Below are 46,017 nucleotides of genomic sequence, written 5' to 3' on the forward strand. Positions count from 1 at the left end.
TAGATAGCCTTGTGTGCTTCGTGTAAGGCGATTTTTCTTTAACTCTGCTATGTCGATTGGACCAAAGATTTCTTCTGGTGTGCTGAAGCGATTCATTAAATAAGCAAAGAAAGTGTTAGAATCTGCTTTTTTAGAATCTAAATTTTTAAAATTATTCGTGCTTATATAGCCTTCATCATTACTTGGGCTTTTGTTTTGATTTTTAGTTTCCATATCAAAGGCTAATGCCACTCGCCTTGCAATAAGACTCTTTGCTGTGCCGGGCGGTCCATACAAAAAGGCTGATTTACCACTTAGAAATGAAAGCAATACAAGCTTTATAGCTTGGTCTTTTTCATACACACCTTGATTTAACTCTTTTATAATGGATTCTATACGATTTTTGTAGCTCATTTTTGTTCCCTTAAGTTTATAATGGTGATTATACCAAATAGCAATTACGCTTTAATGCTAGCTTTGGGAAATATTGCAAGAGATTACCAAACAACAAACATTCAAATAACCATAAATTCCAACTAATATTTCCCCACCCAAATAACACATTAACTAAAATATTTTAGAATCCACGCATTAAATATAAAGGAAGCATGTGTCAAGTCAAAATGAGATAACAAAACTTAATCAAACCACTACACAAATAAAACACCCAAGTATTTTAGAAAAAAGTGCCTTGAGTTGCGTCAAATGTGCTAAATGTGTCCCAACATGCACCATTTATGGTGTAAATAGAGATGAGATAACTTCTCCGCGTGGCTATCTCGACCTAGCAAATGCCTATGCAAAAGGGCGATTACTACTTGATAAGCAGCTAAAAGATTCTATAGAATCATGCTTTCTTTGCACAAGCTGCGTGGAGCAATGTCCCATGCACCTGCCTGTTGATGTGGTGATACAAAGAACTCGTGTAGATATTGCTAAAAAGTATGGAATCCCGCTGTATAAAAAAATCATGTTTTATCTGCTTGGCAAAAGAAGTGTGCTAAATATAGTCTTTTCAATGGGCTATTACTTTAATCCATGCCTTTTTAAAACGCAAAATGGCTTTAAAAAAATGCGTTTCAAACTCCCAAAAATAGGCGATAGGACTATCATGCCATTTCATGCAAAAAGTTTTTTGCAGACGCATAATGGACTTATAGAATCAAAGCAAAACTCAAGTGATAAAAAACGCAAAGTAGGCATTTACATTGGTTGTTTGAGTAATTATAACTACAAAAATGTTGGTGTGAGTTTATTAAAGATTCTAGATAGACTGGGCATTGATACCCTTGTGCCAAAGGGGCAGGAGTGCTGTGGTGCGCCTGCATTTTTTAGTGGTGATATTTGCAATACCACAAAGCTTATTAAAAAAAATCTAAACTATCTTCTGCCCTTGCTTGATGACTTAGAAGCCCTGCTAGTGCCAGAGGCGACTTGTGCGGCTATGCTTTTGCATGATTGGGGCAATGCCTTAGAGATTGAGAGTGAAGCACATGGTATCGATAATAGTGAGTACATTGAAAAGCTAAAGATTCTAGAGAAAAAGACCTATATGGCAAGCAAATGGCTGCATGATAGAACGCAACTAAATGAGCTACTAAAAGATTCTAAAAAAGAAGAGAGAAGCATAACCTATCATGACCCATGCCATGCTAGAAAGGTGCTAAAAATCTATCAAGAGCCACGAAAACTTTTGCAAAATTTTAAGCTAAAAGAGATGAAAGACTGCAATGTATGCTGTGGCTTTGGCGGGGTTACAATCCAGAGTGAGAGATATGATCTTGCAAAATCAGTAGGCGATAAAAAGGCGTTAAATATTAAGCAAAGTGGAGCAGAAATCGTAAGTGCAGAATGCGGTGCGTGTCGTATGCAAATAGATGATTCTATGGCTAGAAATAATGTTGGTGTGAGTTTTAAACACCCATTAGAGTTGATTGCAGAGAATTTGGGGTTGTAATTGCAGAAGTGTTATGGCATTGCACCATTTGTTGTGATTTAATGAAAACTAGATTCCAAACAGCATTTTCGCATTACTTGTAGTTTGTCTTATAGTCTCATTGGTATTGGTATTTAGGACTTCACTAAGCTTTTCTGCTATATGTATGAGAAAGCTTGACTCATTTCTTTTTCCTCTGTGTGGTGTGGGGGCAAGATATGGGGCATCAGTTTCTAACACTATTTTTGATAATGGAATCTTTGGCGTTACAGAAAGCAGGTCATGTGCATTCTTAAAAGTGATAATGCCCCCTATCCCATAGTAAAAAGATTCTCTAAATTTAAGCAACTCTTCACATGCGTTGTAACAATGAAACACACCGCGAATCTTATCGCCCCTTTGTATATAATGCGTTAGAATCTTAGCGACTTCCTTGCTTGCTTCATAACTATCTTTAGAATCTCTTACATGCAAGATTAAGGGCAAGTCATATTTGATCGCCCATTCTATTTGTGTATGAAAAACTTGCATTTGCATATCTATTGCATTTGTATCATCTTTTTCAATGTGATAAAAGTCAAGTCCGCATTCCCCAATGGCTTTGCATTTTGGCGAATTTATGGAATCTTGCAAGGATTCTAAAACATGATTATTTAAGGTTTTGCTTGTGGTATCTAGATACATTTCATCAGCGTGGCAGGGGTGGATTCCCACTGCATAATAGATATTATCATGCGTATTTGCAATGCTTTGTGCGTCCTTTAGCGTATGAAAGGAGGCAGCGGGTATTATAAAAGATTCTACATTATTTATTTTTGCTCTCTCTAGCACTTGGGCTAAATCACTGCTAAAATCTTTAGAATCAAGATGGATATGCGTATCAATCATAATTACTCCGGTTGTAAAAATAAAGCGATATTATAGCTACCAAAAGTTACATATTGAATCTATTTTTACATTTACTTGTAAGCTATTTTTGGATAAAATGTTGTTTTTAGTTTGCATTTGGAGTATTTTTATGGTTTTAGAAGTTATTCATTATCCAAATAAAATATTACGCACGATTTCAAAAGAAGTTCAAGTTTTTGATAACGCATTGCATGAGTTTTTAGATTCTATGTATGAGACTATGATGGAGTATAATGGTGTGGGATTAGCCGCGATACAAGTAGCAAAGCCCCTGCGGGTGCTAATTATTAATATACCAAGAGAAGAGGATAATACGCAGTATAAAGAGGATTTGCTTGAGATTATTAATCCTGTTATTTTACATGCTGAAGGTGAGATTCTATGGAATGAGGGCTGTTTATCTGTGCCCGGATTCTATGAAGAAGTCAGTCGTTTTAGTCAAATAAAAGTCAAATATCAAGATAGATTTGGTGTTACGCATGAAAATATATTTAATGACTTTATGGCAGTTGCCTTGCAGCATGAAATGGATCATTTAAATGGAATCTTATTTGTAGATAAACTACCTTTACTAAAACGAAAGAAATTTGAAAAAGAGTTAAAAAAGAGTAAGAAAAGCGCATAATTTAAGCCGTATATAAGTCTTTATAAGATACAATCAAAGCTTTATTTTTAATAACAAGGATATTTTATGGCACGAAGATGTGATATTACTGGAAAAGGCGTTATGGTTGGTTGCAATGTGAGCCATGCGAATAATAAGACTAAAAAAAGAAGTCTCCCAAACCTTAGAAGTATGCGTTTGAAGCTTGAAGATGGCACTTCTATCCGCATTAAAGTTGCAGCTTCAACATTGCGAACTTTAAAGAAAAAGAGTAAATAATTTCTATTGTTAGGTTTTTACATTGTAAGCAATTTTTAGACATGCAACAAGAGTTTATGAGTATGTTTAAGAATCTCTTTATATTGCTTTAGATTCTAGGTAGTTAGCTTTTACTTTGACTTTTGTTTGGCAATAAATGCAGTTTGTAGGGAAAGCTTATTTAGATTCTAAGATAAACATGGGTAGCATATTGTCTTTAGTATATATTGGACCCTTTTAGCTATTGCAATGATTCTAAATAGCATGCTTAGAATGTAAAAATATACTAGGATTTTTTACATGATAGCAAGTAATGTAAAAATATTTTCATTATGTTTTTTGCTGTCGGAATGGTATTTTAGAATCTAAAAATATTTGGGATTAGGGATAATGGCAGCAGCACAGCTTGATGATATATATGAAACGCCGAAAAAAACTAAGGGTGTTTTTAGAGTTTTTAGCATATTTTTTTATGTTTTTCTCGCATTATCTGCGGTTATAATGTGTGTAGTGGGCTATTATGGATACCAGCTTTACAAAGAGTTATCGCCACAAGTACATGCGATGATCGACTATCATCCAAATGAAGTTACGCAAGTATTTGATTCTAAAGGTCGTTTAGTTGCTAATCTCTTTGATGAAGAGTATAGATTCTATGTGAAATATGATGAGATACCCGGTCGCATTATAGAAGCGTTACTAGCGGTTGAAGATACGATGTTTTTTGAGCATGATGGTGTGAATTTTGATGCGATTATGCGTGCTGTTTTTAAAAATGTGGTAAATATGCGCTACATGGAGGGGGGCAGCACACTTACTCAGCAGCTTGTGAAAAATATGCTTTTAACAAGCGATAGAACGCTAGATAGAAAGCTAAAAGAGTTTTTGCTATCCATTCGTGCTGAACAGGTATTAACTAAGGAAGAGATACTAGAAAGATATCTTAATTATATCTTTCTAGGGCATGGATACTATGGTATAAAGACTGCGGCACTTGGCTATTTTAAAAAGAGTCTTAATGAGCTAACGCTAAAAGAGATTGCGATGCTTGTTGGCTTACCAAAATCTCCAGTAAAATACGATCCGACAAAGCATTTAAAAAACTCACTTAATCGTGCAAATGCCATACTCAAGCGTATGTATGAGCTTGGTTGGATCTCACAAGCTGAATTTCATCAAGCAGTAAAAGAAGTCCCAAAGGTATATAATCAAACACTAACGCAGAATAAAGCCCCCTATGTAGTTGATGAAGCGTTGCGTGAGTTGGCTGATATTAAGGATTTAAAATCGGGTGGATACAAGATCTATCTAACCATCGATCTTGACTATCAAGAGGCTGCACGAGAAGCCCTGCTCAAAGGATATGAAAATATTCAATACAGAATCATAGAGCGAGAGCAGAATGTAAGAAGTTGGCAAAAAAAACCAAAACTAACAGATTCTGACATAGATGAGCTAAAGGAACAAAGTGCCACAACGCTAAATGGAGCAATTGTTGTTACAAATCCACACACAGGTGAAGTTTTAGCAATGGTTGGCGGCATAAATCATAATAAAAGTTCATTCAATCGTGCCACCCAAACAAATAGGCAGTTTGGTAGCACCATGAAACCTTTTGTATATCAACTTGCGTTTGATAAAGGTTATTCACCTGCTGAGATTGTCATCGATTCTCCAAAAAGGTTTGGCGGCGGCTCTAAGCTATGGCAACCAAATAATGACACGCATAAATTTTTAGGACCTGTTACCATGCAGACTGCACTTGAAAAGTCATTAAATATCCCTGCCATTGATACCGCGTTAAAGATTACCGAAAATGCGTTATATGCAGGATTAGAATCTTTTGGTTTTGAAAACTTTCCAAAGGATTTAACCGTTGTGCTTGGAAGCCTTTCGTTATCGCCCATGAAAGCTGCTATGCAATATAGTCTTTTTTCAAATGGAGGCACGATTGTAAAGCCTTATGTGGTTGCAAAGATTATAGATCCGCAAGGAAAAGAGATCTTGTTTCAAACCACCCAGCAGAGTGTTACTACACCACAGCAAGCATTTTTAATTACATCTATTTTGCGAAACACCGTGCAAAAAGGCACAGGTTATCGTGCCAAAGTGAATGGCTTACAAATTGCAGGAAAAACTGGAACTTCAAATCAATCTAGAGATGTATGGTTTTGCGGCTATACGCCCGATTTGCAAGCAATAGTGTGGTATGGTAGAGATGATAATATGCCAATTGGCGGTGGTGCGTATGGGGGAAATATTTCTGCACCAGTTTTTGCTGACTTTATGCAAAAAGCCTTAGAGATTAATCCGGGTATGCAAAGAAGTTTTAGAACACCAAGTGGCGTGTATCAACAAAGAATTGGCGATGAAATCATCTACTATACAGATACTTCACGCATTAATTATGAGCAAATAGAACAACAAGAGCGTCTAAAAGAAGCGGACAATATTATATTTTAGGTTTTTATTTGTATTAAAAAAGTATTCTTGTATGGTAAATATAGCTCACAGGTATATTTGGACTAATGCTTAGAAAATATGGAAAAATGTGATAAACAATTATGTTTTAGGCTTATTAGGACTCAAGATAACTGTTGTAAGGTGCAGTTTGCTTCTTGCTATATAACTGCAAACACCAATAAGCTAGTCTTTTTTAAACTCAAAAAAAGTCGCTTAATATGTGCCTATATATACAATTCCTTATATGTAACATATCCAATACACATTGACTTGGATTAATGGATTACCTTGTAATGTTTATGTATATATGCCGATTCACACATAAATAATATATACAATCAAACAAAAGATCGAAAAATGGCTAAGTATAATATTTGAAAAATAATTAACAGATATTGAAAAGGATTGATTATGTTTGAGTATTCATATAGTATTATATGACATTTTTATCAAAATACAATACTATTTACAAAACCCAGCTTGGATTAAATCATGCATATGAATAACACCCTCCAGCACACCCTCTTGTGTTAAAATAGGTAATATCTGAATCTTAGAATCTTCAATAATTTTTAAAGCATCAAATGCAAGCATACCGCTATCATAAAGTGCTTTTGGATTTTTTGTAGCATAAGAAAAAGCACTAGATTCTAAGCTAAAATCCTTATCAAACATAGCTCGTCTTAAATCGCCATCACTCAGCACACCAAGCAATTTATGATTAGAATCTACAAAAAATGCATTTCCTAAACGCCCATTTGTCATAACACTAATCGCATCACGCAAACTCATCGCAGTATCAAGCAAGGGGAGATTCTGCGTCTGCATAATATCGCTCACTTTGATAAAAAGCATACGACCCAAACTCCCACCGGGATGAAAACTTGCAAAATCACTCTTACTAAAGCCCCTAGCCCTCATAAGACACACAGCAAGAGAGTCGCCTAAGGCAAGTGTAAGCGTGGTGGAAGTCGTGGGGGCAGTTTGCAAAGGACATGCTTCCCTTTCTATAATTAAGGGCAGAAAATAATCGCCAAGCATAGACATGCGCGACTTTTTTGACTTTGACATAGTAATGATAGGCAACCCCATGCGTCTAATATGTGGCAAAATCGCTACAATCTCCTCGCTCTCACCACTATAACTAATCGCCAACACGCAATCATCTTTTTGCAATACGCCTAAATCACCATGCATAGCTTCTGTGGGATGCAAAAAAATGCTTGGTGTGCCTGTGCTTGAGAGTGTCGCTGAAATTTTTTGTGCGACTAGCCCACTTTTGCCTACCCCTATAAGCACGAGCTTACCTTTCATACTTATTATAAGCTTAATAATAGAATCTAAATCGCCCAAATCCCCACTATACGCTAAAAGTGCATTACCTTCATCATGCAAAGTCTGCATAAAAATTGCTTTAAAATCATAAGTTTTCATATTTAATCCTTTTGTTTGTGTTTTATCGTGTAAGCTAATTATCGCGTGGCTAATTTTAGCATACTTTGCTTTAATTGATAGCATTTCTTCCTTTGCCTTTTTTGGCTACATGATTATTTTTAAAAGCTTTATTTTATAAGCGTAAATTATACATGTCCCTTTATATACCAATAACGCGTAGAAAATCATTTTTTATGTGAAATCTTGCCTTACAATATTATATTCCAATGCGACATTATACGATATGAAAAAATAATGCACAAACAAATATATACAAGCAATAAAGCCTTGTATGAAATGGCAATAATAATCTGTGCAGATACAAGCGATAGTAAGCATGGCAATCCAGATATGTAGCAAAAAGCTTAACATTTTTTCTAGCAACAAAGGCAAATACATAAAGAAAGACTTATTGCTTCACAAACTTGTTGATAGATACAGAAAGCAACAAGAGTAAGATGGCAAAGCTTATGCGATTTCTAGCAATTAGTTTGGCGGTAGTGCTGACATGACCCTAATTTTGAAAGACAAGTTAGGTAAAAGGCAAATCTTTACACAAACTCCCTTAGCAAACTCGGTTTATTCGCACTCATAAAGTGGAATTTATTATGCAATGTTTGTAAATCCTTAAAAAGCTTGTTTGAAAGCTCTAAGCCGATTTTTCGCTCAACTTCTTTGCCTTTAATACTCGCCTTTTCTAGCTTTTGCACCCATTCATTTGGGATATACACGCCGGGCAGTTTATCCCGCAAAAATAACGCCACCTTATAACTTAGCACAGGGAAAAATCCTAGAATCATCACACAATTTTGCCCTAGCTCTTTATTTATAGATTCCATACTCTCAAGTAAAAACCTTGCGGCTTCAAGTGAGAATACAGGCTGTGTGAAAAGCCCTTGCACCGCGGAATTACTCAACTTTTTTAGCATTTTCTTTTTTAAAGATTCTGTGTTGTTGGCATAGGAATTAATGACTGAAAAATTATAGATTGTCTCCACGCTATCCTTTAGCACCTTGCCATTTGCGGCTATGCCTTGATTTAGCCCATCTATAATCCTGCCTAGCTTTAAAGAGCTTTCCTCAAACACGCCCTTAGCCCCCACACAATCGCCATTTTTCACCCCATCGCCACTAAGGCTTAAAAAGGAGCGCAGTCCAAACTCATTTGCCCCCAAAATATCGCCACACAAAGCAATGGAGTTTCTATCTCGCATTGAAAATGTGCAAATCACGGGTTTTTTTAGGGCATTTTGTAGCTTAATGGAAGTTAGAATCGAAGAGGGTTTAAGCCGTGCAAGTGGAGAATCTGTGCAAACAAAACAATCTGCTTGTTTTAAAGATTTTAACTCATCTATTACGCTTTGCCCGATTGTAGAGCTAAGGCTTGGCGAGACTTCTACGCTTAAAAATGCTTGGTTGCTGTGAAGTTTAGTGATGAGTTGGTCTAACATTTTCTATCCTTTTTTGTGTGTAAAGATTCGCCCTTGTGCTAACATTTGCTAGATTTTGTGTTTTTTAGGGCAGTCATTACCCATTAGGTAACTCCTGCCTAGCATCAATGGCTAGAATCTGTGTGTTTTTGTCGTGCTGAAGCGTTAGCTGAAGTATCTTTGTTTTTGGTTCTATAAAAGATTTTTTGCCTACGGCTCAAAATGACAAAAAATATAGAATCTGCGTGAGATTCTAGGCTTTTAGATTTTTCGCCTTTTTCAAAGGCTCAAAATGACAAGGGGCAGAATCGACACAAGATTCTGGGTTTTTAGAATCCACAATTCTAGTATTTGCGGTATTGCTTTGTGTGTTTTTTGGGGATTTAGAGGTAGGAGTTACCTAACAGGTAATGACTGCCTCTAAATTTTCAAAATCGCACGAATGACTACCCAAAGACAAACCACTAAAAACTCGGCATTCTAAGATTGTGCTGCTAGTTTGGTGGTTGTCAAAAAAATCGCGATTGAGCTTACTAAAGGTAAGTGATTGAGCGATTTTTGAAGACTCCGCCGAAATAGCAGTGCAAGCTGAATGCCCCCTTAGCCCCTTACTTGCTTTACCGCCTCTACTATATTTTTAAGACTCGGCTTCACCTCTTCCCATTTCCTAGTCTTTAGCCCACAATCTGGATTTATCCATAACTGCTCTTTTGGCAGCACTTCAAGCAGAGCTTTAATTTGCTCTACTAGCTCTTCAACACTTGGGATTCTAGGGCTATGTATGTCATATACGCCCGGTCCCACTTCATTTGTATAGCCTACTTTCTTAAAGACTTTTAGCAGCTCATTGCCACTTCGTGCAGTCTCAATGCTAATCACATCGGCATCAAGGGCTTCAATGGTTTTAATAATGTCATTAAACTCGCTATAACACATATGCGTGTGAATCTGCGTCTTTGGCGTAGCAATCGCCACTGAAGTTTTAAAGCACGACAACGCCCAAGATTCATAGCCCTTGATATTTTCAGCCCTCAAAGGATAGCCCTCTTTAAATGCTGCTTCATCAACTTGAATGACTTTAATCCCAGCCTTTTGCAAGTCATCAATCTCATCAGCAATACACAAAGCCAACTGCTCACAGACTTCCTTTCTACTCAAGTCATCACGCACAAAGCTCCAATTCAAAATCGTTACAGGACCAGTTAGCATTCCTTTCATCACTTTTTGTGTCAAACTTTGCGCGTAAGTTATCCACTCAATAGTCATAGCCTTTGGTCGCTCCACATCGCCATAAATGATAGGGGGCTTCACACAGCGGCTACCATAGCTTTGCACCCACGCATTTGCGCTAAACACAAAGCCGCTTAACTGCTCTCCAAAATACTCCACCATATCATTTCGCTCCGGCTCCCCGTGCACCAACACATCAAGCCCAATAGAATCTTGAAATTCCACACAATCCTTAATATACGCCTTTATGCCCTTTTCATACTCTGTCTTATTTATCTCGCCCTTTTTATAGCCTAGACGCAATGCCCTTATTTCGCTAGTTTGGGGGAATGAGCCGATCGTTGTGGTTGGCAAAAGTGGGAAGTGAAAAGCTTCTTTTTGAATCTTAATGCGTTCTTTAAAAGGCAGACTTCGCTCTTTTATACTATAAGATTCTACCCTTTGGCGTATAGCTGTATTATGCGTTTTGCTAGAGCTTTTGCGGGATTGATTTATGGCTTTGTTTTGGTCTAAAAAGCTTTGCGTAGCAGAATCTAAGCTCCCTCTATACGCCTTTTCTATCGCATAAATTTCAGTAATTTTTTCTCTAGCAAAGCTTAGCCACGATAAAATCTCTTTTTCAATCTTATTTTCTCCCTCTTTACTAAAAGGCAGGTGCAAAAGTGAGCAAGAAGAGCTTATCACAACCCTATCTTTTGGCACAATGCTACTAATAGATTCTAAAAGCTTCAGCTTAGATTCAATATCTGCTACCCAAATATTTCGCCCATCAACAACCCCCGCGTAGAGAATCTTATCACTCTGTGCGATAATCTCTAAACTCTCTTTATTTTTCTCTCCATAGATAAAGTCAAGCCCAAGCCCTGCAACTTTTGACTTTACAAGTATTTTTGTAAGCTCATTGCTATGCTCAAAAAATGTGCTTACAATCGCCTGTATGCCGCTATCTGCAATGGCGTTATAAACATTTAGCACTTCAGATTCTATATCAATGCCACTAAAAATCTCTCTATTTAGCCCACGCACAAAAAGCGGCTCACTAAACTCCACAACGACTTGAGAATCTAGCTTTGCAATTTCTTTTATTAGATCCAAATACGCCGCTTTTAGCTTATTAAAAATCGCGGTAGGATTCCCATTTGCAATCTTACTTAGTCCAAAGAATGTAAAAAGCCCAATAAGTGAGATTTTAGGGCGATAGCCAAGCGTTTTTGCTTCATTATAATAGGCTTTAATATTGCTAATATCTGCTTTGTAGTTATCATCTTCACTTAGCTCTGGCACGACATAGTGGTAGTTTGTATTAAACCACTTTGTCATCTCACAGGCTACACCGCTTTTATGCCCTCTTGCCATTGCAAAATAGCCTTCTAACCCGCTTAAATCCTTAAATCGCTCTGGTTTTGCATTTAACGAGTATGCTAAATCTAGCACATTATCATACAAGCTAAAGTCATTCACACATACAAAATCCAAATCCTTTTGCTCCGCCCAGTGCTTTTCTCGCAATGCCTTTGCCACAGATTCTAAATCGCTTTGTGTGCTTTTGCCACTCCAAAAGCTCTCCAACGCCTTTTTTAACTCTCTATTTTGTCCAACTCGTGGAAATCCTAAAATATTAGCCATTGTGTTTCCTTTTTGTAATGTTATGCTGAAATTATGACATAAAAATTTAAAAATACAATATGTAATTTAAATTTTTTGCATAAAAATTGTATTTTTTACGCAAAAAATCACATAATAACGCATAATAAGGCATTTTCCCATAGATACAAAAAGTAACAAACACAATATGTAATCTAAATTTTATGACTTAATTTTGCATTTTACATAGAAATTATTATAAAGATTGAAAACATATTTGAATCTTATATGAAGTAGGTGTTTATGTAAAAGAGAAGAGATATTTTAAAGCTATAAGAGAGAAACTCAGTAAATTATAAATACCAGCATGATTAAGTATGTAATCTAAGATTCTAAAGCATCACATAAATCTTATGTATAGAATCACTCACAAGTAAAAAACCTAGCAACATCTTGCATGGAATCTGCAATTTTGCATGGCTTTTTTGTATGAATGTCAATATGTGCGAGTTTTACTTTTAGGCTAAAGACTAGCTCTTGTGTGTTTAGTGCAGTATTACATGTAGCGATTCTATATATTTCTTGTTTTAGTGTGATTGAGGCGTTTTTTATCTCTAAAGGTGTGGTTTGGACTTTATATTTATCGCCTAAATGTAGTGTTTTTATAAAGCTAGATTCTATCTCTTTGACTACAAAGCCATGTTTTGTATTATGTGGAAGCATACCTTTTTCAAAAAAAAGTAAAGAGCGCGCCCGCTCACAAAAGACAAGATAATTTGCATGATACACAATACCGCCACAATCTGTATCATCATAAAACACATACGAGACCATGTTGCCCCCTTAAGTTAGGATTGTAAAAGTAAAAACTTACTTGCATCTTCTTTTGCATAAGGCATAAGCGTTAAAACCTCATCGCCAATACGCACATTATACGACTTACCAAGCTCTGTTTTAGCATAGCCAAGCACGATTCTTGCAGCTAAGATTCTATCATCTTTATGTGCGTTTTTCTCCACTAACGCCATAGGTCCTTGTATATCTTGTAATTCTATTTTATCCATAAATTCATGCTCTATGTCAAGCTTTCTGCCCTCTTCTTCATTGCGTGAGATAACGCACCTTGTGCCATTTTCTAGCACCATGTAGCGACCGATTTTAAATAATGCGACATCTTCAAATACCACTTTTCTATGGGCTTGCATATCCTTAATCTTTAGGGCGACTGAAGTATCTGTTAAAAGACAACCGCCACCGGGCTTTTCATGATATTTCCACCCATATTTTTTGAGTAAGTCAAGCTGTCTTTGTCTGCCCCTGCCACTTACATCAAGCAATTTCTCTCTATCAACCCAGCCCATTTTTTCAGGAAAGGTTTCTGGCATGAGTTTGGCACTCATAGGGCGAAGGATTAACTCATCAAGTGTTTTTGGCTTACTCGAATCACTTCCATCTCGACTTAGGATAGAATCATATAGGGGATTTTCCCCGATTTTTCTTACAAGCTTTTTTACTTGATCCATTGCCTCTTTTCTTTGACTTTTTGGTCTCTGTCCCAATACTTCACCACTAATGGCAAAGTCTGCTTTAAGCTCTACCATTTTCACAAATGCGTGTGAAAACATATTTGCATGGCAGTCAATACATGGATTAAAATACTTCCCATAGCCATATTGCGGTTTAAATAGAATGTTGTCAAAAAACTGCTTTGCGATATTTATCTGTATGAGTTCTGCCCCAACTTGCTTAGCTGCGTTATAAAAATACTCACTTTTATCCTTATTGCTGCCAAAGCCTATGTTAAAATTGAGTGCATATACCTTAATGCCTTGCTCGTGTAGCAACTGCATAGAAATCATAGAATCTAATCCACCACTAAATAATGCTACCGCACTTATTTGCTTTTTTGTCATAGTTATAAACTCCAAAATATTAATATTTTTTAATGCGTGAGATTATAACTTAAAATTACAAAGCTTTTATTTGTTATAAGATTCTAATTCTTAAGATATTGCTTTATGTGATTAATGATACATTCAGCACCATTTTGCTGTGCCATTGTGATAAGCGACTTTGAGATAGTAGAAAGATTTATTTGTGTGATTTTTTGTGCTAAATCATTTATAGCAATGCGTGAAATTTCATCTTGTGTGTAAAGCAGTGCTAAATCTTTATCAATAAGGCTTTTTGCATTAAAATATTGATGATTTTTTGCTGCATATGGATAGGGTATAAAAAGTGTGGGCAAACCATTGCTCACAAGCTCCCAAAGACTTGAAGCCCCAGCACGACTAATGCAAAAATCAGCCATATTCATAAGCTCTGCCATATCCCTGCTAAAATCAAACACAAATATATCTTTCTCACCACTTTTAAAATCCTGCATAGAATCTGCTAAATTGAAGCCCTTTTCAACATAGGCTTTATATGTGTTTTCATAATCTATTTTTCCTGCTTGATGCAGGATTTTTATATTTTTCTCTTTAAGTAAGGGGGCAAGATTTAATGCTAGTTCATTAATCGCTTTTGCACCTTGGGAACCACCAAAAAAGGCGATAGTTTTAAGCGTATCTCTCTCTCTTTGCTTAATGAAAAAATCACTATTAATAGGATAAGGCGTAAGGGTAACATTAGGATACTCAAAGCTTGAGAAAAAGCTTTTTGCAAATGGCTTTAAAAGCTTATTTAGCGATCCCATACACGCATTTTGCTCGTGTATAAAAAATGGAATCCTGCTAAAAATCGCCCCAAAACTCCCAGTTGCAGCACTAAATCCACCGACACTAATACACGCATTAATATTATGTTCTTTTAAAAGCTTTTTTGCGCTCAAAGATTCTGTAATATTTTTTGCTAACGCACTCCATTTACCAAAAAAGCTTTGATTAACCACCGGTGTAGAATCTAAAAATGCAGTATGTGTAAAAGGTGTGCTTTCATTATCAAACCACTGCTTATCCTGCCCTTTTGTCCCACCTATATAGAGTGTAGTGATGCCCTGCTTCTTGCACTCTTCGCCCAATGCTCTTGCGATTGCTAAATGTCCGCCTGTGCCACCCCCAGTGATTGCTATATTCATGTAAATCTCCGTCTTTATGTGTGAATCTTTAATTTTTGTAGTATTATAGCAGATTCCATTCATGTAGAAAGTCTAGGGGTTATGTATGAAAAAGTTTTTAATTGTTATTATCACAATGTGTAGCGTGTGTCATCTTTTATACGCAAAGAAATTACAAGTAAGTGTGAGTATCCCGCCACTCTCGTTTTTCGTGCAAGGGATTGCAAAATCTAGGGCAGATATTCACATCATCGTGCCACAAAATAAAAATGCAGAGACTTACGAGCCAAGCTTTAAAGACATGCAAACTCTAGCAAATAGCGATATATTTATCGGTATAGGCATGCCTTTTGAAAATATATGGCTACCAAAGATTCTAAAAGCAAATAAGCAGCAAAATACACTAGAGATTGTAATGCTGCATGAAGACTTAAACAAAAAGGATCAAATGCACCTATGGCTTAGTATCGAGAATGCCAGAGAGATTACAAACATTATTACCATTGCATTAGCTTCAAAAGATCCGCAAAATGCAAGTTTCTACACTGAAAATGCAAAGGAAATATACCATGCATTAGAAGCATTAGAACAGAAAATAAAATCGCATTTAGAGAAAATGCCACATAAAGACTTCATAGTCTTTCACCCATTATTTGATGAAGCGGCTGCTGAATATGGATTAATAGAGCATGCCCTAGAGCAACATGGAAAAACCTATGGCATGAAAGAGATTCTAAGTCTTGCTGACTTTGGTAAAAAAGCAGGGATTAAAAAAGTCTTTGCTGAAAGTAATAATAAGGATATAGCAACACTTGCAAAGACTATGGGGGCTAAAGTCATTCTTATTAACCCTATGAGTAGTGATTATATTAAGAATGTAGAATCTATTTTTGCAGAAATATCGAAGAGTTATGAGTAATAACCCTTTAAGGATTCTGTGTTTCATGTTTTTTTATCCGTTTAAATTATAGAATCTTGCTATATAGAAAACTTGTTTAATAGAATCTTTTTTGTAAAATATTATTTAAACTAATAAAACATTTTTTACACGCTAAGTTTTTTAACTAAAAATCCATTTTATAGAATCTTAATGCAATATCCCTTGCTTTTCTTGTTTATCAATAAAGCCTTAATCTATGTGTTCATACCAATTAAAGTAATCCGTAAAATTAAGATTTTTTTATAGAATCTTAGTCTTACTAGAATCTATCATAATAAAGATTCTTATACTCTTTTGAAAAATTTTCTAAATTTGTAGCACTCCCTTGTAGTTGCAGTGTAATGCTAGTTTGTAGAAACTCTCTATCAATCACTTCAAGTTTGTGCTGTGTAGCTAAATGCAGGATTTTATTATACGCACTGCTTTTTACATGAATGCTTATGGTATCTTTAGCTTGATAGGGCAGGATTTGTCCTAGATTTTCAAGCGATGTGATAGTTTGCAATGTCGCTTGTGTATATGCTCTCACTAGTCCTCCCACACCAAGCTTTGTGCCACCAAAATAGCGTATGCAAACACAAAAGATATTGATTAAACCTTTACCACGCAAGACTTCAAGCATAGGCACTCCAGCACTTCCTTTAGGTTCGCCATCATCACTACTGCCCTCTATTATTTGCTGATATTCATTTAAGATTCTAAATGCCCATACAAAATGCACTGCTTTTTTATGTGCGGCTTGAAGCTTTGCTAATATTTCATTTCTTAATATTTGATTAGAATCTAGAGTTGTATTTGTAGCTATATTAAGTGGGAAAAGCAAGGCTATAAACTTTGAGCCTTTGCATTCAAAAATTATCTCTTCCTTAGATTGTGCTGTGTTTTCTTGATAGATAAAATACTGCATTATTATCCTTTTAGAATCTACGCCCTATCAAAATCTATACGCGGATCAACAACCATATAAAGCAAGTCGCCAATGATATTTGCAAATAAGCCAATAAGCGTAAAAATAAAAAGTGTGCCAAATACAACAGGATAATCTCTAGTAATCACGCTGTCATAGCCAAGCAGCCCAAGCCCATCGAGATTAAAAATAATCTCTATCAACAGATTAGAGCTAAAAAACATACCAATAAAAGTAGCAGGAAAAAGCGTAATAAGTAGTAGCATAGCATTGCGAAATATATGCAGATACAGCACACGCATATTGCTTGCCCCCTTACTTCTTGCAAGCAGCACATAACCCTTATTTATCTCATCAAGAAATGAGTTTTTAACAAGTAAAGTAAGACTTGCAAACCCGCCAACACAAATGCAAATAAGCGGCAGAGTAATATGCCATAAAAGATCTTTTATCTTATCCCACAAGCCCATCTCATGAAAATTTTGACTAACTAAATCTTTCAGTGGAAACATATCCCAAAAACTCCCCCCAGCAAATAGGACAATCAGCAAAATAGCAAATAAAAACGGCGGGATAGAATACAATAGCGTAATGCAAACACTAGTAAAAGTATCAAATGGGCTATTGTTATATAACGCTTTAATAATGCCAAGCGGAATGCTTATAAGATAGATAATGAGTGTGCTAAAGATTCCAAGTGTGATTGATACAGGCAGCTTTTCTTTAATAATATCAATCACACGAGATTCTCTATAAAAACTCTCTCCAAAATCAAATCGCATATAATTTTGTAACATGATAAAAAATCTCTCCAAAATAGGCTTATCAAAGCCATACATTTCCTTTAATTGCGTAATGAGAGCAGAATCAAGCCCCTTTGCACCTTGATAGCTTGATAGCCTTATACTCCCAGCATTACTCTCACCTTGCAGGGTGTTTGTAAGTTTTGCACTCATTTGTTCCACAGGACCACCGGGTGCTAACTGAATGATGAAAAAATTAAGCGTGATAATACCAAGCAAGGTAGGTATAACTAAAAAGATTCTCTTAAAAATGTAGGATAACATAAAATGCCTATGTATAAATTTTTACAAATTTTTATAATATGATACTATAAAATGTGTTTGTGATAAAATTATACGCATAAGAAGTATAAGATTGCAAACAAATTGGGATTCCCATTGGGTTTAATCAGCCTTACTTCATGTGGTAAGATTTGTAAAATTAATGTGATATACAGAACACCTAAATTTATCATTCCAAAAACAAAAACATAGTAATTATGAGAGAATATGATATACCCATGTTCTCATGCAAATGCAATAAAAGAAGAAATTCTTCTTGCTATACAAAAAGCAAAAGAAGTTTTTGGATATAAATAGCATGGAATAGACTTTTATAAAATTTTCTCAATCATATCTCTTCCAATATGTCCTATCAAAAAAGTCGGCTTCATTTAGCAAGGCTTCAAAAGGTTTATATCTCTCTTTATAGCCCATGGATTTATGATTTTTTATCCAATATCCCGGATAGAAATATTTGAGATTTAGCTTTTTAGCAAGATTTAATAGTAAGATAATATTTAGTGTGCCTAGACTTAGCTTTTCGTAATCATGATCGTAAAAAAAGTAATTTGCACTCATGGAGCTAAGCACAATGTCAAAATAACTCACGCCAATAAGCCTACCATCGCGATACAGACACATTTCATAGCCAAAGTATTCACTCCCGGCAACAAATGAATTTGTATAACGAGACATATCGATATTATTCATACTCCAGTTTTTTTTACGCATCATTTTTGTGTGATATTTCACATATAAGCACACTCTTGCATCATTTGTTAAAGGTCGTCTTATCTGTATGATAGTATCGCTATTTTTTTTTAGAATCCGCTTCATGTTGGGGCTTATTTGAAACTCATCTACAAGTTGTCGTATCGTAATACATTCCTTACAATTAGGGCATTGTGGCACGAAGAAATACTCACCAAAGCGGCGATACCCACGCTCAAGTAAGCCTTGATAGAAATATGGCGTGCAATCCTTAATACCTAAATATCGAAATTGACTTTCTTTATTTTCAAAGTAAGAACAAGGATGAAGCTCTGAAAAAAAATCAAAATATTCCATATACCACTACTTCCCAATATAACGCACTTTTTTATAAGTTTTAATCGCAATAAGATAAAAGATGGGAATATCAAGTAGATTCACAAGCGATTTAATCCCATAATCAAATAAAAATAGCATAAACACATCATAATAAGGCAGAATCCCCAAAAATGCGATATGAAAAAATACAAAGGTATCAATACATTGTGCCATACACGCACTCACACCATTGCGAAACCACCAAAGACTAGGGAATCTCTGCTTTAATCTATAAAATATCACAACATCTAAAAATTGTGCTACAAAAAAGGCGCTCACACTCGCTATCGCGATACGCAAAGCAAGGTGTGGCTCATTTGAGATAAAGGCAATCGCACAAGATGGTAAAAATGCGATTAAAAGTCCATAGCGAAGCGCTTTTAATACATCTTTTCTACCATGCTTTTCACTCAATATATCCATAATTAGAAATGAAAGCGGATAGGTTAATGCCCCATAGGTAACATGACTTAGATTAAGCGTAATATCAATGAAAGGGATATGTACGCTACCGATTGTAAAGCTTACAAAATAGTTAGAGGCAACTATTACGCATGTAAAGAGACTAATAGCGATTATAAATGTGTTTTTATTCATCGCCTTTTCCTTTGGTGGCATATAACTCATGCTATCTCTCCCTTATGTAGCTCCGATAGTTTCAATACAAATTCTACTTCACTTTTTGTAATACGCAATTCCTTAGAAATTGCATCGATTGTATAGCCATTTTTAAAAAGATCTAGAATCTGCTTTTCATTTCTTTGTTGCGATGGGGCATTAAAATGCCCTAAACTTCGCAATCTCTCTTCTAATACTAGAATCTTATCTTCAAAATATTCCCTATCACTTTGTAAGCCATGCTGCAATGATAAAATATCTGCTTTTAAATCTGCCATTGCCTTAAAGGCTTCTGTGTTTGGTTTTGCCTCAAGTGTGCGTTTTTCATTTTCCATAATCCATTTTTGAATCTTATAAATCTCTTTATACACATCTTCGATAGAAGCCTCTAGTCGCACAAACTTTTTTGCACTCTCTTTTTCTTTCAGTGAGATATAAAGTAGCACAATAATAATCATAAGAATAAATAATCCCGCCATAATGACACTCATCATTTCATAGCTAAGATTCATTGCATTTGTAATATTCATATAGCCCCTTTCATTATTATAGATTCTGTGTTTTTCGTGCTTTAAGCATTTCTCGCTCAATACTTACAATATAGCTATCATAATCTTTCAAGTCTCTATCTGCCATCTTTTTTATCTGTAAAATTTGTGTATCTTTTGCGATAGCAAATAAAGGCACACATCGCACTGGAAACACAGGCAAAAAAAGTCGCACATAATACTGCTTTTCTATCTCAAGTGATGCAGAATCTAGCATTGTAGAATCTAGAATAATAGCCCCATGTCCTAACTGCTTGGTATGAATGCTATGCTGCAAGGGAATGTATTTTTCGTGAGAATCTGTTATAAGATTCTCAAGATGCTCTAACTTCTTATAAATATGCACTAGCATTTCACCAAGTATAGCCGTGCCACCACCGCATTTACAATCACCGCTTTTTGCCTTGAGTGAAGATAGCCACTTATCAATAGAGTTTGCATGTAATTGCGTAATGACTTCATATTCCTTGATAGCCTCCAACTCTATAGAATCATCAAGGACTTGTAACTCTATCCGCAAACTCGCATCAACCAAGCGTGTTTCTAAATCCATACTAAAACCTCACTATGCTATCTAAAATAATGAAAAATAAAAAGACAAAGCCCAAATATCCATTCGTTGTAAAAAATGCACGGGGGATATTACAAAAATCCTTTCTCACAATCACATGCTCATAAAAAAGCATACAAGCCGATAAAATAAGCCCCACAATAGCAAGATGATAAGTCGTGCTAAAACGCAAGAATAAACCCCAGAAAAACACAGAAAAGATATGAAAAATCCGTGCTATTTGCAACGCATTCTCCGCACCAAATCGTGCAGGTATAGAGTAGAGATTATGTCTTTTATCATGCTCTATATCTTGCAAGGAATATAAAATATCAAATCCAGCCACCCAAAATAGCACTCCAAGACTAAGAAAAATAGTCCATACATGCACAGCACCACTTACTGCAATATCCCCAGCAATAGGGGCTAGTCCAAGCGATAAGCCAAGCACTAAATGTGCAAGACATGAGAATCTTTTCATCACACTATAAACACCAAGTATAAATAAAAATGGAAAAGATAGCTTAAAAGCCAAATCGTTGATAAGATAGCTTACAAAGACAAATAGCACGGCATTTATCACGCAAAAAAGAAGTAAAGCAGGAAGACTCAAGCGACCATCAACACTTGGGCGATTTTTTGTCCGCTCATTTGTAGAATCTATATCTCTATCACAAAGCCGATTAAAAGCCATCGCAAAATTACGCGCAGTAATCAGGGCAAAAGCACATAAAAAAAGCGTTTTAAACCCAAAAAATCCGCTATCATAAAATGCGTTTGATGATACAATCATAGCAATCACAATAAAACTTGCACTAAAAATGGTATGCTCAAACATTACCAATTCGCTTAAGGTTTGTAATTGCTTTTTTAATCTTTCCATGAGAAACTGCACTTTCAATATAATCTAAATAAGCTTTATTCTTGTATTTATTAAGTTATTTTAAATCTTTAACTATAACTTAAAATTGCTGAAAAATCAATAATACGATATGCTTTTGTTTGTTATATGTCTTGTAAGAAATACTTAGCGAGATTCTAGAGACTAGTATATTATATGTTGGACTATATAGAATCTAGTTTAAGATTCACAAAAGTTTTATTTTGCTTGACATACATGTAGCAAATTAGGTCGTATTCTAGAAATTTTGCCTTGCCTACATAACGCATGAATATGAGTTTGTTGATATTTTTTGCTAAAATTTTAGCTGACATTTGTTTTAAGGGGTTATTTTGGAAACAACACTACCACCACATATCCATATATTGGAGCAGAAGCTAAACTACACATTTAAGAATAAGAAAAAATTAGCAGAGGCATTAGCACATAAATCTTTCAAAAAGCCTTATAATAACGAGCGTTTGGAGTTTTTAGGTGATGCTGTGCTTGATTTAGTTGTAGGGGAGTATCTTTTTGAGACATTTACGCAAAAAAATGAAGGTTCATTGTCAAAAATGCGTGCATCTTTGGTGAATGAAGCTTCATTTTGTAAGCTTGCTCGTTCTATTGATTTAGGTAAATATCTTAATCTATCTACTTCAGAAATTAATAATGGAGGGAGATTAAAAGCAAGTATTTTGAGTAATGCTTTTGAGGCGATTATGGCGGTAATCTATCTTGAATCTGGGCTAGATTCTGTAAAACGCGTGTTTTATCCTATTCTGCATAATGAATTTCGTATTAATGAAGAGTTACTAACAAGTGATTATAAGTCAAGCTTACAGGAATACACACAAGAGAGATTTGGCTGTATCCCAAGCTATGAAATGCTCTCACAAGAAGGACCAGATCATAAAAAGATCTTTACCATGCAAGTAAAGATTCAAAATAAAATATATGCGAGTGCAAATGGTGTAAGCAAGAAAGCAGCCCAACAAGCCGCCGCAAAACTCACATTACAGATACTGCAACAAATGTGATGGGCTACATAATGCTTTTGTGTGTTTGCTTACCTTTGAGAATATAAAATTTAAAAACGGATATTGTTTTGCTATAATTTTTTCTCAACATAAATTCATTATTGACAAGAGATCTTATTGTAATTAAGTTTGCTAGTAATGAGTATTTGGGATTTACAATATTAAAACAAGGAAAAACATGGCAAAAGATTCAAATGGAACAACGCTAAATGCTGGTGATAGCGTCAGCGTTATTAAAGACTTAAAAGTAAAAGGCGCACAAAATACAATCAAGCGAGGAACAACAATAAAAAACATACGCTTAACAGATAAAGATGATGAAATCGAAGCGAAAGTGGATAAATGTGGTGTTGTGGTCTTAAAAACTTGCTTTTTGAAGAAAGTATAGAATCTATATGGCATATTCTCTTGTATCTTGACTAGTAAAGGTTTGCTTTAGTGGCTATGAATGAAAAATGCAGATAATAAACTAGAAAAGTTACATATTTAGCTATTCAAAGTATGTGCAAACTATTTCAACAGCTTCTATGGCTCACTTTTTATCAACGCCAAATATTTCTCGCGACAAAAACGCAATAATAATAAGTTAGGTATGAGATAAAAACTACAGAATCTAAAAACTATCATTTTGAGTGTAGCAAAAAACCCCCTTAATCCTTAAAATATTTCGCCTTTTTTCAAAGGCTTAACATGACAAGAATCTAGAGAATAAGACAATAGAGAATAAAAACGCTTTTAACAAAGTATAAACTGCAATTACTACTTCTCATGTAGCGAGTTTAACTTTAGCGAAGCGATATTAGAATATACTATAATTGATAGATAAGCTCTAAATAAAGGTGCTGAATCTAAATTACAATTTAAAAGGATTCTCAACAACTTTCTTTCTATCTACAACATAAGGTATAAGTGCCATGTGTCTTGCTCTTTTGATAGCTACCTCAACTCTTTCTTGCCATTTTTTAGAGTTTCCTGTAAGACGACGAGGCATGATTTTATAACGCTCTGAAAGTGAATGCTTTAAAAGCTCAACATCTTTATAATCAATAAAATCAATCTTTGCCTCTGTATATTTACAATACCTTTTTGAATATTTTTTTCTTTCCATGTGTTTCCTTTCGTATAAAATTTCTCAACATTTAAAATGGAATCTCTTCGTCATCAACATTAATGACTGGCGGTTCTACACTGCCACCTTGCATTCCCGTATTGTTATTTTGCTGCGTGTTTTGTGAATACGGATTGCCAACATTTCTGTCGTAGGGCTGCGACTGATAGTTTTGCTGTTGATTATAGTTAGAATCATAGTTGCTACCATAACCATTTGCATAGCTATTTGTCTGCCCATAAGCATTCTGCCCATACTCGCTTTGTTGCTTTGTGTCAAGCATTTGCATACTTTCCGCAATGATTGTATGCTTGCTTCTTTTTCCACCTTGCTGATCAGTCCATGTTTCAAAGTTAAGGCGACCTTCTATAAGCACCTTAGAACCTTTTCTTAGATACTGATTAGCCACTTCCGCGGTGCGTCCAAAAAGTGTTACATCAACAAAACAAGTATCATCAACCTGCATACCATCGGCTTTCTTGTATCTGCGATTAGAAGCTAATCCAAATGTTGCAAGTGCAGATCCTGTGTTAAGATAACGCAGCTCAACATCTCTTGTGAGATTGCCTACCATAATCACCTTATTAAACATAACAACAAGCCTTACCTATACCTTAAAGTCCTGCCTGAGAAGATTGCTCTTCGTTTTGGACATTCTCTTTTTTAGGTGTTCTCTCTGCCCTATCTTCATCTTTTTTGAGAGTTCTAGGCTTTTCTGGCTTCTTTGCTCTCTCAACAAGTGTTTTCCATGCTTCTTGCTCTTTCTTGCTCTCATATTTAATGACAATAAATCGCAATACCTCTTCATTAATGCCATACAATCGCTCAAGCTCTGCAATCAAAGTTGGATCCGCTTTAAAGTAAATGCAAAAGTAGTAACCCCTGCTATTCTTCTTTATTTGATATGCTAGATTACGCATACCCATATCCAAACAAGTCTCAATATGACCACCATTTTTTAAGATAACTTCTTTAAAAAAGTCTATCTTTGCCTTAATTTCCTCTTCGACAAGTGTCGGTTTTAAAATAAACGCCGTTTCATAATGACGCATACATTCTCCTTATGGTTTCCGCCCCAAACACAATATGCTTGGAGCAAGGTTTTTTTGGAAATGGGATTATATCATAAAATTTGCTGAATTGCTATTAAATGTTGCATAACTACATCTTTTCCTTGTAGTTGTTGCACACGCCATGTATTTATAATGTCAAAAAGCATGAGATATTTTTCTGTTGTGATTTTGAGGCTTCGCCTTTGCCATACATTAAAAAGCTGTGGCGGGGCTTTATAGCCTAGCACTTCTTTAGAATCCATATTGCCATGCGTTTTTGAATGTCCATAAAGCTTAAAGAGAATATAAAAATATCGTGTAATCTCACGCAAAAGCTCCATATTATCCATACCTTCATCATGCAATACCTGAAGTGTTAAGCCCAAATGCCATTGTTTATCAAATAAGCAGTTCAGTAAAGATTCTAACTTTACATCACCGAGACTATAACTTAGCTCTTCTATTAACTGCGGTGTGATTGTCTCATAATAGATAAATTTAGTAAGCTCATTATGCGCGATAGCTAAATCATCATGCTGCACATCAAGCAAGAAGTTAAGCAATGAAGAATCTACCTTTAATCCAAGCTCACACGCCCGATTGTATAGAATCTTTACCATATCATCGCGAAATGGCGGATAAAGCCTTACTTCAAATATATCTTTTAGCTTTGCAGTCGGCTTAAAAGGTGCCGCCATAGCTTTGAATCTTTTTGCATATTCTGCGTCTGTGATTGTTGGCGATTTCAAAAATTCCACAATTAAAAAGCTATTAGCATTATGCTCTAGCATATAGAGTATATCTTGCATTTGCTTTTTATTTAATGTTGCATAAAGCTTTAAGGCGAGAATATTTACCCCGCCAAAAAGGCTATTTACACCCAGACAATTTAACACTTCTTGATGATCGTATTCCTCAAAATACATACGCCGACATTCGCTATTTAGCTTTTTTAGAATCATATTAGAATAATATGAAATCAAAAAATCACTATCGCCATATAGCAAAATTGCCCGTGGCACTCCACTAAGCAAAAACTTATCAAGCATTGCTCTTGTCATATTACCTACTTAGTTTGAGATTCCGTAATTCTAAGCCCTTGTTAAAGGCACTTGCAATCCTTCATATAAGCCTTTATATACATCTTCACCCACTAAGGCTTTTGTGATAGCAAGACCAAACAAAATAGCAGTTGCGGGACCAGCAGAAGTGATGACATTATCTCTTATTACCACTGCTTCATTTAGCCTTTTTGCATTTATGCCCTCTTCACAACCCGGGTAACAAGTGAATTCACTTGATAATACACCTGCTTTATTCAATACAATTGGTGAAGCACAGATGGCTGCTACAATCTTTTTATCTTTATGTAGCCTTTGTATGATTTCTAGAATCTTAGCATTATTGGATAGATTCTGCATACCTTCGAAACCACCTGCAAGAGCTATGCCATCAAGTGAGTTTATATCTATGCTAGATAGTGCTAACTCCGCTTTAATCTCAATGCCATTTGCACCCTTAATATTACCACTAGATTCTAATCCAGCGACTAAAACTTCCACTCCAGCCCTTCGCAATACATCAACAATGCCTATAAATTCAGCCTCTTCAAAACCTTGTGCTAATGGGACCAATACGCGTTTCATGTCTTATCCTCTCTTAATCAAAATGCTACACTCTATCTAAAAATATTTAAGGCTTAGTAATTAAAAATTAAATTGCCTTTTATCTGTAAAAAATGTAAAATACATTTCACATATTTTAACATTACATAAAATCAATATTTTAGGATAGTTATGCAATCTTTATTTCATATCGTGCTTGTAGAACCACAGATTCCACAAAATACAGGCAATATAGGCAGACTTTGTGTCGCAGCAAATGCAGTGCTGCATTTAATCCACCCTTTAGGATTTAGCACAAAAGAAAAAGACTTAAAACGGGCTGGACTTGATTACTGGCAACACTTAAAAGTGTATGAATGGGCGAATTTCGAATCTTTTTGGCAAACACATACACCAGATGCTACGCATTTTTTCTTTAGCACAAAGGCAAAAAAGCTATATTTTGAAGCGGATTTAAAACACGGAGCATTTTTATATTTTGGTAGAGAAGATGCAGGACTTCCCTTGCACATTTTAGAATCTTTTAAAAATCAAATCTATAAGATTCCCATGCAAAAGGGTGTGCGTAGCATTAATCTTGCGACAAGTGCTGGGGCAGTGCTATATGAAGCGGTGCGACAATCTCATATATATGAAAGTTGGGATAATATATAAAAGATTCTAAAACTTTGATAATTTGCAGAGTTTCTTTATAGAAATTTTAGAAAAATAGATTCTAAAACTTGCGCTAATGCTAACAAAACGCTACAATATTTACAATCTATTGTAGGAGTAAGCCATGTTTGATGAAATACAATTTGGAAAAATTAATCGTTTGCCAAAATATCTTTTCAGTGCGATAAATGAAATAAAAATGCAAATGCGGCATAACAATGAAGATGTCATTGACTTTTCTATGGGGAATCCTGATGGCATGCCACCAAAAGTCGTTATAGATAAGCTTTGTGAAAGTGCGAAAAAGCCGAAGAATCAAGGCTATTCTGTCAGCAAAGGTATCTATAAGCTAAGACTAGCACTTTGTGAATGGTATAAAAGGCGGTTTAATGTAGAGCTTGATCCAAATCTTGAAGTATGCGTTGGCATGGGAAGTAAGGAAGGATTTGTGCATTTAGTCCAAGCGATTACTAATGTTGGCGATTGTGCGATTGTGCCAGAGCCTGCGTATCCTATACATTATCATGCCTTTATTATCAATGGTGCAAATGTCAGCACTTTTGGAATCACTTATAATGATTATTATGAGCTTGATGAAAGGGCATTTTTTGAATCTTTACAAAAGGCACTTTATGAGAGTTTTCCAAAGCCAAAGTTTGTAGTTGTAAATTTTCCGCATAATCCCACAACAACGATTGTAAAAAAAGGATTCTATGAAAAGCTTGTGAAACTAGCAAAAAAAGAGAGATTCTATATTATTAGTGATATTGCGTATGCAGAGCTTTACTTTGGCGACTTTAAAACACCTAGCATTTTTGAAGTCAAAGGTGCAAAAGATGTTGCAGTGGAGACTTACACTCTAAGTAAAAGCTATAATATGGCGGGTTGGCGTATAGGTTTTGTCGCGGGGAATCAAAAGATTGTTGAAGCGTTGCAAAAGATTAAAGGCTGGATTGATTATGGAATCTATACGCCCATTCAAGTTGCTGCTACAATTGCTTTAAATAAATGCGATGATGATGTTATAAAGATTAGAAAAACTTATGAAAAGCGAATGGAAGTTATGATTGAAAGCTTTAAAAAAGCAGGGTGGGAATTGCAAAAACCACAGGCTAGTATGTTTATTTGGGCGAAGATTCCAGAGCAGTGCAGTCATTTAGGTAGTTTAGAGTTTGCAAAAAGACTTTTAGTTGAAGCAAAGATTGCAGTAAGTCCGGGGGCTGGATTTGGCAAAGCAGGGGAAGGTTATGTGCGTATAGCATTAATTGAGAATGAAAAGCGTATCAGACAAGCCGCAAAGAATCTAAAAAAATTCTTAAAGCAATTTAGTGAGTAAAATGCTATATTTTTATACACTTGTTAAACTCTGTCCGTTACAATGAAATTTTTATTACTTGAAAGGACATAGAGATGAAAAAAGTTTTAATGCTTGGTGCTGGTTATGGCAACATTGCTTTACTTACAACTATAAACAGAGATGTATTCTCTCAAGCGGAATTTAGCCTTATTAATAACACCTCTTATCATTACAAGACAATCGCCCTGCATGATGTCGCAAGTGGTAAGCATGATAAAAGTGTGCTATTTCCTTTGCAAGAGATTCTTGATGAGAGAGTAAATCTTATACAAGATAGCGTTGTATCAATAGATTCTAAAAGTGTAAAATGCAAAAATGCTGAATATGAGTATGATTATCTAGTTGTTGGGCTTGGATTTAGCTCTGATAGCTTTGGGATACCCGGAGTTGGCGTATATACACAAAGCATAGTCAGCTATGATAGTGCAAAAAATATTTATAAAAGTATTGAAGAGAAATTACAAGCCTACATAAATGATAAAGATTCTAAAAATCTATCATTTATCGTATGTGGTGGTGGCTTCACTGGCATTGAGTTTGCCGGCTCTCTTGCACAAGAAATAAAAAAGCAATGCGAAACGCGGGGCATTGATTTTAGTCTTGTTAAAATCTATTGTATTGAAGCAATGCCAAAGATTCTGCCTATGTTTAGTGAAAATCTCATGCAGCTTGGCTTAACAAAGCTTAAAGAATTAGGCATTATAGTCCTTACAAGCTCAAAGATTCTTGAATGCAAAATGGGGGCTGTTGTGATTGAGAGAGATGGTAAGAATGAAGAGATTCTAGCAAATACAATTATTTGGACAGCAGGGGTAAAGGGCAATGAAGTTATAGCAAACTCTAGCTTTTTTAAAAGTGGGAGAAGCAAAGTTGAGGTAGATTCTCACTTGCAGCCCATAAATCAAGAAAATGAGATGAATAATATTTTTGTGCTTGGAGATTGTGCAGCATTAAAAGATGAAAAGACGGGCAGATTCTATCCGCCAACAGCACAATTAGCACAGCAGCAAGGCGAGTATCTAGCACAAACACTAGAAACACTTTTGTATGCAGAACAAAAAGGGGAAGTGTTACAAAAAGAGCTTATTCCACAATTTGAATTTATCTTGCGTGGTAGTATTTGCTCTATTGGTGCTGGATATGCAATAGGTGTAATCGGCGAAAAAGAAGTAAGTGGATATATTGCTAATATGACAAAGTGGTTTATAGAATCTAAATGGAATTACAAAATTGGCGGTTTTTCAGCAGTGTTTAAAGATGACTAGGGTTAAAGTGTTTAAATTTTAGTCGCTAAAACACCATATAAATGCTTGTATTGCATGAAGTTATTCATCAAATTTTAAGCATAGATTCAGTTATCATTTGTATAATTACTAGATTTTTTGTGTATTGTAAAGCACAATACATTAACTGATATTAAGGAATACAGACATTGCAACAAATTATTGGCTATATACATAATAATAGCATTATCGACACACAGACAGCAGCAGAAAACAATCTCAATACGCAATCACTTGAACCTATCTATTTTACTGACACACCAAACGCACATGAAATTATCCGTCATACTTGTGCGCATTTACTTGCTGAAGCGATTAGAGCCCTTTATCCAGAGGCAAAGTTTTTTGTCGGTCCTGTTGTAGATGAGGGGTTTTACTATGATTTTAAGGTGGATTCTAAAATCGGGGTTGATGACTTAGCTACAATAGAAAGCAAGATGAAAGAGATCGCAAAAAAGGGACATAAACTCACAAAAATTCATTTAAGTCGCAAGGAAGCAATAGAGCGTTTCAGTGGAGATGAATTAAAACAAGCGGTGATGAGTAAGATAGAAGGCGATGATTTTAGCATATATCAGCAAGGGGATTTTGAGGATTTATGTCGTGGTCCGCATTTACCGCATTTAAAGTTGTTACAGGCTTTTAAGCTTACAAAGATTTCTGGGGCGTATTTAGGTGGCGATGAAGATTCTGAAGTTTTAACAAGGATTTATGGCATTGCTTTTGCGGAGAAAGAGAATCTAAAGCAATATCTTTTTCAGTTAGAAGAAGCAAAGAAAAGAGATCACAGAAAGCTTGGTGTAGAAATGGAGCTTTTCACATTTGAAGAAGATGTGGGGGCTGGTCTGCCGATATGGTTACCAAAAGGTGCAAGGCTTAGAAGACGCATAGAAGAGCTTTTAACAAGGGCTTTAATACTCAATGAATATGAACCTGTGAGATGCCCTGAGATTCTAAAAAGTGATGTATGGAAAATTAGCGGACATTATACGCATTACAAAGAAAATATGTATTTTACCACTATTGATGAAGTTGAATATGGCATTAAGCCTATGAATTGCGTGGGGCATATAAAGGTGTATCAAAATAGCATTAGAAGTTATAGGGAATTGCCATTAAGATTCTATGAATATGGCGTGGTGCATAGGCATGAAAAGAGTGGCGTTTTGCACGGATTGCTTCGTGTGAGAGAATTTACACAAGATGATGCACATATCTTTTGTCGCCCTGAACAAATAGAAAATGAAGTGAATAATATCTTGCGTTTTACGCATAAGATTATGAATGCCTTTGGATTTAGCTATGAAATGGAGCTATCCACTAGACCAGAGCAGTCAATCGGCGAAGATTCTGTGTGGGAGAGTGCTACTTTAGCCTTGCAAAATGCCCTTGCAAGTAATAATATTAGCTATCAAGTAGATGAAGGCGGTGGTGCATTTTATGGACCAAAGATTGATATAAAAATCACTGATGCAATAGGTAGAAAATGGCAGTGTGGCACAATCCAAATTGATATGAATTTACCAGAGAGATTCAATCTAAGCTATATTGATGAGAACAACGAACATGCTATGCCTGTTATGATTCATAGGGCGATTTTGGGTAGCTTTGAGCGGTTTGTAGCGATTTTAACAGAGCATTTTGGCGGGGAATTTCCATTTTTCATTGCTCCAACGCAGGTGATTATTATCCCTATTAATGAGTCTCATGTGAGTATGGCACAGAATTTGCAGAATGAGTTACGATTGCGGGGTATTTATGCAGAGTTAAGCTTGAAAAATGAGTCACTCAATAAGAAAATACGCACGGCAGAGAAACAAAAAGTGCCTATGATTGCACTTATTGGCGATAAAGAACTTAATAATAATAGTGTATCTATACGCGATAGACGCATGAAGATGGATTCTGGAGAAAATATGCAGTATGAAATGAGTATGCAAGAATTCTTAGAAAAAACTTCAAATCTACATAGAGAGGTTAGCTTTTGAGTAAAGAAGAAACATTAGTAAATGGAAAAATTCGCTTTGATGAAGTAAGGTGCATTAGTGAAGATGGTGAGCAGCTAGGTATTATGAGTGCAAAAGAAGCACAAAATCTTGCTTATAATGAGGGGCTTGACCTAGTGTGTATATCACCAAATGCAAAGCCACCTGTTTGCAAAATAGTAGAATATGGCAAGTATCGCTATCAATTAGAAAAGAAGCAAAAAGAAGCAAAAAAGAAGCAAAAGCAAGTTGAAGTTAAAGAAATCAAGCTATCAACTCAAATTGCCCAAAATGATATAAACTATAAAGTAAAACATGCTAGAGAGTTTTTTGAAGAGGGTAAGCATGTAAAATTCCGCGTTTATCTGCGTGGCAGAGAGATGCAAAATCCAGCGGGTGGCTTTGAAATGCTAAAGCGAGTCATTGCTATGGTAGATGATATAGCCCATGCTGACAAAGAGGCAAAAATCGAGGGAAAATACGCAAGTATCCTAATGATGCCAAACAATAAGCCAAAAAGCTAGATTTTTATGCTACAATTCTAGCTTTATTTTACGAAAGGAGAAATAATGCCAAAGATGAAGACTAATCGTGGTGCTGCAAAGCGTTTCAAGGTGAAAAAAAATGCAGTCAAAAGAGGCAGTGCTTTTAAAAGCCATATTTTGACAAAAAAGTCGCCAAAACGCAAAGCAAGACTCAATTCGCCACATTATGTGCATGACACAAACTTAGATTCTGTCAAAAGTTTATTGTGTATGAGTTAGGTTAGCTACTTATTTAAGTATGCTATGTGTATCCATTTATGGATAAAGGATTGTCCCCTTAGATTCTATTAGTCCTTAAAGATTGAAGAGAGATAAGGGAAAGTTTAAACAATATGTTTGCACCTTAAAATTTAAGGTAAAGTTACAGGAGAAACCATGAGAGTTAAAACAGGTATTGTAAGAAGACGAAGACATAAAAAGATTCTAAAACTTGCGCGTGGCTTTTATAGTGGCAGACGCAAGCATTTTAGAAAAGCAAAAGAACAGCTTGAAAGAAGTATGTGCTATGCTTTTAGAGATAGAAAGCAAAAGAAAAGAGACTTTAGAAAGTTGTGGATTGTGCGTATTAACGCGGCGTGTCGTTTGCATGGCATGAGTTATTCAAAGTTTATGTTTGCATTGAAAAAGGCAAACATTGAGCTTGATAGAAAGATACTTGCGGATATGGCATATAGCAATCCAAGTGCATTTGCTAGTCTTGTTGAGAAAATAAAATAGTTTGATTTAGTTTTGGAGCAAATACACCTTTTTACTTGTTAGATTCTAAGCTAGATTCTAGAGTTTTAGAATCTCTTAAGCTTTCTTATAGGTTTTAGAATCTAAATAGGTAAAATCCCCGAATATTTTTATACTACATTTATTTTATAGATTGCTTTTTTATAATTTAGAGCATTACAAAAGAGCAATCTATAAACTATGGAATCACTTTTAAACACTTAAAGGAACACTATGATTTTGTATTTTACGCTTAATAGCATTCTATTTAACAATATTTTGGAGGCATGTAATGTCAAATGAACATTATCAAAAAGATGAGGCATTAAAAACAAAAAAGCCATCATATAAAGGCACAAAGACAACGCGTTATGAAAACACGCGTCAAGATAGATATGATAGAGAGCAAAAAAATGATTATGATGAAAAAAACAAAGGTAAGGATATAGGAAAAAGGACTCACACGCCAGTTGAGGGCTTTAAGATGGAGGATTTGCGGATTACACCTTTGCAAAAATTACTAGAGATTGCAAAAACGCTTGGAGTCCAAAATCCACAAGACCTTTTAAGGCAAGATTTGATTTTTGAGATTCTAAAAAATCAAGTCAGTCAAGGTGGCTTCATACTTATCTCTGGTATCTTAGAGATTACAAGTGAGGGCTATGGCTTTTTACGCTCGATTGATGAGAAGTTTTCTGACACACAGCATGATACCTATGTTTCACAAAGTCAGATTCAGCGATTTGCTTTGCGTAATGGGGATATTATCACAGGGCAGGTGCGTCCGCCAAAAGACCAAGAGAGATATTATGCGCTTTTAAAGATTGAAGCGGTAAATTACTTAGGACTAGAAGAGATTAAAAATCGTCCATTATTTGAGAATCTAACCCCGCTTTTCCCCGCAGAGCAACTAAAGCTAGAATACAATAGACAAAAAATCACTGGTAGAATGCTAGATCTTTTTAGCCCCATTGGTAAAGGACAAAGGGCATTAATCGTAGCCCCACCGAGAACGGGTAAAACAGAACTCATGAAAGAATTAGCACATGGCATAAGTGAGAATCACCCCGAAGTAGAACTCATGGTGCTACTCATTGATGAGCGACCAGAAGAAGTAACAGATATGGAGCGAAGTGTAAAAGGACAAGTATTCTCAAGCACCTTTGACTTACCATCGACAAATCATATACGCGTAGCAGAACTCGTGCTAGAGAGAGCGAAAAGACGCATTGAAGTTGGCAAAGATGTTGTTATCTTGCTAGATTCTATCACTCGTTTAGCACGCGCTTATAATGCTACAACACCATCAAGCGGCAAGGTTTTAAGTGGTGGTGTTGATGCAAACGCACTGCACAAACCTAAAAGATTCTTTGGTGCGGCAAGAAATATTGAGCATGGTGGCAGCTTAACCATCATTGCTACTGCACTCATTGAGACAGGCTCTAGAATGGATGAAGTCATTTTTGAAGAGTTTAAAGGCACAGGTAATGCTGAAATCGTATTAGCACGAAGTATTGCTGATCGTAGAATCTACCCTGCATTTGACATTCTAAAATCTGGCACAAGAAAAGATGATTTATTACTTGGTGATGAAAAGCTGCGTAAGGTGTGGATGCTACGCAATGTTATCAGTCAAATGGATGATATTGAAGCACTCAATTTCCTTTACTCAAAGCTTGCTGGCACAAAAAATAATGATGAATTCTTAAATGGCATGAATGAAGCTTAAAGCATATAAAGGCATTATATGTTTAGCTTAGGGCGGACAAAAAAGATTCAGATAAAGCGGATTCTAAATATCGCCATTCCTAGCGGTTTGCAGTCTGGTCTTGATATGCTTAGTGTATCCTTAGCCCTTTTTTATCTAGGCGGTATCTCTTCACTTCATTTTACCGCTTTAAGCACGGGAGCGAAATATATTATTGTTTTTTATCCTATCAGTGCGATTTTTGGTATTGGCACAAATGTGTTAATGTCAAGGCGTTTTGGTGCAAAAAATTATGTAGAGATGAATAGAGTGTATGCTACAATCATACTTAGTGCTTACTTTATATCTCTTCCCATGCTTTATCTCATCTATCTTGGAATCCCTTATTATCTCAATCTCTTTAATCTAAGTAATGAGCTATATACTCTCACATATAGCTATGTTTCTTTAACTATTTTTGCCCTGCCTTCCATTATTATTAAAAATGTGCTTATCTCTGGTTTTGCTGCGACTGGGGATACAAAACGACCATTTTTTATTAAGATTTTTTTAACACTTCTTAGTATGCTCGGCTATTATTTGCTTATTGAGGGGCGATTTGGCTTCCCATCTTTAGGGCTTATTGGTGCGGCGTATGTGAGCCTTTTTATCTCATATCTTGAGATGTTTATTTTATTATTATTGCCAAAATTTGTCCAAACAAAGCTTTCTTTTTCACTCTATTTTAATAAGACTTTTTTACTCAATGCTTTTAAAGTTGGCATTCCAACAGGATTAGAGCGTATTTTCACCATTGCTTCACTCAATGTTGTGCTAATTTTTGTTGGCTCTTATGCAGCAATTTATAAAGATAGTGCTATGTCTGGATTCCAAGCTGGGACTACCATTGAGGGCTTTTCATTTGTGCCGGGCTTTGGCTTTATGGTAGCGATTATGAGTCTTATGGGGCAGAGCATTGGGGCAAAAAACTATATAAGGGCTAGTGAATACACAAAGCTTTGTGTGATTTTATCAAGCATTATGCTAGGGATTTGCGGACTTCTTTTAGTAATCTTTGCAAAGCCTTTATCAGCGATTTTCATACGCGATGATATACTTGGGATAGAAATCTCTGTGTATTATCTTATCGCCGTTGGTTTATCACAGATTCCATTAATCCTATCTTTTGTGTATGATGGGGCGTTACGCGGGGCTGGATTCACACAGATACCTTTACTCATTAATATTGTTAGCATATCCATATTTCGCCTTTTGCCTATGTGGCTTTGCACACATTTTGGCTTTTCAATCTATATGCTATTTGTTATCATTTTTATTGAAACATATATTAGGGCATTTATTTTTTATGTTGTATTCCGCAGTGGCGTATGGAAAAAACCTAAAAAATTATAGATTGCTTGAAAAAGTGTCTATCTAAGCGTTACTAAGCAGTCATAAAAAGCACATTTTGCTTGAAAATATGCTAGAATTACGGAATTTCATTTTTAAGGAGCGATTCATGAAAAAGCATATCGTTTTTTTCGAAGCAGTAGGCGGCAGTGATAAAGGCAGAGATGGACACAGAAAAGACACTGTGCCGATGATGGACTATCTCAAAAAGCTTGGTTGGAGTGCGGAAGTTGTGTTTTTCACAGATGAGATTCTAAAAGATTCTGCGAAAACAAATGAGATTTTTGAATATGTTAAAGGTGCGGCTGATGCGTATGTATCGCGTGTGAATCCGGGCAATTTGAAAGAAGAGAAGCTTTACTTTGATGTGTTGCGTAAGCTTTGTGATAGTGGCGTGATTGGTATGCCTCACCCTGATGCGATGATAGGCTATGGGGCAAAAGACGCGCTTACAAAACTTCGCAACACAGAGCTTGTGCCAACAGATACTTTAGCCTACTATGATCCCGCTGAAGCAAAACGCATTGGTGTGAATTGGGTAGCAGGAGAAGAGCACGACTTTAAGGCAAACTTCCCAAAAACTCTAGCAAAAGGTGAGAGAGTGCTAAAGCAAAATCGCGGTAGCACGGGCGAAGGGATCTGGCGTGTGCAGCTAAAAGATCAAAGTCAATATGGTAAGTTTGATTCTATCCCACTTGATACTATCGTGCGATGCACAGAAGCGGTGGATAACCACGTAGAAGAGCATAAACTAGGCGATTTTATGAATTTCTGTGAAAAGTATTTGACAGGCGATAATGGTATGCTTGTAGATATGACTTTCTTACCACGTATCAAAGAGGGCGAGATTAGAATCTTAATGCTGTATAAAGACCCTATTTATGTTGTGCATAAAAAGCCAGCTGAAGGTGCAGATGCGTTTTCAGCTACTCTCTTTAGCGGGGCAAAATACCGCTATGACAAGCCAGAGCAATGGAATGAGTTGGTAAGCTACTTCTTATCTAACTTGCCAGAGATTAAAACAAAGCTTGGTAATTATGACTTGCCTTTGATTTGGACAGCGGATTTTATCCTTGATACTGATGAAAATGGTAAGGATAAGTATGTGCTAGGCGAAATTAACTGCTCTTGTGTGGGCTTTACTTCCCCTGTTGAGTTTTTAGATAAAACAGCTAGACGCGTAGCAAATACGATTATTAACATTGTGGAAGATGCACAGAAATAGTTTCTGGTTTCTGTGTCAAATATCCGGGTGGGGCATAATTTTTGACATCTGTAATCGTGCGATTTTGCATCCCCCTCCCCTAGAAATGTAGAATTTGGATTTATACCCAATATTTCATTGTGTTTATTCTAGAATCTAATAGCTGTCGTGTTGGGTATAGCAAAGTATCTGACATGGAGTCAAGATGTCCTTGATTTTTTCTTACACAAACAAAAAACTTGTATACTTTCAAGTTTGACAAAGTGTGTTTCTACACTATACACATTAGTCCCACTTAACAAACTTAACTGAACCCAGTTTCTAAACACACAAACACCATCTTAAAAATATTCTAAGCTATAATACAAAAATTAGATTCCAATAAGGCATAACATGATTGAAATATTAAATGCGTATAGAAACCCGATATTTGGCATACTTGCGTTGCTATTTATGGTAGCATTTGTATTTTTTTTAGATTCTTTAAAGCGGACTAGAGCGCACAAGCGAAAGCAAGATTTAATCGATAATTTAGGTAAGCAGTTTGATAGTATCGGTTTGCAGCAAAATATCGATGAGTTTATCGCTCATGCTAAAAATGCTACGCAAACACTCATATTAATCGCACAAACCTATGCAAAAGCAGGGGATTATGAACAAGCTATTGCCATTTATAAAACCTTGAGTGAAAAGCCACTTGAGATGCACGAAAAGCTAGAGATTCTAGAATTACTCGGTGATAGTTATTATAGGGCTGGTTTTTTAGAGAGAAGTAAAAATATCTTTTTGGAAATTTTGCGTTATTATCCGCATAATATCCGCATTCTTGAATACTATATGCGAACCTGTGAGAATCTAAAACATTATGATGAAGCCATAGAAGCATTAAATAGCTTAGAAGAGATTGTGAGTGCAAATGCTGATTCTAAATCCTCCATGAAAAAAATATGGCATACTAAAAATTATCTAAAAGTTATGCAGCTATGCAGTAGTCATCATATTTCTCTAGCAGACCAGCAAGAAAAGCTGCTCATGTTCTATGAAAAAGACCCTACGCTAAGAAATATTATCCTGCGGCATTTTAGGCTCTATAATGTCGGGCTATTTTGGCAAAAGATTCTATTACTGCAAGATATTATGCCCTATATTGATATTTTATGGCATTTTCAAAAACATGAAGTGCCTTTTGATTTTATTGCAAATAGAAGTGATTTAATGGCAATTTATCATGCAAAGGGCTTTGTGAGTGGATACCAAAAAAGTGAAGATTTTACGCTTGAAGTATTGCAGCTTTTATTATTATACTCACATATAAAGGCAGATATTAGCTTTACTTATAGTTGCAATTCATGCAATACGCAAACACCTTTCTACACCTATCGCTGCAGTGCTTGTGCAGAAATCGCTACGATAAATCCCATTGCTATTCCCACGCAAACACCCCCCCCCCCCCATTTAGCCACTAGAATGGATCTCTTTCGTGTGTGATTCTATTACGCAAATCCCTTCTTGTAAGCTCGATAATCCATATCCAAAGTAAAGATTCTATAAAGCTGCATACATAATAGCTAAACATAGAATCTACTCTTACAAATCCACACAAAGGCAGAAATAAAACATACATACATAGCCACAACATAATGCCATAAAAGATTCCATGTGCAAATTTTAGCTTTTGCCAAAATTCCGCAAATAAAATATAAAACAAACTAAAAAAAATCGAAAATAAAAACTGCCATACAAGATAGACTACACTCCACTCGTAGCCATCACTAAACACATATTTCAAACTAAGTAGATTTAAATCAATACATAATAACTGCAATATATACTCTGCGTTAGAATCTAAGGGCATTTGTAAAGATAGGGGGAATAGCACCTCCCAGCCAATCCTTACAACACTCCCAATACTCCCTACAATCACACCGATAAAAAGGCTTATCCATACGCGATATATCTTACTAAGATTTGTATAAACCTGCATACTATTCCTTGTATATCTACTTTTTGCAATTATACACAAATACTTCAAGCAGCACCCAACAAAGCCATTATTGAAAATAGAGTATAATACTAGCCCTATATTTACGCAAAGGATTATCATGCAAATATTTCATGTGCTATGGAAGGGCATTAAAGGTATTTTTGATTTTATCAATACTTATTTTAAGGTTGTGGTATTACTTCTTATTGTGCTTTTTTTAGCCACTCTTGCAAGTGATGAAGAGATAGAATCTAAACCAAATCTAGCAAAACTTTATCTAAACTTCCCTATTTATGAGAGTGAAAGCTTTGCCGCACAAATAGAATCTATTAAGAAAAATGATGATATTAAAGGTGTGTTGCTGCTTATAGATTCACCGGGTGGGGCTGTTGGAGCGAGTATTGAAATAGCAGATATGATAAAAGAGCTGAATGAAAAAATCCCCGTTGTAGCCTATACACAATCGCTTATGGCAAGTGGTAGCTATTATGCAGGAATGTATGCACATAGCATTTATGCAAATCGTGGTGCATTAGTGGGATCTATCGGTGTCATCTTTAGTGCGCCAAACTTTGAAGAAGTGATGGATAAAATAGGCATAAAAATGCAAGGGGTTAGTGCTGGTGAATATAAAGAGATAGGCTCAATCACGCGTAAATGGAAAAACACAGAAAAAGAGTTTATAAACAATCTCACACAAGAGCAATACAAAATGTTTTATACTGATGTGATCGCCGCAAGGGGTGAAAGACTGAAGGCTAAAAATCATCTAGATTTTGCTGAAGGCAAGATCTTTAGTGCGAATAATGCCCTAAAACTTGGCTTAATAGATGGTGTAAATAGCATGAGTGAAGTAGAAAAAATATTACAGAATCTAAGTGGTGTAGAAGAGATTGTATGGCTAAAAAAAAGATAAAATGGAAGTATTGCTTGATAAACTTACAGATAGCATAGCGACAAAAGCACAAATGTTTGCTATGCCAAAATTTATGTGGGGTGTGTAAGACAGCAATAGTGCAATAATCTATTAATGTCTCAAATCTAAGTTTGCATGTTACTATATATTGTTTATGTGGGTATATAGATTAACTAATCATATATCATTAACACCACAAATGCCAACAAGTTTTAAAATGATTTAGCAATATAAATACCTAAGATTTTAGATACGCTCTCACATGTAAAAAGCGTAATTTTATAAAAGGCGACATATATTACATAAAAACATATATATATTCCTATCACACCATACCAACCGACACAAGCTCTCCTCTTTTTAGCTTTGCTATATTTTCATGCAGGGCTTTTATTTGCTGGAATTTTAGATTAGATTCAATAGATGACATCGCAATTTTTGGTAGCATATCTTGTGCGTATTGGAGTAAGAATATACGCAATTGTTCTTTAAACTCTTCGTCATTTAGAATCTTTGCCTTCGTCCTAAATCGCAAAGCATAGATTCTATCATTATCATAATCCTGATTACAAATGAGTTGAAATTCATCACAATATGTTTGGAAATGCTCTTTTGTTAGAAAATTAATCGCAAGATAGAAATGCTCTTTATGTTCTAGCATATTGTATAAAATGCTTTCTTCAGCAAAGTTATTTGTGCTATCTTTTGGCATTTCTATATGATTTATAGATTTACTTTTTGTGTCTAAATAAGCTGGGCTAATCTGCAGTAATAACGCACATTTTTGCTTGTATTCATCTTGTAAAAAAGGTGTTAGCGTATGCAAATATTCCTTGCAGGCTTTTAGTGCATTTTGCTTTTGCATGGGATTATTTATATCAAAATCTTTAATGATATGTCTTAGCACAAATTCTACAAAAGGCATTGCATTGTTGAGGGCATCTTTAAAAAGCTCGATTTTATTTTGTGCGATCATATCTGCTGGGTCTAGCCCATCTTGTAGCAAAATAACCCCGCCATCTTTACTATTTTGTGAGAGAAATTTTGCTGCTTTAAATGCGGCATTAATCCCTGCATTATCACCATCATAGCACATATATATTTGCGGATTATCCTTATTTAATAGATATAAATGTCCCTCGTTTAAAGCCGTCCCAAGCGTGGCTACTGCATTCTTAAATCCTGCTTGATGTAGCATAATCACATCAAGATAGCCCTCACATACAATAATGCTTTTTTGCTTATAAATCATCTGCTTTGCTAGATGATAGCCATATAGAATCTTTGATTTATTAAACACCTTGCTTTGCGGGGAATTAAGATATTTTGCCACATTCTTATCAGCACTCAAAGTCCTACCGCCAAAGCCCACAACAACGCCTGTACTTGAGTGTATAGGGAAAATAATGCGATTTGCAAAACGCGCATAAGCCCTGTCATTGCCTTGCGTTAAAACACCATATTCAACGGCTTCCTTGCGACTTAGCTTCTGTTCGTCAATAAACCTCAAAGTATCATAGCTATTGCCGCTATATCCTATCTCAAACTCATTTATAGAATCTTCATTAATAGCGCGTGAAAAAAGATACTGCAACATATCATTATGCTTGAAAAGCTTATTATGATAGAATAAGGCAAGAGAGGGCAAGAGATTGCTTTTTTTTGTTTCAGTATAGCCCTTTTCATAGACTAATGTTACATTAAATAAAGCGGCAATTTTTTGTGCTGCATCATGGAAAGATAATCGCTCATATTCCATGACAAAGCGGATTGCATTTCCACTTGCACCACATGCATGGCAATGATATAAGCCCTTTATTGCACTGATTGACATGCTAGGTGTCTTATCATCATGGAAAGGGCATAATGCCATAAAGTTTGCACCAACTTTTCGCACATCAATGTATTGTGTGATAACATCTACAATATCAATTGATTCATATAAATGGGCTAAACTTGCTTCTGTGAATCTTGCCATTTTATCCTTTCACTCTTGATTGTGCTTTACTGATTTATAATTTGATATTGTAGCTAGTTTTAGATGAGAGAGTCTATATGTTACATATATATAATATGGTGGGACAAATATTTTTGTTTTCTTGGTTGTGGTGAATATTAATATTTTGTCAATGATTTATTTGTATTTTTGATTATTTTTTTAAGGCAAACGAAGTGTGGTATTTCCATATATCTTAAGATTTCTTAAGATATATTTCTACACGCCGTATTAACTAAAACTTCTTACTTGCCAATTGTGTGCTTACACTCTCTACAATCTCATAAATCTTAGCACCGACTTCATGTGTGCTATCAGCTATATCAGCATTTTCCTGTGTTGCCTCTGATATTGCAGAAATATTATCATTGATATGCAATATCTTATCGTTTTGCTCAGAAATAAGGCTTGAAATATCCATGATTCCCTGCGTTAATATCGTAGTGTTTGCTTCTATCTCACCCAAACTTTTTTGCGTTCTCTCTGCGAGTTTTCTCACTTCATCGGCAACGACTGCAAAGCCTCTGCCATGCTCTCCTGCCCTTGCTGCTTCAATCGCTGCATTCAATGCTAAAAGGTTGGTTTGATCAGCAATATCTCTAATAATGCCAATCACACTTTTAATGTCTTCACTTTGCTTAATGATAGATTTACTTTGCTCATTAATATTGCCAATAGATTCTGTAATATGTGCGATCGAACCAGCTGTATCTTCTACGCTTTGTGCTTGCTGCATACTGCTTTTATGTAGGTTTCGCGTATTATCATCTAAGCTTTTGCTATAACTTGCAAGTTTGTCAATTAGTCCCGCATTCATTTTTAGCATATTTGCAAATTGTGCTATTGCGATATTAATACCTGTTTCAATACCAACTGGCTCATTAATCTGTTGCGAATAGTCTTCCTTAGAAACTGCATCAAGCACAATATTAATACGCGCAATATCTGCACAAATATTTTTCTTTAAAATGCCACTCATTGTATTAAGTGCATCAACAACGCCTTGCAAGTTTGGATTATTGCTCGCAATATCAATTTGAGATCCAAACTTACCATCTTTTGCTTCTGCAATAAGATCATTTATACTTTGTAAAAGACTTTGTTCATCATGTCTTAATGCAACGATTTCTTCGATTTCTTTATTGATTCTATGCGACATTTTGCCAAACTCATCTTTATTTTTTATAAGCGTTGTCTTTGGTGGTGTTTTGCTTTGATAGCTTAGGAATTTAAAGAATGCACTTAAATCAGATTCTATAACATTTAATGGCTGCAAATTTCTACGCACAACAAAGATGACAACTGCCCCAGCAACGATAATAATACCCACAAACCACACAACATTTGATAAAAATAATCCAATTAAATGCGGCTTATATTCGTTCTCACTACTCACAATACATACAGACCAATCCAGTGAAGACTGCTGACAGATTCCATGCTTCTTATCACTCTCTCCCATGCGGTGAAAGTCAAATGGCGCTCCACTTTTAGCAGCAGCTTTTCCAACAGAGAGTGAATACTTTGCATCTGGATTACCCTCTGCCATAACAAAGCTTTGATTTGGATGCACATAGAAAACATCTCTAAAGATAGAAACTTCTCTTTTATCCATTTTTATTGCGCGTATATCTGCTGCAAACTCAACTAAATCTACATCAACACCAACTGCCCCAACAACATTATTATCTATCTTAATAGGTGCAAATATGGTAATAACACCATTTCCCGTTGCTACATCTTTATATGGCTCTGTATTGCCTACTGATTGTGTTTGCAATGCTTGCTGAAACCATGGACGCTCCCTTGCATCATATACCCTACCATCGCTATATTTCATGGTCCTTACTTTGTATTCTTCAGCCTTTGCCGCGGTATATGTGAATCCATCATCACTCCAAGACACATAAACCTGCAATACACCAGACACCATAGCTATGCTATGTAAATATGCAGGCAAACTACTTCTTGTGAAGAATTGTTCGTGATTACGCGAGAGATCCTTTGCTACTTTTTCTGCAAAATCAAATTGTCTTTTCATAAGAATATCAACATAAGTCGTCATAACTTTTACGCGATTATTATTTTCAGCAATACTATTCCCAATAAACATATTGCGTTGTTTTACATACTCCACTACACCAAAAAAAGGTAAAACACAACACAAGCACAATAACGATACTTAATGACATTTTCCTTGACATAGAATCTAACTCCTTAATTTTTCCATCAACTACTTTGTGTTAGCCTAACATTAGGCAAAAATCAAACATTAAAAATATGAAAACTAAATACACATGTTACTAAAAATATTCAAAGTTAAGTGTTACGAAAATACCACAAATATTTCTTTGAAACACAAAACCATACTTCTTTTAGCAACATAATGTAATATTTTAATGAGTATTACAATAAGTTATATTTATATAAACATAAATCTTTTATAAATACGCATTAATAACCAGATTATAAAGCTTTCCTTATTTTTAATGGCAGAAATTATACATTAAAAAAATACAAATCACATATATTTTTTTGTCATAATCTAGTTACTTTAACTATAAAATTTTGCTATTCCTACAGCTTTCATAACTCCCTGCACATAATTATCATAATAATAAGAACATTTTTATAGTTCATATTTTAATTATGAAAAAATAATAATGTAGAATATTTTTACATTATTATTTTTAAAAAATCTATTGACTCACATTTTCTTATTGTGGTGCAATATGCAGATAATTTAGAAGTATGGATTAAAGAAGCACAAGGGGTTATAACAAGGACAAGGCTTGAAGACCCTATGCCTTAATAGTGTGTCTTTATAGTGAAATTCATCTTTGGCACTTCATTTCAAAGATTATATAAAAAAATAGCTAGTCATTGACCTCTAGGTAACTCCTAGCTATTTTTTCACATCAAGCCTTAAAAGCAAATACGCAAATATTTGGAATTTGGTTTTGCTTGCTTACTTTGTTATTTTTGCAAGCATTGGGTAAAATCCTTGCGGATTGCACGAGACTTTGAAAAAGTCGAAAAATCTAGCTTTTATGTAAGCTAGAGATATAACGCTATCGCTTAACATGACAAGCTAGAATAGATATTAAGAATTCAAAAGAAGTTAAGCAAATAGTAGATATAACTACATTGAGGCTGCTACCCAAAAGGCTGCAACCTTTCGGGTAAATTTAAACAGCCTTGTAAAAAGGAGTTTTAATGAAGCTCGAATTGCTGCTTACAATTCTTGGGTTTATTATATCTTTTTTAAGCTTAATGTTAGCTTTGCTGAAATAAGCTTAACATAAATAACCTTAGAATACTTGCAAATGCAAGGCAAAGCCTTATGGCTTTGTTGTAAGGGGTATGAAAATCCATTAAAAACAAAAAAAGGGATAAATATACAAAACTAGCTTTTTAAGGTTGCATTATGGCTTTAATAGTTTTAGCCTTTAAAATAGCTAATAATTTTTCGCTATCGCTCAACATGACAAAGAGAAAAGGAAATAAAATGCGGAAGTATTTTGAGTCGATTTTGTTTGTTTTCAAATAAAAGTCAAGGGAGTTACCTTAAGCGGTAATGACCGCAGACTTTTATGCAGAATCAAGCAAAAGCGACCAAAAGACAACGCAGAGTATAACCGACATATACTTAATTTATAAGCTTTGCTATTCTCATGCAAATACTTAAAAAAGGCATTGCATGGGATACATACTCACACCAACACAAACAGAAAATGATAATAAACTCATTAACAATACACTTGAAAGCTTAAAGACTACAAACCTTTTAAAACAATCACAAGATACTACCATTAATCCTAATCTAAGCACACAGAATACACAAACAACACAAGCATTGCAATTACCACCAAAATTACCACAAGGAAAAATCCCACAAATTAACACAGATTCCACAAAAAATACACAAAATCCACAACATAGCAACACACAAAAAAATATCGGACCTGATAGCAAT

Annotated in this window: 44 protein-coding genes and 1 pseudogene; 21 read left to right on the forward strand and 24 right to left on the reverse strand. The window is 35.4% G+C overall.

Annotation, left to right across the window (positions count from 1 at the left end):
* Positions 1-393: pseudogene (locus T368_RS0104650) on the reverse strand (AAA family ATPase); the annotation flags it as partial.
* A gap of 196 nt (positions 394-589) precedes the next feature.
* Here T368_RS0104650 and T368_RS0104655 point away from each other — a divergent pair.
* Entirely contained in the window at positions 590-1,936 is a 1,347-nt protein-coding gene (locus tag T368_RS0104655) for a (Fe-S)-binding protein (RefSeq protein ID WP_004087786.1), read from the forward strand.
* 48 nt (positions 1,937-1,984) lie between these two features.
* On the opposite strand, the gene T368_RS0104660 is transcribed toward T368_RS0104655, so the two are convergent.
* Positions 1,985-2,803, reverse strand: a complete 819-nt coding sequence (locus T368_RS0104660; protein WP_004087781.1) for a TatD family hydrolase — start codon at positions 2,801-2,803, stop codon at positions 1,985-1,987.
* A gap of 130 nt (positions 2,804-2,933) precedes the next feature.
* Here T368_RS0104660 and def point away from each other — a divergent pair, with 130 nt between their 5' ends.
* The 3 genes from def to T368_RS13270 all read left to right on the forward strand — a co-directional run bounded on the left by def (position 2,934) and on the right by T368_RS13270 (position 6,149).
* Positions 2,934-3,449, forward strand: coding sequence for a peptide deformylase (def, locus tag T368_RS0104665; RefSeq protein ID WP_004087779.1), 516 nt, complete (start codon positions 2,934-2,936; stop codon positions 3,447-3,449).
* A gap of 66 nt (positions 3,450-3,515) precedes the next feature.
* The gene (rpmB, locus tag T368_RS0104670; RefSeq protein ID WP_004087777.1) at positions 3,516-3,707 is read left to right on the forward strand and encodes a 50S ribosomal protein L28; all 192 of its coding nucleotides are present in this window, start codon (positions 3,516-3,518) and stop codon (positions 3,705-3,707) included.
* Between the two features lie 480 nt (positions 3,708-4,187).
* Complete coding sequence (locus tag T368_RS13270; RefSeq protein WP_372446132.1) at positions 4,188-6,149, forward strand: penicillin-binding protein 1A; 1,962 nt, start codon at positions 4,188-4,190, stop codon at positions 6,147-6,149.
* A 462-nt stretch (positions 6,150-6,611) separates the two neighbouring features.
* On the opposite strand, the gene T368_RS0104680 is transcribed toward T368_RS13270, so the two are convergent.
* Positions 6,612-7,583 (reverse strand): KpsF/GutQ family sugar-phosphate isomerase, encoded by a 972-nt coding sequence (locus T368_RS0104680; RefSeq protein WP_027338329.1) that lies wholly within the window; start codon positions 7,581-7,583, stop codon positions 6,612-6,614.
* Positions 7,584-8,134: 551 nt separating this feature from the next.
* Positions 8,135-9,034 (reverse strand): methylenetetrahydrofolate reductase, encoded by a 900-nt coding sequence (locus tag T368_RS0104690; protein WP_004087772.1) that lies wholly within the window; start codon positions 9,032-9,034, stop codon positions 8,135-8,137.
* 271 nt (positions 9,035-9,305) lie between these two features.
* On the opposite strand from T368_RS0104690, the gene T368_RS17085 reads away from it, so the two are divergent.
* Complete coding sequence (locus T368_RS17085; protein WP_268902585.1) at positions 9,306-9,437, forward strand: hypothetical protein; 132 nt, start codon at positions 9,306-9,308, stop codon at positions 9,435-9,437.
* A 176-nt stretch (positions 9,438-9,613) separates the two neighbouring features.
* Here the strand turns inward: T368_RS17085 and metE are convergent, their stop codons facing one another.
* The 4 genes from metE to T368_RS0104710 form a co-directional block, all read right to left on the reverse strand.
* Positions 9,614-11,869, reverse strand: coding sequence for a 5-methyltetrahydropteroyltriglutamate--homocysteine S-methyltransferase (metE, locus tag T368_RS0104695; protein ID WP_004087771.1), 2,256 nt, complete (start codon positions 11,867-11,869; stop codon positions 9,614-9,616).
* Between the two features lie 381 nt (positions 11,870-12,250).
* Positions 12,251-12,661, reverse strand: coding sequence for an acyl-CoA thioesterase (locus T368_RS0104700; RefSeq protein ID WP_004087770.1), 411 nt, complete (start codon positions 12,659-12,661; stop codon positions 12,251-12,253).
* 14 nt (positions 12,662-12,675) lie between these two features.
* Positions 12,676-13,740: a 7-cyano-7-deazaguanine synthase gene (locus T368_RS0104705; protein WP_004087769.1), complete on the reverse strand. Its 1,065-nt coding sequence runs from the start codon at positions 13,738-13,740 to the stop codon at positions 12,676-12,678.
* A gap of 83 nt (positions 13,741-13,823) precedes the next feature.
* Positions 13,824-14,906 (reverse strand): UDP-N-acetylglucosamine--N-acetylmuramyl-(pentapeptide) pyrophosphoryl-undecaprenol N-acetylglucosamine transferase, encoded by a 1,083-nt coding sequence (locus T368_RS0104710; protein ID WP_004087766.1) that lies wholly within the window; start codon positions 14,904-14,906, stop codon positions 13,824-13,826.
* 85 nt (positions 14,907-14,991) lie between these two features.
* Here T368_RS0104710 and T368_RS0104715 point away from each other — a divergent pair, with 85 nt between their 5' ends.
* Positions 14,992-15,804: a metal ABC transporter solute-binding protein, Zn/Mn family gene (locus T368_RS0104715; RefSeq protein WP_004087765.1), complete on the forward strand. Its 813-nt coding sequence runs from the start codon at positions 14,992-14,994 to the stop codon at positions 15,802-15,804.
* Between the two features lie 280 nt (positions 15,805-16,084).
* Here T368_RS0104715 and T368_RS0104720 read toward each other — a convergent pair whose 3' ends face one another.
* The 8 genes from T368_RS0104720 to T368_RS15885 all read right to left on the reverse strand — a co-directional run bounded on the left by T368_RS0104720 (position 16,085) and on the right by T368_RS15885 (position 21,816).
* A complete protein-coding gene (locus T368_RS0104720) occupies positions 16,085-16,732 on the reverse strand; it encodes an IMPACT family protein (protein WP_004087763.1) in 648 nt (215 codons plus the stop codon).
* Positions 16,733-16,749: 17 nt separating this feature from the next.
* Positions 16,750-17,799 carry a microcin C ABC transporter permease YejB gene (yejB, locus tag T368_RS0104725; RefSeq protein ID WP_004087762.1) on the reverse strand — a complete coding sequence of 350 codons (1,050 nt, stop codon included), beginning with the start codon at positions 17,797-17,799 and terminating at the stop codon, positions 16,750-16,752.
* A gap of 342 nt (positions 17,800-18,141) precedes the next feature.
* Positions 18,142-18,864 carry an arginyltransferase gene (locus T368_RS0104735; RefSeq protein ID WP_004087759.1) on the reverse strand — a complete coding sequence of 241 codons (723 nt, stop codon included), beginning with the start codon at positions 18,862-18,864 and terminating at the stop codon, positions 18,142-18,144.
* A 6-nt stretch (positions 18,865-18,870) separates the two neighbouring features.
* Positions 18,871-19,512: a queuosine precursor transporter gene (locus tag T368_RS0104740; RefSeq protein WP_004087757.1), complete on the reverse strand. Its 642-nt coding sequence runs from the start codon at positions 19,510-19,512 to the stop codon at positions 18,871-18,873.
* On the reverse strand, positions 19,509-20,033 hold the full coding sequence (locus T368_RS0104745; protein WP_004087756.1) for a hypothetical protein: 525 nt from the start codon (positions 20,031-20,033) through the stop codon (positions 19,509-19,511). The genes T368_RS0104740 and T368_RS0104745 overlap by 4 nt, the downstream gene beginning before the upstream one ends.
* A gap of 16 nt (positions 20,034-20,049) precedes the next feature.
* Positions 20,050-20,604 carry a hypothetical protein gene (locus T368_RS0104750; protein WP_004087755.1) on the reverse strand — a complete coding sequence of 185 codons (555 nt, stop codon included), beginning with the start codon at positions 20,602-20,604 and terminating at the stop codon, positions 20,050-20,052.
* 1 nt (position 20,605) lies between these two features.
* A complete protein-coding gene (gene mqnP, locus T368_RS0104755) occupies positions 20,606-21,484 on the reverse strand; it encodes a menaquinone biosynthesis prenyltransferase MqnP (protein ID WP_004087754.1) in 879 nt (292 codons plus the stop codon).
* 182 nt (positions 21,485-21,666) lie between these two features.
* Complete coding sequence (locus T368_RS15885) at positions 21,667-21,816, reverse strand: hypothetical protein (protein WP_155116654.1); 150 nt, start codon at positions 21,814-21,816, stop codon at positions 21,667-21,669.
* An 18-nt stretch (positions 21,817-21,834) separates the two neighbouring features.
* Here T368_RS15885 and rnc point away from each other — a divergent pair, with 18 nt between their 5' ends.
* Together rnc and T368_RS0104765 are read left to right on the forward strand one after the other, a co-directional pair.
* Positions 21,835-22,521, forward strand: coding sequence for a ribonuclease III (rnc, locus tag T368_RS0104760; protein ID WP_004087753.1), 687 nt, complete (start codon positions 21,835-21,837; stop codon positions 22,519-22,521).
* 178 nt (positions 22,522-22,699) lie between these two features.
* Positions 22,700-22,909, forward strand: coding sequence for an alkylphosphonate utilization protein (locus T368_RS0104765; RefSeq protein ID WP_004087752.1), 210 nt, complete (start codon positions 22,700-22,702; stop codon positions 22,907-22,909).
* Positions 22,910-23,374: 465 nt separating this feature from the next.
* On the opposite strand, the gene rpsR is transcribed toward T368_RS0104765, so the two are convergent.
* The 5 genes from rpsR to T368_RS0104790 form a co-directional block, all read right to left on the reverse strand.
* On the reverse strand, positions 23,375-23,629 hold the full coding sequence (gene rpsR / locus T368_RS0104770; RefSeq protein WP_004087751.1) for a 30S ribosomal protein S18: 255 nt from the start codon (positions 23,627-23,629) through the stop codon (positions 23,375-23,377).
* Between the two features lie 31 nt (positions 23,630-23,660).
* A complete protein-coding gene (locus T368_RS0104775) occupies positions 23,661-24,221 on the reverse strand; it encodes a single-stranded DNA-binding protein (protein ID WP_004087750.1) in 561 nt (186 codons plus the stop codon).
* Between the two features lie 22 nt (positions 24,222-24,243).
* On the reverse strand, positions 24,244-24,681 hold the full coding sequence (gene rpsF / locus T368_RS0104780; protein ID WP_004087749.1) for a 30S ribosomal protein S6: 438 nt from the start codon (positions 24,679-24,681) through the stop codon (positions 24,244-24,246).
* Between the two features lie 71 nt (positions 24,682-24,752).
* Positions 24,753-25,742 carry a hypothetical protein gene (locus T368_RS0104785; protein WP_004087747.1) on the reverse strand — a complete coding sequence of 330 codons (990 nt, stop codon included), beginning with the start codon at positions 25,740-25,742 and terminating at the stop codon, positions 24,753-24,755.
* A gap of 30 nt (positions 25,743-25,772) precedes the next feature.
* Positions 25,773-26,327: a DJ-1 family glyoxalase III gene (locus T368_RS0104790; protein ID WP_004087746.1), complete on the reverse strand. Its 555-nt coding sequence runs from the start codon at positions 26,325-26,327 to the stop codon at positions 25,773-25,775.
* 150 nt (positions 26,328-26,477) lie between these two features.
* On the opposite strand from T368_RS0104790, the gene T368_RS0104795 reads away from it, so the two are divergent.
* The 11 genes from T368_RS0104795 (at position 26,478) to T368_RS13275 (ending at position 38,633) form a co-directional block, all read left to right on the forward strand.
* The gene (locus tag T368_RS0104795) at positions 26,478-26,960 is read left to right on the forward strand and encodes a tRNA (cytidine(34)-2'-O)-methyltransferase (RefSeq protein ID WP_004087745.1); all 483 of its coding nucleotides are present in this window, start codon (positions 26,478-26,480) and stop codon (positions 26,958-26,960) included.
* A gap of 124 nt (positions 26,961-27,084) precedes the next feature.
* Complete coding sequence (locus tag T368_RS0104800; RefSeq protein ID WP_004087744.1) at positions 27,085-28,296, forward strand: LL-diaminopimelate aminotransferase; 1,212 nt, start codon at positions 27,085-27,087, stop codon at positions 28,294-28,296.
* 74 nt (positions 28,297-28,370) lie between these two features.
* Positions 28,371-29,582 (forward strand): NAD(P)/FAD-dependent oxidoreductase, encoded by a 1,212-nt coding sequence (locus T368_RS0104805; RefSeq protein ID WP_004087743.1) that lies wholly within the window; start codon positions 28,371-28,373, stop codon positions 29,580-29,582.
* Between the two features lie 167 nt (positions 29,583-29,749).
* Positions 29,750-31,588, forward strand: coding sequence for a threonine--tRNA ligase (gene thrS / locus T368_RS0104810; protein ID WP_027338331.1), 1,839 nt, complete (start codon positions 29,750-29,752; stop codon positions 31,586-31,588).
* A complete protein-coding gene (gene infC / locus T368_RS0104815; protein ID WP_004087741.1) occupies positions 31,585-32,109 on the forward strand; it encodes a translation initiation factor IF-3 in 525 nt (174 codons plus the stop codon). Before thrS ends, infC begins: the two co-directional genes overlap by 4 nt.
* Positions 32,110-32,154: 45 nt before the next feature.
* On the forward strand, positions 32,155-32,349 hold the full coding sequence (rpmI, locus tag T368_RS0104820; protein WP_004087740.1) for a 50S ribosomal protein L35: 195 nt from the start codon (positions 32,155-32,157) through the stop codon (positions 32,347-32,349).
* Between the two features lie 156 nt (positions 32,350-32,505).
* Positions 32,506-32,847, forward strand: a complete 342-nt coding sequence (gene rplT, locus T368_RS0104825; protein ID WP_004087738.1) for a 50S ribosomal protein L20 — start codon at positions 32,506-32,508, stop codon at positions 32,845-32,847.
* A 481-nt stretch (positions 32,848-33,328) separates the two neighbouring features.
* On the forward strand, positions 33,329-34,573 hold the full coding sequence (gene rho / locus T368_RS0104830) for a transcription termination factor Rho (RefSeq protein WP_174566025.1): 1,245 nt from the start codon (positions 33,329-33,331) through the stop codon (positions 34,571-34,573).
* Positions 34,574-34,591: 18 nt separating this feature from the next.
* On the forward strand, positions 34,592-35,944 hold the full coding sequence (locus tag T368_RS0104835) for an MATE family efflux transporter (protein WP_004087736.1): 1,353 nt from the start codon (positions 34,592-34,594) through the stop codon (positions 35,942-35,944).
* Between the two features lie 106 nt (positions 35,945-36,050).
* Positions 36,051-37,166, forward strand: coding sequence for a Cj0069 family protein (locus T368_RS0104840; protein WP_004087735.1), 1,116 nt, complete (start codon positions 36,051-36,053; stop codon positions 37,164-37,166).
* Between the two features lie 372 nt (positions 37,167-37,538).
* Complete coding sequence (locus T368_RS13275; RefSeq protein ID WP_020995832.1) at positions 37,539-38,633, forward strand: tetratricopeptide repeat protein; 1,095 nt, start codon at positions 37,539-37,541, stop codon at positions 38,631-38,633.
* Here the strand turns inward: T368_RS13275 and T368_RS0104850 are convergent.
* Positions 38,608-39,129 (reverse strand): DUF1440 domain-containing protein, encoded by a 522-nt coding sequence (locus T368_RS0104850; RefSeq protein ID WP_004087732.1) that lies wholly within the window; start codon positions 39,127-39,129, stop codon positions 38,608-38,610. The genes T368_RS13275 and T368_RS0104850 overlap by 26 nt on opposite strands.
* 118 nt (positions 39,130-39,247) lie before the next feature.
* Between T368_RS0104850 and sppA the strand changes: the two genes are divergently transcribed.
* On the forward strand, positions 39,248-40,045 hold the full coding sequence (sppA, locus tag T368_RS13280; protein WP_004087730.1) for a signal peptide peptidase SppA: 798 nt from the start codon (positions 39,248-39,250) through the stop codon (positions 40,043-40,045).
* A 325-nt stretch (positions 40,046-40,370) separates the two neighbouring features.
* On the opposite strand, the gene dnaG is transcribed toward sppA, so the two are convergent.
* The gene (gene dnaG / locus T368_RS0104860; protein WP_004087729.1) at positions 40,371-42,023 is read right to left on the reverse strand and encodes a DNA primase; all 1,653 of its coding nucleotides are present in this window, start codon (positions 42,021-42,023) and stop codon (positions 40,371-40,373) included.
* 253 nt (positions 42,024-42,276) lie between these two features.
* Positions 42,277-44,154: a methyl-accepting chemotaxis protein gene (locus T368_RS15890; RefSeq protein ID WP_004087728.1), complete on the reverse strand. Its 1,878-nt coding sequence runs from the start codon at positions 44,152-44,154 to the stop codon at positions 42,277-42,279.
* Positions 44,155-45,741: 1,587 nt separating this feature from the next.
* On the opposite strand from T368_RS15890, the gene T368_RS0104875 reads away from it, so the two are divergent.
* The coding region (locus T368_RS0104875) for a hypothetical protein (RefSeq protein ID WP_027338333.1) at positions 45,742-46,017 on the forward strand (276 nt) is incomplete at its 3' end.

Source organism: Helicobacter bilis ATCC 51630 (genome assembly GCF_000686565.1).
Classification (GTDB): domain Bacteria; phylum Campylobacterota; class Campylobacteria; order Campylobacterales; family Helicobacteraceae; genus Helicobacter_A; species Helicobacter_A bilis.

What these genes read in the sequence shown, in the direction of transcription:
- dnaG (WP_004087729.1), bottom strand. Translation starts at nt 42,023, where the DNA reads ATGGCAAGATTCACAGAAGCAAGTTTAGCCCATTTATATGAATCAATT.
- T368_RS13275 (WP_020995832.1), top strand. Translation starts at nt 37,539, where the DNA reads ATGATTGAAATATTAAATGCGTATAGAAACCCGATATTTGGCATACTT.
- T368_RS15885 (WP_155116654.1), bottom strand. Translation starts at nt 21,816, where the DNA reads ATGTCAGCTAAAATTTTAGCAAAAAATATCAACAAACTCATATTCATG.
- rpmB (WP_004087777.1), top strand. Translation starts at nt 3,516, where the DNA reads ATGGCACGAAGATGTGATATTACTGGAAAAGGCGTTATGGTTGGTTGC.
- T368_RS0104805 (WP_004087743.1), top strand. Translation starts at nt 28,371, where the DNA reads ATGAAAAAAGTTTTAATGCTTGGTGCTGGTTATGGCAACATTGCTTTA.
- rpsR (WP_004087751.1), bottom strand. Translation starts at nt 23,629, where the DNA reads ATGGAAAGAAAAAAATATTCAAAAAGGTATTGTAAATATACAGAGGCA.
- sppA (WP_004087730.1), top strand. Translation starts at nt 39,248, where the DNA reads ATGCAAATATTTCATGTGCTATGGAAGGGCATTAAAGGTATTTTTGAT.
- T368_RS0104740 (WP_004087757.1), bottom strand. Translation starts at nt 19,512, where the DNA reads ATGAGTTATATGCCACCAAAGGAAAAGGCGATGAATAAAAACACATTT.
- T368_RS0104795 (WP_004087745.1), top strand. Translation starts at nt 26,478, where the DNA reads ATGCAATCTTTATTTCATATCGTGCTTGTAGAACCACAGATTCCACAA.
- T368_RS0104660 (WP_004087781.1), bottom strand. Translation starts at nt 2,803, where the DNA reads ATGATTGATACGCATATCCATCTTGATTCTAAAGATTTTAGCAGTGAT.
- T368_RS0104835 (WP_004087736.1), top strand. Translation starts at nt 34,592, where the DNA reads ATGTTTAGCTTAGGGCGGACAAAAAAGATTCAGATAAAGCGGATTCTA.
- T368_RS0104735 (WP_004087759.1), bottom strand. Translation starts at nt 18,864, where the DNA reads ATGGAATATTTTGATTTTTTTTCAGAGCTTCATCCTTGTTCTTACTTT.
- T368_RS0104840 (WP_004087735.1), top strand. Translation starts at nt 36,051, where the DNA reads ATGAAAAAGCATATCGTTTTTTTCGAAGCAGTAGGCGGCAGTGATAAA.
- def (WP_004087779.1), top strand. Translation starts at nt 2,934, where the DNA reads ATGGTTTTAGAAGTTATTCATTATCCAAATAAAATATTACGCACGATT.
- T368_RS0104715 (WP_004087765.1), top strand. Translation starts at nt 14,992, where the DNA reads ATGAAAAAGTTTTTAATTGTTATTATCACAATGTGTAGCGTGTGTCAT.
- yejB (WP_004087762.1), bottom strand. Translation starts at nt 17,799, where the DNA reads ATGTTATCCTACATTTTTAAGAGAATCTTTTTAGTTATACCTACCTTG.
- T368_RS0104705 (WP_004087769.1), bottom strand. Translation starts at nt 13,740, where the DNA reads ATGACAAAAAAGCAAATAAGTGCGGTAGCATTATTTAGTGGTGGATTA.
- metE (WP_004087771.1), bottom strand. Translation starts at nt 11,869, where the DNA reads ATGGCTAATATTTTAGGATTTCCACGAGTTGGACAAAATAGAGAGTTA.
- T368_RS0104720 (WP_004087763.1), bottom strand. Translation starts at nt 16,732, where the DNA reads ATGCAGTATTTTATCTATCAAGAAAACACAGCACAATCTAAGGAAGAG.
- T368_RS0104775 (WP_004087750.1), bottom strand. Translation starts at nt 24,221, where the DNA reads ATGTTTAATAAGGTGATTATGGTAGGCAATCTCACAAGAGATGTTGAG.
- mqnP (WP_004087754.1), bottom strand. Translation starts at nt 21,484, where the DNA reads ATGGAAAGATTAAAAAAGCAATTACAAACCTTAAGCGAATTGGTAATG.
- rpsF (WP_004087749.1), bottom strand. Translation starts at nt 24,681, where the DNA reads ATGCGTCATTATGAAACGGCGTTTATTTTAAAACCGACACTTGTCGAA.
- T368_RS0104785 (WP_004087747.1), bottom strand. Translation starts at nt 25,742, where the DNA reads ATGACAAGAGCAATGCTTGATAAGTTTTTGCTTAGTGGAGTGCCACGG.
- T368_RS0104700 (WP_004087770.1), bottom strand. Translation starts at nt 12,661, where the DNA reads ATGGTCTCGTATGTGTTTTATGATGATACAGATTGTGGCGGTATTGTG.
- T368_RS0104710 (WP_004087766.1), bottom strand. Translation starts at nt 14,906, where the DNA reads ATGAATATAGCAATCACTGGGGGTGGCACAGGCGGACATTTAGCAATC.
- T368_RS0104680 (WP_027338329.1), bottom strand. Translation starts at nt 7,583, where the DNA reads ATGAAAACTTATGATTTTAAAGCAATTTTTATGCAGACTTTGCATGAT.
- rpmI (WP_004087740.1), top strand. Translation starts at nt 32,155, where the DNA reads ATGCCAAAGATGAAGACTAATCGTGGTGCTGCAAAGCGTTTCAAGGTG.
- T368_RS13270 (WP_372446132.1), top strand. Translation starts at nt 4,188, where the DNA reads ATGTGTGTAGTGGGCTATTATGGATACCAGCTTTACAAAGAGTTATCG.
- T368_RS15890 (WP_004087728.1), bottom strand. Translation starts at nt 44,154, where the DNA reads ATGTTTATTGGGAATAGTATTGCTGAAAATAATAATCGCGTAAAAGTT.
- T368_RS0104850 (WP_004087732.1), bottom strand. Translation starts at nt 39,129, where the DNA reads ATGCAGGTTTATACAAATCTTAGTAAGATATATCGCGTATGGATAAGC.
- rho (WP_174566025.1), top strand. Translation starts at nt 33,329, where the DNA reads ATGGAGGATTTGCGGATTACACCTTTGCAAAAATTACTAGAGATTGCA.
- T368_RS0104745 (WP_004087756.1), bottom strand. Translation starts at nt 20,033, where the DNA reads ATGAATATTACAAATGCAATGAATCTTAGCTATGAAATGATGAGTGTC.
- T368_RS0104690 (WP_004087772.1), bottom strand. Translation starts at nt 9,034, where the DNA reads ATGTTAGACCAACTCATCACTAAACTTCACAGCAACCAAGCATTTTTA.
- T368_RS17085 (WP_268902585.1), top strand. Translation starts at nt 9,306, where the DNA reads ATGACAAGGGGCAGAATCGACACAAGATTCTGGGTTTTTAGAATCCAC.
- rplT (WP_004087738.1), top strand. Translation starts at nt 32,506, where the DNA reads ATGAGAGTTAAAACAGGTATTGTAAGAAGACGAAGACATAAAAAGATT.
- T368_RS0104765 (WP_004087752.1), top strand. Translation starts at nt 22,700, where the DNA reads ATGGCAAAAGATTCAAATGGAACAACGCTAAATGCTGGTGATAGCGTC.
- T368_RS0104750 (WP_004087755.1), bottom strand. Translation starts at nt 20,604, where the DNA reads ATGGATTTAGAAACACGCTTGGTTGATGCGAGTTTGCGGATAGAGTTA.
- T368_RS0104800 (WP_004087744.1), top strand. Translation starts at nt 27,085, where the DNA reads ATGTTTGATGAAATACAATTTGGAAAAATTAATCGTTTGCCAAAATAT.
- T368_RS0104790 (WP_004087746.1), bottom strand. Translation starts at nt 26,327, where the DNA reads ATGAAACGCGTATTGGTCCCATTAGCACAAGGTTTTGAAGAGGCTGAA.